Below are 54978 nucleotides of genomic sequence, written 5' to 3' on the forward strand. Positions count from 1 at the left end.
CCCCTGCACCACCCCTTCCCCTGCACCCGTCCCTCCACCCGAAACGGAACCCGACATGTCGCAGCAGCACAGCGAGCTCTCCGCACAGCAGCAGCTCGAGGCCTACGGCTACAAGCAGGAGCTCAAGCGCTCCGTCTCCACGACCGACCTGCTCATCTACGGCCTGGTCTTCATGGTCCCGATCGCCCCGTGGGCGATCTTCGGCACCGTGTACAACGCCTCCAGCGGCATGGTGCCGCTGGTGTACCTGGTCGGCCTCGTCGCGATGATCTTCACCGCCCTGGCCTACGCGCAGATGGCGAAGTCGATCCCCCTCGCCGGCAGCGTGTTCTCGTACGTCGGCCGCGGCATCCACCCCACCGCCGGGTTCTTCGCCGGCTGGGCGATCCTGCTCGACTACCTGCTCGTCCCGACGCTGCTCTACGTGTTCGCCGCGGAGAGCATGGTCGGCATCTTCCCGGGCACGCCCCGCTGGCTGTGGGCACTCGTGTTCGTCGCGATCAACACCGTCATCAACCTGGCCGGGGTGTCCTCGCTCAAGCTCGCGAACCGCATCTTCCTGCTCATCGAGCTCGTCTTCGTCGCGATCTTCGTCGTCATCGCCATCGTCGCGCTGACCGGTGGCACGATCCCCGACGCGTCCTTCGGCACCGAGCAGATCTGGGACCCGGCCAAGGTGTCGGCGCCGCTCATCGCCTCGGCCCTGTCGATCGCGGTGCTGAGCTTCCTGGGCTTCGACGGCATCTCGACGCTGTCCGAGGAGTCCACCGGCCGTCGTGGCGGAGCCGGCACGGCGATGATCCTGGCGCTCGTCATCGTGGCGTTCCTGTTCATCCTGCAGACCTGGCTCGCATCCGCTCTGGCCGCGGGGCGGGACTCGTTCTCGGACAGCGAGGCCGGCAACGCCTTCTTCACCATCGTCGAGCAGGCTTCGTCGAGCGGGTGGGCGACCGCGTTCTTCGCCGTCAACGTGCTCGCCGTCGGCATCGCGAACGCCATGGCCGCACAGGCCGCGACGAGCCGTCTGCTCTTCTCGATGAGCCGCGACCGTCAGCTGCCCGCGTTCCTGCACAAGCTCAACGGGCGCCAGGTGCCGCAGAACGCGATCATCGTCGTCTCGGTGCTCTCCGCGATCCTGGTGCTGTTCTTCGTCGGGCAGATCGACACGATCTCGTCGCTCGTGAACTTCGGCGCGCTGTTCGGCTTCATGCTCCTGCACGTGTCCGTCTTCGTGCACCACGTCGTCAAGGGGAAGTCGCGCAACTGGCTGCTGCACCTGGTCGTGCCGCTGGTCGGGTTCCTGATCATCGGGTACGTCCTGCTGAACGCCGCGGTCGAGGCGAAGGTCGGCGGGATCATCTGGCTGATCGTCGGCGCGGCCGTGTTCCTGTACTACCGACGCACCGGCCGTTCCACCGAGGTCGGTTCCGAAGCAGAACCGACGACGGAGGACGCACGATGACCCCGGACCACTTCCTGCCGAACACCCTCGGCCGCCCCGGGTTCGCAGCCGACCGGGAGCCCGTGCTGCGGGTCCGCCCCGGCACCGGCGAGACCATCGGCTTCGAGACCACCGACGCCGTCTACGCCGAACTCGACCAGCACCACGACATGGCGCAGCTGCAGGCACCGATCAACCCGGTGACCGGCCCGGTGTTCGTCGAGGGGGCAGAACCCGGCGACACCCTCGTGGTGACGATCCACGCCATCGAGCTGACCACGCACGGCTGGTCGGTGTCCCTGCCCGGCTCCGGGGCCCTGCAGCACGTGATGGGCGACCGGGTCTTCGCCCGCCGCTGCCCGATCTCGGACGGCACGGTGCAGGTGTCCGACCGGCACCGGTTCCCCGTCCGGCCGATGATCGGGTGCATCGGGACCGCCCCGGCCGAGGGCGAGAACTCGACGATCATGCCGGCCTACCCGGAGGGCGGCAACATGGACGTCACCGAGGCCCGCCCCGGCTCGACCGTGTCCCTGCCCGTCCGGGTGCCCGGTGCGCTGCTGTCGATCGGCGACATCCACGCGCTCATGGCCGAGGGCGAGTCGTCGTTCGTCGCCATCGAGGCCCAGGGCACCGCGATCGTCTCCGTCGACCTGGTCAAGGGCGGTCCGGTGCTCCGCGCGCCCCGCATCGAGACCGCCGACGACTGGCTGTTCGTCGGCCTCGGCGACCCCGTGCAGGAGAGCGTCCGGCGCGGGTACGAGGACGCTTTCGCGTTCCTCGTCGACGAGCACGGCTGGACCCCGGAGGACGCCTACGCGGTGCTCAGCGCGGTCGGCGACTCGAAGCTCGGCGGGCCGACCGGCTCCAGCGCGCCGGACCCGCTGCACCCGTTCGCCGCCGTCGGCGCGGTCACCCTGCACCGGGTGCCGAAGGCGGTGCTGTGAGGGTTCGCTGATGCGGGTTCCCGGTACGGCGGATGTGCCGGGAACCTGCACAGGCGTGTGCACGATGATGGGCCCATGCACGACACCATCCGCTACGTCGCGATCGGCGACAGCTTCTCGGAGGGCATCGGCGACGCCGGACCCGCTCCGTTCCCCGGCTGGACCGGACGACTCGCGAGCGCGATGGCGGGAGCCTCGGACGCCGACGTCTCGTACGCGAACCTCGCCGTCCGCGGCCGACTGCTCGCCGGGGTCCTCGGCGGCCAGCTCGGGGCCGCCCTCGCACTCGACCCGGCGCCGACCCTGATCACCTTCTGCGCCGGCGGCAACGACCTGCTGCGCCCACGCTTCGACGTGGACGCGCTGATCGGGCAGGTCGAGGCGGCCGCCGACCGCGTCGAGGCCGCCGGGGCCCGCCTGGCGCTCCTCAGCCCGGCCGACCCGAGCGCCCGCCTGCCCCTCGGCTCCCTCATCAACCGCCGCGGTGACGCCTGGGCCGAAGCGCTCGGCACCCTCGCCCGACGCCGTGGTCTGCCGTTCGTCGACGTCTCCCGCGACCCGCACCTCGGCCGCGCGGAGTTCTGGTCGGACGACCGGCTGCACATGAACGCCACCGGGCACCAGCGCGTCGCGGACCTGGCGCTGCACGCGGTCCTCGACGGCCCCGCACCGGTCGAGCCCGCGGACGTCGGTGCCGCCCGGGCCCGCCTGGGCGAAGAACTCCGCTACTACCGCGAGTACGTCCTGCCGTGGGTGCAGCGCCGGATCACCCGCACGTCGTCGGGCGACGGGCGCTCGGCGACCTACCCGACCTGGACGCCGGTGCGCGGTCAAGACGCATAGCCCGCGTCGGCCCGGGCAGCTCCGCCAGCCGGGTCAGCTGCGCCAGCCGCGTCGCCCGCGCCAGCCCGCTCAGCCCGCGACGTAGACGCGGGTCGTGACCCCGGTCAGCGCGTGCGCGAACTCGTCGCCCGTCGCCACGAAGCCGCCCGCCTCGTACAGCCGCACCGCCCGGTCGTTGTCGCCGAGCACGTGCAGCGCCACGCGCGGGTGCCCGGCAGCTCGGGCGTCGTGCAGCGCCTCGGACAGCAGCGACCGTCCGACGCCGCGGGCCTGCACCCCGGGGCGCACCGCGAGCAACGACAGGTAGGCGGCGTCCGCCGGGTCCGTCGACCGCCCGGTGCCCGGAGCCGTCACGAGCACGAAGCCGTCGACCGCGCCGTCCGGGCCGGGGGCCACCAGCCAGGCGACGTGCTCCGCCGCGAACTTCTGCCGCGCGCGCTCCCGCACCGCCGGGTCCTCGGCGGCACCGTCCCGGGCAGCCACGGCAGCGGCCCACAGGTCGATGCAGGTGTCGGTCTCGTCCACGGTCGCAGGACGCACGACCACGGACGACTCGATCACCCGATCAGCCTACGACCGCGCGGCTCCCGATCCTGAACGACGCCCCACGGTGCTCGTCGGGCAGCCGGTCCCCGCGGCCGTGCAGCTTCTGGCGGAGCGAACCCGACCCGTACTCCTCCGGGTACGCCCCACGGGTGCGGAGCTCCGGGATCACGAACTCGATGACGTCCTCCCACGTGCCCGGGGTCACCGCGTACGCCAGGTTGAAGCCGTCGACGTCGGTCAGCTCCTGGATCTCCTGCAGCCGGTCGGCGATGGTCGCTCCCCCGCCGACCGCCACCGGGCCGAGCCCGCCGATCGCCGTCTGCCGCGCCAGGTCACGGATCGTCCACTTCGACCCGTCCTCCCCCGTCGCCGCCGCGATGTTCGCCGCCGCCGACTGGATCGCGTTCGACTCGACGTCGCCGAGGGGCTGGTCCGGGTCCCACTGCGACAGGTCGACCCCCATCCAGCCGGAATTGAGCACCAGCGCACCGAGCTCCGAGGCGTACGACAGGTAGTCCTCGTACTTCGCCTGGGCCAGTTCGTCGGTGGCGTCCGTGATCACGGTGAGCAGCGTGTAGACGCGGGCGGCGTACCGGTCGCGACCAGCTGCCTCCAGAGCGTCCCGGACCTTCGCGACGGTCGACGCGAGCTGCTCGACGGTCGGTGCGCCCACGAAGACCGCTTCCGCGTTCTCCGCGGCGAAGCGGATGCCGCGCGGCGACGCGCCCGCCTGGTAGATGACGGGCGTGCGCTGCGCGGACGGCTCCGACAGGTGGATGCCCGGCACGTCGAAGTGCGTGCCGTGGTGCTCGATCGGGTGCACCTTCGCCGGGTCCGTGAAGACCCCGGCTTCGCGGTCGGCGACGACGGCGTCGTCCTCCCACGAGCCCTCCCACAGCTTGTAGAGCACCTCGAGGTACTCGTCCGCCACGTCGTACCGGTCGTCGTGCGACAGCTGGTCGGTCTGGCCCATGTTCCGCGCGGCGCTCGGCAGGTACCCGGTGACGACGTTCCAGCCGACCCGTCCCTTGGTCAGGTGGTCGAGCGTCGACATGCGTCGGGCGAACGGGTACGGGTGCTCGTACGCGGTGCCGGCCGTGATGCCGAAGCCCAGGTGCTCGGTCACCGACGCCATCGCCGACACGAGCAGGATCGGGTCGTTCACCGGCACCTGCGACCCGGTGCGGAGCGCGGCCTCGTTCGACCCGCCGTACACGTCGTAGGTGCCCAGGACGTCGGCGATGAAGATGCCGTCGAACGCGCCGCGCTCGAGCGTCTTCGCCAGGTCCGTCCAGTAGGTCAGGTCGCGGTAGTCCCGCGACCGGTCGCGGGGGTGCCGCCACAGTCCGGAGGACTGGTGCGCGACGCAGTTCATGTCGAACGCGTTGAAGCGGATCTGCCGGTGCTCGCTGCTCGTGGTCACGGGTCGAGACGCTACGTCGGACACCTGCGACCGTCACGGATCGTGACGAAGCGTGACGGTCGGCTCCGGCACCGGTCTGGAGGCCCGCCCCGCGTCCGTCACGGCACCCGCCGCGGGCGCGTGGCCGGTTCCGGGGCTCAGGCGCGGTCGTGGAGCGTGACGTGGTACCCGTCGGGGTCGGCGAACGTGAACGTCCGACCGAAGGGTCCGTCGATCGGCGCCGAGACGATGCGGTGTCCGTCGGCGACCAGCGCGTCGTGGATCGCCTGCACGTCCGTCGCGTGCAGCCAGATCGCGGCGCCGACGCCGGGCTGCGCCACCGCGTCGAGGTCCGTGCCGGGCACCAGGTCGCGCAGGGCGAAGGCGATCGGCGCGGTCTCGAACACGACGGCGTGCGGCGGGCCGGCCTGCGAGCGCACGAGGCCGAGGTACCGCTCGTAGAACGCCTGCGAGGCATCGAGGTCGCGGGTCTGCAGGGAGATGAAGTCGGGGCCGGTGACGGGCATGTGGTGCTCCTCGGGTTCGTGTCAGTCTTCTGACACAGGACAAGCTATGTCAGACTACTGACATGCGTCAAGACGACACCGGTATCCACCTCGAGACGTCGATCGGCTACCTGCTCAAGGAGACCGCGAGTGCCCTCCGCGCGTCGATGGAGGCCGTGCTGCGCCCGCTCGCCATGACGGTGACGCACTACTCCTGCCTCGAACTGCTCGCACAGCGCCCCGGCCTGTCGAACTCCGAGCTCGCCCGGGGCACCTTCGTCACCCGGCAGTCGATGAACGTGTTGCTGCAGACCCTGGAGCGGGACGGCTTCGTCACCCGTGCCGCCGAGCCGCCCGTCGGCAAGGCGCTGCCGACACAGCTGACCGAGAGCGGACGACGGAGCCTGGCGCAGGCGAGTGCGGCGATCCGCGGGGTCGAACAGCGGATGCTCGCCGATCTGACCGCGGACCAGCAGGCGGAGGCCCGCCAGATCCTGCGGAGCATGGTCACCTCGCTCCGCAGTCAGAGCTGATCACGCCGGGCCCGTCATCTGGATGTTGTGTTTCGCTCACCCTTCCGGCGCGTCTGTTTTGCCGGACTGATGTTTCACATTGATGCTTCTCCTCGTCGACCACGAGGAAAAGGACACCATGACGACATCGAAGCGCCCATTCATCCGGACGAGCCAGCTCGCGTTGGCACTCGCAGCCTGCATGGCAGCGACACCGGCAGCGCCCTCGGCGAGCGCTGCCACCAGCACCGAGGGCCCGAGCGCAGCTGCTCGTTTGTCCGAGATCGCCCAGCGGTACGAAGTGGGCGACGAGCTCTCCGCTTCCGATGAGCGGTTCATCAAGAAGACAGGCACGCCAGCATCCGGCTCCGCGCTGCTCGGTACGGCCGCGAACTGCTTCAACACGCTCCGCACCGGCGGCGTGAACGGACGCGGGCGGGTCGAGGGGTGCCACGGTTCGGTCATCGGCAGCGGCATCACGAACAGCTGGCGGACCGGGTACACGGCGACGGGGAACTCGCAGGTCAGGAAGCTCCGAGCCGCCGAGCACATCCGGGCGTACGGACTCGTCGGTTCCGGCGGGTTCGGCGTCGTCTACTCCAGGGACGTGTCGTCAGGCATCCTCAACACCCGCTCACACCAGTTCTCGCGGTCGGCGACCTTCAAGGCCCTCGCCGCCTACGTGACCGTCCAGTACGACGCCACGTTCTGGACGTCCCGCGGTTCGTTCAGCGTCGTCGGCGGGTAACGCTGTGCACGAGGACTTCACCGGCCTGTACCTGTCGAGCGTCTGGCTCAGCCTGGCGATGCTCTCCGGCAGCCACGCGCGTTCGCGGAACCGCTCGGCCTGGACCTGGTTCCTCTTGACCCTGCTCCTCGGCCCGCTCGCCGTGCTGCTCCTGGTCACGTGGCCAGCGCGGCCCGCGCAATCGGCCAGGGCACCCTCGACGGCGGACAGCGATCCAGGTCAGGCCACGTAGCGCACCGACGCGGAGGCCTTCGGCGCGTACCGCTCCTCGAAGTCACGCTCGTTGGGCATCCACACGTCTCGCCAGAGCGCATCGTGCCTGCGCCCGAGCGCGCGATCACGAGCCATGCCCCGACGCACCGCAGTGTCGAGGTCCACGTCGCACCAGATGCTGACGTCGAGGTGCGGGAGCGTGTCGGGGTGGAAGAGTCCGATCAGGTCGACGATCAGGACGCCCGTCCGCGGCAGCGGCTCAGCCGGCCCGAGGGCTCGAACCGACCAGTCGAACCGCCGGAACGTGCTCGTCTGACCGGCCCGGTGCGGTTCGAGCACCGACGACACCAGACGGCGACGATCGACGCCGTCCCAGTCGACTGAGCGCCGGTGGGACCGAACGGGGTCGAGGAAGTCGTCGCCGCGGATGCGGACCGCGCCGGGGAGTCCCTCGACGAGCGTACGCGTCAGCGTGGACTTGCCGGACCCGCAGTACCCGGAGACGCCGACGACGATCCGTGCGCGAGCCGAGGCTCGGCGGGACGCGACAAGCTCGATGACGCCGTCGCGCTCCATCGGGCAAGGGTACGAGGTCGATGGGGGTGCGCCGGTGTTCGTAGGCTGAGCGGATGGACGTCGCACTGCGGGACAGCACCACCGAGGACCTCGAGTGGCTCGTCGAGCTCCGGGCCGTGGTGCTGCGCGACGACCTGACACGACTCGGTGTGTTCGACGAGACGCGCGTCCGACAGCGCCTCCGCGACGCGTTCCAGCCGCAGCTGACCCGGATCGTCGTGGTCGACGGCCGCGACGTCGGCTCGATCACCGTGCGGGCCGAGGACGATGCCCGTTGGGTCGAGCACTTCTACCTCGCGCCCGACGTCCAAGGCCGTGGAGTCGGATCAACCGTGCTGCGCGCTGTCCTCGACGAGCCCCACGACGGGCCGACGCGGCTCAACGTGCTGGTGGGCAGCCCCGCCCGCCGACTGTACGAGCGACACGGCTTCGTGTTCGACACCGACGACGGCGTCGACGTGTTCATGACGCTGCTGGCCGCCGATCGAGCACCCCACGGAGCGCACTGAGCTGCTCGTCGACGACGTCGGCCATCCGGCGTTCGGCGGGCCCGGTGAGCCAGGCCTCGAGGGCCAGGTGGAACAGCATCACGGTCGTCTCGGCGATCACCGCCGCTTCGGACGGGTCGAGCCCACGACTCACGAAGGCCTCGCGCACCGCGTCCGTCAGGTCGGCACGCTTCCGGGCGTCGCGCTCCCGGAGCGAGGACTCGGACAGCACCAGCCGCCGCACGGAACCGACCTCACCGTGGCGCCCCTCGAACCGTTCGTCGGCGACGGTGCGGAGGCCGTGCATGACGATGTCGAGCGGGTCGATCCCGGCCGGCGCTCCCTCGATGGCGGTCCGGGCGAGGTCGGGGATCTCGGCACCGGCGAAGATCACCTCACGCTTGTCGGCGAAGTACCGGAAGAAGGTGCGGGTCGTCAGGCCGGCCCGCGCGGTGATCTGCGGCACGGTCGTCGCCTGGTAGCCCTGCTCGGCGAACAACTCGAACGCCGCTCGCTCGAGTCGCCCTCGGGCATCCGGAGACCAACGCATGGGTCCACAGTAGTGGTGATGACACGTTGTGTCATGGTTGAATGGGCGATGACACGTCGTGTCATGACCCACTTCGAGCAAGGGATCGGGACACCATGTCGTCATCGGGCAACGCCGCACTCTGGACCACGTCGACCGGACGGTTCACCGTCGGACCCGCGCCGGTCCCCCAACCCGGCCCCGGCGAACTCGTCGTCCGTGCCGAAGCCGTCGCCGTCAACCCGGTCGACGCCGTCGGCGGGCTCTTCCGGCACCTGGTGTTCCCGAAGCTGCGGTTTCCCGCGGTCCTCGGATCGGACGTCGCCGGCACCGTCGTCGCGATCGGCCCCGGCGTCGAGCGGTTTCGTGTGGGCGACCGGGTCGTCGGGCACGCCGCGGGGCAGGAGCAGCACCGGAACAGTGCTGCCGAAGGCGCCTTCCAGCACCTGGTCCTGCTGCTCGACCGCGTGACCACCCCGGTCCCCGATGACCTGTCCGCCGAGCAGGCGGCGGTCCTGCCGCTCGCTGTCTCGACCGCAGCGGCCGGTCTCTTCGAACCGGACCAGCTCGCGCTGTCGCTCCCGACGGCGGACACAGCCGAGGGCCCCGGGGCCGTCCTGGTGTGGGGTGCGTCCACGAGCGTCGGTGCCAACGCCGTCCAGCTCGCCCGGGCCGCCGGGTACGCCGTGATCGGCACCGCGTCGCCGAAGAACCACGGGTTCGTGCAGGGCCTCGGGGCCGAGGCCGTGTTCGACTACCGCGACGACGGTGCCGCACGCCGCATCCTCGAGGCACTCGCCGACCGGGAGCTCGCCGGCACCCTCGCCATCGGTCAGGGCTCGTTGACCCGCACGCTCCCGGTCGTTCGGGCGGCGACCGGCAGCGGTCGGCTCGCGTCCGCGTACCCGACACCGGTGACGACGATCCGTGCGCGGCTCGAGCGTCGACACGGGGTCCACGTCACCGCGATCTGGGGTGGCCGCCCGACGGAGTCCGACGTCGGCCCCGCGATCTACCGCGACTTCCTGCCCGAGGCGCTCCGCACCGGTCGGTACCGCGCGACCCCGACGGCCTCGGTGATCGGCACCGGCCTCGACGCGATCCCGGGAGCCCTCGCCGAACTCCGCGCCGGCGTCTCGGCTCGGAAGCTCGTCGTCACGCTCCCCTGAGCCGGTAGCGTCAGCGACGTGACCGATGCCCACGAGCAAGACGAGACGTTCGAGATCATGATGTCTGGCGGCGCAACGCAGCGGGGACACCTACAGGACCCGAGCGCCGTCACGCTGCACCTGGACCCGCGGCTCCTCGGCGACACCGCCAGGGGCAAGGAGATGTTCGCCCGGGCCATCGAGCAGCAGCACACCGCACTCTCCGACTACGCCACCGCCATCGAGGCCGCCGACGGTGACGTGACGGCTCCGGCGGTGCAGGACGCCGCGACCGCGCTGCACGAAGCGCTCCAGTTCCTGCCGATCGCCCACACCGTGTACACGGGCGCCGGCTTCCCCACCGCCCGCGTCGGGGACGACCCTCGCCCGTCCTCGCTGCGACCGGAACGCGGCGAGCGCGGCCTCGGCGTCCACCCGGACATGCTCACGGCGATCCACGGGGACACCTCGCAGCGCTGGGAGCTCGCGTGCGAAGAGGACCTCCCCCTCGCCGTCGAGATCACCCTGGCGACCGATCCGGACGAGAACGTGCGTTCCGCCTTCCTCATGGGGACGAGGTCACGAACCGTCGTCCTGCTCATGGAACAGCGAGAGACCGACCCGGGCGTCCTCGATCAGCTCGCACAGCAGAGCTTCGCGAGCCCCGAACGAAAGTTCCCGCTGCGGTTCATGCACCTCGCACCGCGTGAGCTCGACGGGCTCTACGAGCTCCTCGGTCTCGATGACGAGGCCGTCGCGCTCGCGAAGGCCCGCTGGGTGCGGGCGCAGGAGCGCGACGAGCGCATCACCGTCGGCGACGCACTCCGCGAGATCGGTGCCGTCAGCTGAGCGGCTTGGCGTACCAGCGGTCCGAGTACGGGTCGTCGTTGAACGGCGGGACCCGCATGAAGCCGAGCCGTTCGTAGAGCGCACAGGCCTCGGCGAGCTCGGCGCGGGTGTCCAGGCGCAGCGACGTGATCCCCCGTACCCGGCAGACGGCCTCCACGTGACGTAGGAGCGCCGAACCGACGCCTCGGCCGCGGTGCTCCGGCAGCGTGAAGACCTTCGTCAGCTCGCCGACGTGGCCGACGAAGCGCACGCCGACGCAGGCGACAGCGGCTTCCCCGTCATTCGCGACGACGAACACCCCGGAGTCCTCCTGCAGGTCGTCGTACGGCTCCTCGTGGAGCGCCCGGTCGACCTCGGCCGACGTCGCCACCCGCCCGTACCACCGCGACGCGACCTCCGTCAGGTAGGCCCGCACGATCGCGTCGGCTCGGACCGAGCCTGGTCGCTCCGTCTCGATGATCATCGCGCCCCTTGATGAGGCATACCATTCAAGCCTTCCGGGGCCCGGTCGGTGACCGGCTGCGGACGGGAGGCGCGGGGCGGGCCCGCACCGGGCCTCCAGGCCGTCAGGTGGTCGCGATCGCGAGCCGCACCCGGCTCAGCGGGACGCGGTCGCCTCGCGCGCGGCGGCTTCCGCCGCGACCCAGGCGAGCATGCCGCACTTGACGCGCATGACGAACTTCGAGACGCCGTGGAAGGCGACGAGGTCCTCGAGGACGTCCTCGTCGGGCTCACCGACACCGCGGGACCGCATCATGGTGCGGAACTCCTCGGTCAGTGCGAGGAGCTCCGGCACGGTCCGACCGACGGCCATGTCGGTGAGGACGGATGCCGAGGCCATCGAGATCGAGCAGCCGTCGCCCTGCCAGGCGAGCCCGGCGATGCGGTCGGTGCCCGGCTCGAGGCGCAGGCTGACGGTGATCTCGTCACCGCAGGTGGGGTTCCGCTCGAAGTGCGAGGCGTCGGCGTCGGGCAGCTCGCCGTCGCCGTGACGGGCCTTCGCGTGGTCGAGGATGACCTGCTGGTACAGGCTGTCGAGGGCGTTCACGCGGTCGCTCCGAAGTAGTCGCGGACCTCGGCGACGGCCGTGAGGAACCGGTCGACATCGTGCTCGGTCGTGTAGACGTAGGTGCTCGCGCGACTGGTCGCGACGAGACCGAGGCGGCGGTGCAGGGGCTGTGCGCAGTGGTGGCCCGATCGGACGGCGATGCCCTGCGCGTCGAGGTACTGCGACACGTCGTGGGCGTGCACGCCGTCGACGTCGAACGCCACCAGTCCGGAGCGCGGGACGCCGGCGGGCGGCCCGACGACGCGGATGCCGGGGACGGCCGCGAGACCGTCGAGCATCCGGCGGGCGAGGTGCTCCTCGTGGGCGCGGACCCGCTCCATGCCGATGCCCTGCAGGTACCGGACGGCCTCGGCGAGGGCGACGGCCTGGGAAACGGGCTGGGTGCCGGCTTCGAACCGCTCGGGCGCCGGCATGAACTCGGAGCCCGCCATCGTCACGGTGGTGATCATCGAGCCGCCGGTGCGGAACGGTGGGAGGGCATCGAGCAACTCCGCACGTCCCCAGAGCACGCCGATGCCGTTCGGGCCGAGCATCTTGTGCCCGGAGAACGCGGCGAAGTCGACACCGAGCTGCTGCACGTCGAGGGGCCGGTGCGGTGCGGACTGGCAGGCGTCGAGCACCACGAGGGCGCCGCGGGCGTGGGCGAGGCCGACGACCTGCTCGACGGGGGCGATCATCCCGGTGACGTTCGACACGTGCGAGAACGCGACGACCCTCGTGCGGTCGGTGATCAGCGCGGCGGCGTCGTCGGCGGTCCAGGTGCCGTCGTCGGCGACCGGGATCCAGCCGAGGGTGGCACCGGTCAGCGCGGCGAGTTCCTGCCACGGCACGAGGTTGGCGTGGTGTTCGGCCTCGGTCACGAGGATCTCGTCGCCGGCGCCCAGGCGGAAGCGCTCCGCGTCGGCACCGCCACGACCACGGCTGGCGTTGGCCATGCCGTACGCGACGAGGTTGAGCGCGTCGGTCGCGTTCGCGGTCCAGACGACCTCGGTCGGGGCTGCGGCGCCGATGAAGCCGGCGACGGTGGCGCGGGCGTCCTCGTAGGCGTCCGTGCTGAGCGCCGCGAGGGTGTGGGCACCGCGGTGGACGGCGGCGTTGTCGTGTTCGAGGAACCGGCGCTCGGCGTCGAGGACCTGGCGGGGGCGTTCCGCCGTCGCCCCGGAGTCCAGGTACGCCAGCGGCTGCCCGTTCACGTCCTGCGCGAGGATCGGGAAGTCCTGCTTGATCGCCTCGACCTCGGTCTCGGTGAGCGGCTGGTTCGGCGCCACGACTGTCACGACTCGTCCTCCTGGTGCTGCTGTCCGGAGCAACCCGTCCATGGTGTCCGTTGTTCCCGACCGCGTCCAGTCGGCACGTCGACGGCCCGGGACCACGCCGGGTCCCGGGCCGTCGCACGGTGCTTCGCTACTCGTTGCCGAGCTTCTTGTCGGCGGCGTCACGCGCGCCGTCGATCTTCTCGTCGTACTTGCCGCCGGTGGCCTTCTTGACCGCGTCGGCCACACCGCCGAGCACCTTGTCGCTGACGCCCTCGGCCTTCTCGCTCTGCAGGGCGTCCTGGACCTTGCCGTCCTTCAGGAACTCCTGGGCCTTCTTCGTGATGTCGTCGAACCCCGCCATCGGCTGCTCCTCGTCTCGGTGCGGAGCCCGTCGCTCCGTCCTTGCGCCGACAGTAGGCTGCCCGACCCCCGGCCGTACCGGAACGTTCGGGGTCTTCACACCATCTGGGCACTGCGGCGACGGGCGAGCACGTACCCGACGGCGACCGCGCCGGACACCGCGAGCAACGAGGGCACGAGGATGTCGGTGCCCTGTTGCGTGAACTCCACGACGAGCACGAGGGCGGTGAACGGGGCACGCATGGTGGTGGCGAGGAACGCCGCCGCACCGACGAACGCGAAGGCCGCCAGGCTCGGGCCGTCGGCGGGCCACAGCAGCAGCCACGCCCCACCCAGACCGCCGCCGATCGCCGATCCGATCGCGATGGACGGAGTCAGCGTGCCGCCGACCGCACCCGCGCCGATGGTGGCCGAGGTGGTGACGGTCCGCAGCACACCGAGCAGCAGCAAGAAGACGATCGGCGAGAGGCCGGCGAACGAGGCGTCGTCGAGCGTGCTGTTCATCGCGACGAGGCCGAGCGCCCGGCCGTTGCCGAGGATCTCCGGGAACGGGATCGCGATCAGCCCCACCATCGCGAAGACCACGGGCAGCACGACGAGCAGGTGCCAGCCCTTCGGGGCGATGCCCTGCAGCCGGTTGGTCAGCTTGACGAACCCGACCCCGGCGAGCCCCAGCACCGGCCCCACGACGACCGCCCAGACGAGCAGCGACGGCGACAGGTGCATCGCGGGCACGTGGTACAGCACCTCGTCCGGGATCACGAGCCGGGCGGTGATGGCGGCGACGGCACTCGTGGCGAAGGCGGGCAGGGCGGTCGCGAAGCTGATCTCCCCGAGCAGGACCTCGACCGCGAACAGCGCACCACCGAGGGGCACGTCGTACACGGCGGCGAGGCCCGCTGCCGCACCGCAGGCGACGAGGATCTTCGTCTCGCGTGCGGTCAGCCCCGCACGACGGGTGACGAGTTGGGCCAGCCAGGCCCCGACCTCACGCGGCGCGACCTCCTTGCCGATGGAGGCACCGAGCCCGACGGCCAGGATCTGGATGCCGGCGTTCGCGAGCGTCGCCAGGGCCGGCATCCGCGTGCCGTCGACGGCCGCGGTGACCGAGACGATCGAGCGCCCCCACCGTCGGAGCGCCCACCAGGCGAAGCCCGTCAGCAACCCGGCGGCCGTAAGCGCGAGGAAGCGGTTCAGGCCGGACGACGCATCGGCCGCCTCGAGGTGCCCGCCGTATCCGTACCCGAAGGCGACGAACTGGATGAGCTGGAGCGCGAGCCAGACCGCGATGCCGGCGATGCCGCCGGAGACGCCCACCAGGGCGGTGACGACGGCGAGCTTGAGGGCCCAGACCGGGGTCGCGTGTCCGGAGTGCGGCATGACCGGAAGCCTAACGGGGTGGACGGGCCCGATGACGAAGGGGACCGACCATGCGGACGTGGGGCGGGCCTCCAGGCGGTGCCTGCCGGGCGGGGCTGCTCAGAACCAGCGAGGCGGTGCCGGCCGGGCGGGGCTGCTCAGAACCAGCGCTTGACCTTGAACACCACGTACAGGATCGCGGCGAACAGGATCATCGCGACGATCGACAACGGGTAGCCCCACGTCCAGCCGAGCTCGGGCATGTGCGTGAAGTTCATGCCGTAGATCGCGGCGATCAGCGTCGGGGCGAACAGGATCGCCGCCCAGCCGGAGATGCGCTTCGTGTCGTCGTTCTGCTTCTGCGCAGCCAGGGTCGAGTCGACGGTCAGCGCGTTCTGCAGCAGCTGCCGGAAGGTGTCGAGCCGCTCCACCGTGCGGATGGCGTGGTCGAGGACGTCACGGAACCGACGCTGCATCTCGATCGGCAGGTGGTACTTCTCGGCACCGCGGTGGAGGTTCTCGATGATGTGGATCAGGGGTCGGGCAGCTCGCTGGAAGTCGACGACCTCGCCGAACAGCTCGTACACCCGGCGGGACACCCCAGCCTCGCCGGAGAACAGCTGGTCCTCGATCTGGTTGATGTCCTCCTCGAGTCCGTCGATGACCGGGACGTAGCCGTCGACGATGGAGTCCATCAGCGCCCAGAGCTGCGCCTGCGGGCCGACGGTCACCAGGCCGGGCTTGCCGCTCATCCGCTGCAGCGCCCGGGGCACGGTCTGCTTGCCGCGGGGGTCGGCCTTCACGACCACGAGGAAGAAGGTCTCGCCGACGAACGCGTGCACCTCGCCGAAGGCCACCTCCTCCTGCCGGTCGTTGTACAGCGCCGGCTTGAGCACCACGAACAGCGTCGAGCCGTAGCGCTCGAGCTTCGGCCGCTGGTGCCCCTCGGCGGAGTCCTCGACGGCGAGCTCGTGCAGGCCGAGGGCGACCGCGACGTCGCCGAGTTCCTGGGCGTCGGGCTGGTGCAGGACGATGCACGCGCTGGCGCCCTGCTCGTCGAGCATCCGGAAGGTGTCGTCGAGGGACGGACTCGCGATCGGGGCGATCCGGTCGATGTAGACGGTGTTCAGTTCGACGCTCACGCGACCACCGTACGCAGGTGCGGCGGGCCGCGGCCCGGCTGCGGCCCGGCTGCGGCCCGGCTGCGGCCCGGCTCCGGCCCGGTCCTGGAGGCCCGTGGCGCGCCCGCCGGCGCATCCCGCGTCTGCCTGAACGTGCGCTGCACGACCGTCGGCAGTGGCCGCCTACCGTGCAGGTCATCAGCATGCTGACGAAAGGGACTGCCATGAAGAGGATCTGGAAACGCATCGCGGTGGCCGTGAGCGCGGTCGCCGCCGTCATCGGCGCGTACGTGGGCTCGGGTGCTGCCGGTGGCACGCCCATCCAGGACGCGGCCGGTGGCGCACTGTCGGCGTCCTCGACCGCGATCGCCCCGGACGGCCCGGCGTTCTCGATCTGGAGCGTGGTCTACGCGGGGCTCATCGGCTACGCGGTCCTGCAGCTCGTCCGCACCGCGAACGACGAGCGGCACGAGCGGCTGGTGGTGCCGGCCGTGCTGTCCCTGCTGCTCAACGCCGCGTGGATCCTGTCGGTGCAGTTCGGGTTCCTGTGGGCGAGCGAACCGATCATCGTGGCCCTGCTCGTCGTGCTCGTCTGGACGTTCACGATCCTGCGTCGGACCCGGTCCCGGTCACGAGGCCTCATCGAGGCGATCCTGACCGACGGCACCTTCGGGCTGTACCTCGGGTGGGTCTGCGTCGCGACCGCCGCCAACACCGCTGCGGTGCTCACGGCGGCGGGCTTCCGGGGCTTCGGGCTCGGGCAGGACCCGTGGGGCGTGGCCGTCGCCGCCGTGGCCGGGCTCGTCGGGGTCCTCATCGCGCTGTGGGGTCGGGGCCGCCTCGCGCCGATGGCCTCGATCGCGTGGGGCCTGGCGTGGGTCGCAGTCGCACGGTTCGAGGGGCCGCTCGTCTCCGTGCCGACGGCGGTCGCGGCCGTGGTGGCTGCGGCGGCCGTGGTCGTCGTGACCGTGGTGGTGCGTGCCCGCGCCGGCTGGGTCGGCGGGCGTGCCGGGGCGGCTGCGGCGGCGGCGGCCTGAGGCTGGGCTGCCTGCGCCTCGTTTCGCGCTGAGCGACACCTCACGCGGCCGCTGACCCGTGAGGTGTCACCCAGCGCGAAGACTCGCGAAGACTCGCGAAGACTCGCGCGGGCTCAGCGCTCGGAGGCCGCCAGGCCGTGCGCGGCAGCGACCGCGGCGTTCGTGACCCGGCCGGCGTGCACGTTCAGGCCGGCGGCGAGTGCGGGATCGGCCTCGAGCGCGGCTTCCCACCCACGGTCGGCGATCGCGACGGCGTAGGGCAGCGTGGCGTTCGTCAGCGAGATCGTGCTCGTGCGCGGGACGGCACCGGGCATGTTCGCCACGCAGTAGTAGACGGTGTCGTGCACGGCGAAGGTCGGGTCGTCATGGGTGGTCGGGTGGGAGCCCTCGAAGCAGCCGCCCTGGTCGATCGCGATGTCGACGAGCACCGAGCCGGGCCGCATGTCGGCGACCATCGCGTCGGTGACGAGCTTGGGGGCCGATGCCCCGGGGATGAGCACCGACCCGATGACCAGGTCGGCGTCGCGCAGGGACTCGGCGATGGCGTGCGCCGACGAGCGCAGAGTCGTGACGCGACCGTCGAACCGGGCGTCCAGTGCCCGGAGCCGCGGCAGGCTGATGTCGAACACGGTGACGTCGGCACCCATGCCGAGCGCCATCGTGGCGGCGTGCTCCCCTGCGACGCCGCCGCCGATGACGACCACGCGGCCCTTCGGCGTGCCGGGGACCCCGCCGAGCAGCAGGCCGCGCCCGCCGTTCGTCCGCATCAGGTGGAACGCGCCGACCTGGGCGGACAGCCGTCCGGCGACCTCGGACATCGGCGACAGCAGGGGCAGCGAGCGGTCCGGCAGCTGCACGGTCTCGTACGCGATCGCCGTCGCGCCCGAGTCGATCAGCGCGTCGGTCAGCGGTCGGTCGGCGGCGAGGTGCAGGTAGGTGAAGAGCACCTGGCCCGGCCGGATCATCGGGTACTCCGACGCGACCGGCTCCTTCACCTTGAGGATCAGCTCGGCGCGCTCCCAGACCTCGGCCGCGGTGTCGACGATCGTGGCCCCGGCGGTGCGGTACTCGTCGTTGGTGAAGGCCGAGCCGGCTCCGGCACCGGACTGCACCAGGACCTGGTGGCCGTGCGACCCGAGCTCGGCGACACCGGCGGGCGTGGCCGCGACGCGGTACTCGTTGTTCTTGATCTCGGTGGGGACGCCGATGCGCATGCGGACTCCTTCGTGGGCGGTGCGTTCGTCCCGTCCATTGAGCACCAGATTCGCCCACAGCAGCGCAGAGCCGAACATCCGGACAGTGGCAGCGCGATCCGTGTCACGGAATTCGGTGGAACGGCTCCCGGCGCCGGTCGGTCAGCGCCCGCGCAGCGACTCGCTCGGCAGCTCCCCGAAGCGACCGCGGTAGGTCGCCGAGAAGCGCCCCAGGTGCCCGAACCCCCATGTCCGCGCGACCTCGGCCACGGTCGTCTCGTCGAGGCCACTGCCGACCAGGTCGGTCCGCGCGCCGTCGAGCCGGACGCCGCGCAGGAGTTCCCCCGGCGTCTGGTCGAGGTGCCTGCGGAGCGACTGCTGCAGGCCACGGGGGCTCAGCCCGGCGGCCGCGGCGATCTCCGGCGTGCCGATCGCCTCGCGCGCGTGCTCGTGCACGAACTCGAGCGCCCGGCGCAGCCGGTCGTGCTCGGGGCCGCTGCCGGACACCGTCGCCCGCCAGCGACTGCGGTGCGGGAACGCCCGGATCGCCGCAGTCGCGAAGGCATGGGCGATGTCGTGCTGCACGATCGGGCTCATCGAGCGCTCGACGTCGAACCACGTCGACGAGTACTTCCGGACCACGGACTGCCACAGGGCGATGCCGTCGACCGTCGGACGGCGCATCGGTTCGAACGCGAACTCGTCGTCGCCGGCGACCGCACGGACGAAGTCACGGTCCAGGTGCACCAGGTTCAGGGCGATGTCGCGGTGGTGCAGGGCGTACGGCTCGGCGAAGGGCAGCACCACGGGGACGCCTGCCCGCAGCTCGTGCGTCTCGCCGCCCGAGGTGATCCGGCTCGTCCCGCTGCGCAGCCACGCGATCAGGAACTCGTCGTCCACGCGACTCTCGCTCCGCAGGTCGACCATGAACCGCGACGACCGCAGGGACATCCGCTCGTCACCGACGCCGGCGAAGTCCCAGTGGGCGTTGTCGTGGGTCCGCCGCACCAGGGGCGCACGGAAGTCGTAGTCACCGGTGAAGAACGCGAGCGCCTGGTCGACGTCGCTGCCGACCATTCGTCGGAAGTACCGCTGACCGGGCTGTTCGAGAGAAAGCACCATGCACCAGAACGTACTTCAGCCCACCGACAGACTGCATCGGTTCCTGACTCAGGGCTGCAGGATCGCCTGCCCCACGCTCTCGTCCAGGATCAGGTCCGTCACCAGCCCGGACGCCAGCGCACCCCGGAGCGACGCGGCCTTGGAGCGGCCCGCGACGACGCAGACACGGCGCGGCGCGCGCTTGATGGTGTCGAGGTCGGGGCCGCCGGCCCGGGCGTTCACCCCGATGTCCCGCCACGACCCGTCCGCCCGGTAGAACACCGTCGAGACGTCCCCGACGACCCCCGCCTGCGTGAGCTCGTCACGGTCCTCGGGGTCGAGGTACCCGCCGGAGTACACGTGCGAGGGAACCGGGGCTTGCGGGGCACCGACACCGAACACGACGAGGTCCATCCGCTCGTGCAGGTCGAGCACACGGCGGATCGAGCGCTCCCGGAACAGGGCCTCCTTCGTCGCGGGGTCGTCGAAGAACGCCGGCACCGGGAACTGCTGCACGAACGCGCCGTACGCCTCGCCGAACCGGCGGAGGATCTCGGACGCGTAGACGATGCCGGTGGTCCGGGTGTTGGCGGCACCGTTGATCTGCACGACCGTCGAGCCGTGCGTGGTCTTCGGCACCAGGTACCGGCTGACCGCGCTCACGGTCGAGCCCCACGAGATCCCGATCACCATGTTGGACTCGACGTACTGCGTCAGGATCCGGGCGGCGGACAGGGCGACCCGCTCGAGCCGGTCGACGTCGCTCGTGTGGTCCGGCACCGGGACGACGTGGGCGTGCACCCCGAAGCGCGAGCGGATGCTCCGGCTCAGCGCGGCTGCCTGGTCGAGCGGCGACCGGATCTGGATGTCGACGAGCCCGGTGTCCCTGGCGTACTTCAGCAGCCGCGACACCGACGAGCGCGAGGTGCCGAGTTCGTCGGCGATCGCGTCCATCGTCAGGTCCTGCAGGTAGTACAGGTGGGCGGCACGCAGCGCCTGCTGCGTGCGCATGGGCTGAGCCGCATCGCTCATGGTGCTCCGATCTGTCGAACGCAACCATGCACGGACGTGCAGGGCCTCTGCAACCCCTGCCGCGCCTCCCGACCGCCGTGTCGGGGCTGGACGACACGTGTGCTGCACGTTCGTGCACGCGAGTTGCCCGCCCTCCCGAACGAGCGCACGATCGATCCTGACCCCACGAACAGACGAAGGAAGCGACGAACCATGTCGAAGAAGACACAGCCCCGGAACACGGTGACCGCCCTCACCGAGCGCCCGAACGCGCAGGTCCTCGTCGTCGGCGGCGGCATCAACGGCATCGCCACGTTCCGCGACCTCGCGCTCCAGGGCGTCGACGTCGCCCTGGTCGAGCGCGGCGACTACGCCTCCGGCGCCTCCGCGGCCTCGAGCCACATGATCCACGGCGGCATCCGCTACCTGGAGAACGGCGAGTTCCGCCTGGTGCGCGAGAGCGTGCAGGAGCGCAACGGCCTGATCCGCATCGCCCCGCACTACGTCAAGCCGCTGCAGACGACCATGCCGATCTTCTCGACGTTCTCGGGCATCATGAACGCCCCGCTGCGCATGCTGACGCACAAGCAGCGCTCCACCAAGGAGCGCGGCGCGATGCTCATCAAGATCGGCATGACGATCTACGACTCCTTCTCGCGCGACGGCGGGTCCGTCCCGAAGCACGTCTTCCGCACCAAGAAGGCCGCGCTCGAGGACATGCCGGCCCTCAACAAGGACCTGAAGTACACGGGCACCTACTACGACGCGAGCGTGCACGAGCCCGAGCGCCTGGCCCTCGACGTCCTGAAGGACGGCCTGGCCGCGGGAGCCGACAAGGCACGCGCGGTCAACTACGTCGAGGCAGCCGGAACCCGCGACGGCGGCGTCCTGCTGCGTGATCGCGAGACCGGCGACGAGTTCGTGTTCACGGCCGACGTCGTGATCAACGCCTCCGGCCCGTGGACCGACCTGACGAACGAGGCGTTCGGCGGCGAGACGAAGTTCATGGGCGGCACGAAGGGCTCGCACATCGTCGTCCACAACGACGAGCTGCTCGAGGCCACCAAGGGCCGCGAGCTGTTCTTCGAGAACGACGACGGCCGCATCGTCCTCATCTACCCGCTCAAGGGCCGGGTGCTCATCGGCACGACCGACATCGACGCCGACCCGTCGAAGCCGGTCACGACGACCGACGAGGAGATCGACTACTTCTTCGGGCTCGTCAAGCACGTGTTCCCGCAGATCGAGGTCACCCGCGACCACATCGTCTACAGCTACTCGGGCATCCGTCCGCTCCCCCGCCACGAGGACACCGCCCCCGGCTTCGTGTCCCGCGACTACCGGATCGTGGACACCCAGATCGCCGGGCTGCCGAAGTCGACCGTGCTGTCGCTCGTCGGTGGCAAGTGGACGACGTTCCGCGCCCTCGCTGCACACCTGTCCACCGAGGCGACGACCAAGCTCGGCATGAGCCGCAAGGTCGACACCACCGGCATGCCGATCGGCGGTGGCAAGGAGTTCCCGACCACCGACGCGCAGCGTGCCCTGTGGATCAAGTCGCACCGTGACGGTCTCGACGAGTCCCTGGTCGAGGGGCTGCTCGAGCGCTACGGCACCCGTGCCGCCGAGGTCGTGGACGTCCTGACCGACGGCCCGGTCGAGCCGCTCGAGTCCGACCCGTCGCTCACCCGCGCCGAGGTCGCGTACTTCGCCCGCCACGAGCAGGCCGTCCACCTGGTCGACGTCGTCCTGCGCCGCACGAACCTCGCGTTCGTCGGCGGGGTCACGATCGACCTGCTCGACGAGCTGGCCGACGTGCTCGCCGAGGCGCTCGGCTGGACGACCGAGGAGCGTGCGGACGAGGTCCAGCGCACGCTCGACGTGCTGCGTGAGTCGCACGGCGTGATCGTGCCGCTGACGGCGGCGTCGGCGTCGGCGTCGCAGCTCGCGTAGTCGACGCGACTGACGACGGACGGGAGGCCCGGTACCAGCTGGTACCGGGCCTCCCGTCCGTCCGCTGGTCGCGTCAGAACCGCTCGCCGGTGGGGTCGAGCGCCGTGCGGTCGATGAGCTGGTCGCCGCCGACCGGCTCGCCTTCCCAGTCGACCAGGTGCCAGCCGTCGGCGGACGAGCCCTCGAGCTCGACGATGCCGGTGTTCTCCAGGTGCCGCTTCGTGCCGAAGTGGTCGGGGGTGTTCTGCGCCGCGGCACTCGCCCACGTGCGGATCGCGGCACCGTGGCTGACGGCAGCGGCGACCGCGACCCCGGTGGCCTCGATCTGCCGGACGGCGTCGTCGTAGCGCGCGAAGAACTCGAGGCCGCTCTCGGCACCGGGCATCCGGGTCGTGCGGTCGCCGCCGGACCAGCCGTGCACGGTCGAGATGTAGGTCTGCACCGAGACCTTGTCGCTCTTGCCCTGGGTGTCGCCCGCCTCGATCTCGCGCAGGCCGGGCAGCACCACGGGCTCGAGGCCGAGCGAGGTCGCGAGGGGAGCCGCCGTGACCTGCGTCCGGACCATCGACGACACGAACAGTCGCTCGATCCCCCGGTCGGCGAGCGCCGCGGGCAGGGCGTCGGCCTGCTGCTGCCCGAGCTCGGTCAGCCCCGGTCCGGGCACCACGGCGTCGAGGACGCCGTTCACGTTCGCGGGGGTCTGGCCGTGGCGGATGAGCAGCAGTCGCATGCCGCCACCCTACGGACCGCCGCCGACGTCAGCCCTGCCGGGTGTTCCAGCGGGGGTTCTTCTTGTTGATGACGTAGACGCGGCCCCGGCGTCGGACCACCTGCGAGCCGGGGATCTTCTTGAGCGCCTTGAGGGAGTTGCGGACCTTCACGACGAGCCTCCTTGTTGAGAACGGTTTTCAGTTACAGTAGCGCACATGCGTGCTGCTGCCATCACCCTCGTCACCGCCCTCCACGAGGGCGACGCCGACCGCGTCGCCGCCCGGATCACCACCGGGCACCGGATGCACGTCGCCGGGAGCGCGTTCGCATCGGCCCGTGCCGTCGCCGACCGCGCCGACCAGCTCGACCGCGTGTGCGGCCCCGAGGCGGACCACGGGCTCGTCGTCACCCTGCACCCCGGTGCCGATGCCCGCGCCGTCGGCATGCTGCTCGCCAACGCGGCACGGTCCGAGACCGGCGACGACCGGGTGCTCCGGCACGTCGTCGGGGTGCTCCGGGCCGACGACGTCGCGCACCTGCTGTGGTCGGACGTCGACGACGCCTTCGTGGCCGCGGACCGGATGGCCGCGCTCGTCGAGTACGCGACGGTGATCGCCCTCGACCGCATCGAACCGCTGTCCGGCCGTCGGCGTCGGGCGCTCGTGTCATTGCTGCACCGGATGGCGCCCCAGGCTGTGATCGTCGCCCTGCCCGCGATCCGCAGCGCCGCCGACCTGCCGGCCTCGAACGGCGGAGCCGCGCGGGTGCTCGCGACCGGCGCCGGCTGGATGCGTGCCCTGTCGAGCGGGGCGGACACCGGGCGCGACGCCCGCGACGCCCTGGTCGCGATGCGCTACCGGGAGCCGCTGCCGTTCCACCCCGGGCGACTGTCCACCGTCATCGCCGAGCACCTGTCCGCCGGGGTGAACGGCCGCGTGCTGCGGTCGCGGGGGTTCTTCCGCCTGGCATCCCGGCCGGACCACGTCGGTTCGTGGTCGAGCTTCGGGTCGATGCTCGCACTCGACCCCACCGCGAACCCGTCGTGGGACGCCGACGCCCCGATCGGGCAGGCGCTGTGGTTCGTCGGCGAGCAGCTCGACGTCCGGGCGATCGAGCGGGCGCTCGACGGGGCGCTGCTCACGCCGTCGGAGCTGCTCGCCGGGCCGGACGTGTGGCGCGGCTGGGCAGACCCGTTCCCCGTGTGGCCGGCGGTGGACCCGGCGTCGGAGCATCGGCACGAGTGAGGCGGGGGCGGGTGCGGTGGGTGCGGTGGGCCGGTGCGGACGCCGAACGACACTGTCGATGTCGTACGACAGCGACATCGTCGCTCCCCGAACCGTGCAACAGCCCGCGCACGCAAAGAACGACGGAGTCACTGTCGTACGACAACGACCCCGTCGTTCCACCTCGGCCGGACACACCCCGCCGCCCGATCCCCCACACGAGTCAGCGCACCGGCGACGCCTCCCGCGCAGCAGCCTCCCGCGCAGCAGCCTCGCGCGCAGCAGCAGCCGCCGCGTCCTGCGCCGCGAACGGCAGGTCCCCGAGGTCCAGGTGCGGGTTCGTGTCCTGCGTGAGCACGAGCTCCTTCGCCTCGTCCTCGGTCTCCACCGCCGGCATCGACCCGGGCAGCGGGCGCTGCGAGGACTCCTTCATGCAGAAGACACCGATCGCACCGACGACGCTCATCGCCATCAGGAAGTACGCCGGGGCGAGCTCGTCACCCGTCGCGGTGAGTAGCGCCTGCACGATGAGAGGGGTGGTCCCACCGAACACCGCGATCGCGATGTTGTAGGCGAAGCCCATGCCGCCGTACCGCGTCGAGGTCGGGAACAGCGCCGGCAGCGAGGCAGCCTGGTTCGACACCCACAGCGCCGTCATCAGTGCGAGCAACCCGAGGCCGGCGAGGGTCGACCACTGCGCCCCGTGCCCGATCAGCATGAACGCCGGCACGACGAGCACGACGGTGGTGGCGGCACCGATCCACATCACGACGCGGCGGCCGAGGCGGTCGGACAGCTTGCCGGTCAGCGGCAGCATGACCGCGAGCAGGAGGAGCACCGGGATCGTCAGCAGGGTGCCGTCGATGGCGGAGTACCCGAGCGAGTCGGTCAGGTACGTCGGCATGTACGAGGTCAGCGCGTAGCCCACGGTGTTCGACGCGGCGACGAGCATGATCGCGATGACGATCGGACGCCAGTGCTGGCGGACCATCGCGACGACGTTGGCCGGGCGCTCACCGTCGAAGGACGCGCGGGACTCGGTCGCGGCCTCCTGCGCGGCCTGGGTCGCCTGGAACACCGGCGACTCCTCGATGCGGAGGCGGAAGTAGATCGCGACGACACCGATCACGCCGGCGGCGAGGAACGGGAACCGCCAGCCGTAGGCGGTCATCGCATCCTCGCCGAGGGTGATCTGCAGGACCGAGACGACCGTGGCGCCGAGCGCGAAGCCCAGGTAACTGCCGAAGTCCAGGATGCTCGCGAAGAACCCGCGGCGGCGGTCCGGGGCGTACTCGGTCACGAAGGTCGTCGCCCCGGCGTACTCACCACCGGTCGAGAAGCCCTGCGCGAGCTTCAGCACGACGAGCAGGATCGGACCGAACACCCCGATGGTGGCGTACGAGGGCAGTGCCCCGATCAGGAACGTCGACGCCGCCATCATGATCAGCGTCGTCGCGAGCACCTTCTGCCGGCCGATCCGGTCGCCGAGGCGTCCGAACACGATGCCACCGAGCGGCCGCGCGATGTACGTCGCCGCGAACACCCCGAGGCTGAACAGGATCTGCACCGCGGGTTCGGCCGTCGGCAGGAAGACCTTCCCCATCGTCACGGCCAGGTAGCCGTACACACCGACGTCGTACCACTCCATGGTGTTGCCGACGACCATGCCGCTGACGGCTCGGCGCATCATGCTCTTGTCGACCACGGTGACGTCGCTCTCGCGCAGTCGTCGGTGCGGTCGGGTGTGGGTACTGCTGGGGTCGGAACCCATGCATCGCTCCTCGAGAAGATCGGTGGGCCGTCGGGTACCGGCCCAGAACAGCCGACGACGTTACCGAGCGACCGAAATGTCATTGGCCGGTGATTCTCAGGGAACGGCGTGTCACCCGATCGGGGGTCACGGTCGATCCGCACCAGCTCGCGGAACCGCGGAGCTGAGTAACGAGGCCGTAACATCGGGCCCATGGCGATCGAACCCGAGACGAAGAACTGGACGTGGGTCATCGAGTCCGCATGTCCCGAGTGCAGCTACGACGGCAGCACCGTGACGATCCGCGACGTGCCGGGCATCATCGACGAGAACACCGCCGGGTGGCACGAGGCGCTCGGGCGCGACGACGTGCGCGACCGTCCGGACGACCACACCTGGTCACCGCTCGAGTACGGCGCCCACGTGCGGGACGTGCACCGGAAGATGGCCGAGCGCCTCGAGCTGATGCTCACCGAGGAGGCCCCGACCTTCGCGAACTGGGACCAGGACGCCACCGCCGTCGAGGACCGCTACGGCGAGCAGGACCCCTCGGTCGTCGCCGAGGAGCTGCGGGAGTCGGCCGACCGCGCGGCCCGGGCCTTCGCCGCGGTGCCCGACGAGGTGCTCGAGCGCACCGGCCTCCGGTCCGACGGCAGCGCCTTCACCGTCGCGACCCTCGCCACCTACTACGCGCACGACCCGGTGCACCACCTGTGGGACGTGCGGCGCACGCCCTAGACGTGCGGACCGCCGGCCTGGAGGCGCGGTGCGGCCCCGCCCCGCGCCTCCCGGCCGCAGGCGGACACCCCCAGAACCGGGCGTACCCGCCGGAACCGGGCGTACCTACCGGATCCGGGCGTACCGACCCGAACCGGGCGTACCGACCGGAACCGGGCGTACCGACCGGAACCGGGCGTACCTACCGGAACCGGGCGTACCTGCCACGAAGAAACGACCAGGTACGCCCGGATCCACCCTCCATCGCACGCGTGATGGGAAGGAACGGGCGCCGAGCCGGAGCGCTCAGGCGAGCGCGTCGAGCACGGCACGCGCCGTCGCGGCGTCCGTCACCAACTCGTTGACCAGCCCGCCCCGCACCGCGGCCACGATGCTCGTGACCTTGGCGCTGCCGACGGCGACCCCGACGGCGTGCGGCACGGTCGACAGGACCTCGCGCGAGGTCCGCACCATCCGCTCGCTGCCGGGGAACTCGATCGGCGAGCCGTCCGCGGCGTAGAAGTTCAGGCAGACGTCACCGGCGGCCCGGTCGAACGCGGCGTCCTCGACCGGGATGCCCCGGGCCAGGGCGTCCCGTGTGTGGGTCGGCGCGCCGATGCCGAGGATCGCGCCCTTCGCCCGGCTCCACAGTCCGACGACGTGCTGGAACGCCGGGTCCTCGTCGAGGGTGGACCGCATCGCCGGGGACGGCAGCGCCTGGGCGAACAGGAACGCCGGGATCGCCCCGGAGTGCTCCGCGGCCGTCCGGGTGATCTCGTTCGTCTGGAACCACGGCATCGGGTCGGCCTGCCCGCCCACGGTGGGTACGAGCTGCACGCCGGGCATGGTCGGCATGCCGGACCGTGCGACGTCGTAGACGGTGCGACCGGACGACATCAGGACGGCGTCGCCGGGGACGAGTCCCATGCCCTCGACCGCAGCCGCCAGGGGCGCGGCGAGGTCGGCGCCGAGCGTGGCCGCGTGGGTGACCGCGGCGAGGTGCACGGCGCGGAGTCCGAGCACGACCTGCAGGCGTTCGGCGAGCGCCACGGTCTCGTCCTGGAACGGGTCGACGACCTCGATGCGGACGAGTCCGGCCTTGCGGGCCTCAGCCACGAGCCGCGAGACGGTCGGGCGCGAGACACCGAGGCGCGAGGCGATCTCGACCTGCGTGGCGTCCTCGAGGTAGTACATCCGCGCCGCCTGGTAGACGGTGTCCAGCGGGAACCGGGTCCGCGACGCGTCGGGGCCAGGGCCAGGGCCAGGGCCAGCGGTGCTCTCGGACGACATGGAGCGGGACCCTTCGACTCGATCGGACACCGCGATCGTAGTCCGAGCAGGGCTCAGCGGATCGTGAACCCGCCGTCCACACGGAGGTCTGCACCGTTCACCATGGCGCTCGACTCCCCCGCCAGGAACAGCACGGCTGCGGCGATCTCGTCGGGGGTGGCGAAGCGGCCGGTCGGGATCTCGTCCTGGTGCCGGATGCCGTTCTCGTTCGCCCAGGCAGCACGGCCGAGGTCGGTGAGGACGACGGTCGGCGACACGGTGTTCACGGTGACGCCGCGTCCGCCCCACTCGAGCGCGAGCACCGTCGTCAGACCGATGACGCCGGCCTTCGACGCGCAGTAGGCGGCGTGCCCGTCGATGCCGACGTGGGCCGCCTGCGACGCGATGTTCACGATCCGCCCGTACCCGGCGTCGAGCATGTGCCGGCCGACGGCCTGCGCCACGCGGAACGTACCGGTCAGGTTGACGTCGATGGTCGCCGCCCAGGTGTCGGCTGCCAGGTCTTCCGCCGGGGCGAGCGCGGCGATGCCGGCGCAGTTCACCAGCACGTCGACGCCACCGAAGTGCCGGACGACGTCCGCCACGGTGCGGGTCACGGAGTCGGCATCGGTCACGTCACAGGCGAACCCGGCGTGGAGGCCTGTGGCCGTGCCCGCCCCGTCGGCGGCGGCGTCCGGCCCGGCCGTCACGGGCAGCGCGGACGTGGGCAGGTCGGCCGCGGCCGACGTGGCGCCGTCCGCACGGACGTCGACGACGGCGACGCGGGCGCCCCGCGCAGCCAGTGCCCGCGCGATGGCGTTGCCGATGCCGGACGCCCCGCCGGTCACCACCGCCGTGCGGCCGCTGAAGTCGTTGGTCAGGTCGATCGTGTCGGGGCCCGGTCGGAGGGCCGCGGCGAAGTCCGTCGTCATGTTCGCTCCCTTGCGTTCGGTGCCGAACCTACCAGAAATTGTGTTCTGGACAAACGTTCTCGAAGGTGTACAGTCATCGCCGAAGCCACCCAACGGAGGAACAGCTCATGTCGACGACGACCGAGAACGCGGCCACGACCGCCCCCACCACCATCCCCACGACGATGCGCGCCGTCGTCGTCCACGGCCCCGGTGACTACCGGCTCGAGGAGCGTCCCGTCCCGACGCCCGGCCCCGGGGAACTCCTGCTCCGCACCGACGCCGTCGGCATCTGCGCGAGCGACCTGAAGTGCTACCACGGCGCCGCGAAGTTCTGGGGCGACGAGAACCGTGCGGCCTGGGCGGAGCGCGACCGCATCCCCGGACACGAGTTCGTCGGCACGATCGTCGCCGGTGACGACGCCGCCCTGACCAAGCGCGGCGTCGACCTGGGCGACCGGATCGCCTGCGAGCAGATCGTGCCGTGCTGGGAGTGCCGCTACTGCCTCGAGGGCGCGTACTGGATGTGCAACGTGCACGACATGTTCGGCTTCAAGGGCTACGACGGCGCGATGGCCGAGTACGTGCTCGTGCCGGCGAAGGCGCTGACCCACCCGGTGTCGAAGGCCCTGCCCGGCCAGGTCGCCGCGTTCTCCGAGCCGCTGTCCTGCGCCTTCCACGCCGTCGAGCGCGGTGACATCAAGTTCGGCGACACCGTGGTGATCGCCGGCGCCGGCCCGATCGGCCTCTCCGCCATCGCCGGTGCGCGGCAGAAGAACCCGCTCCGGATCGTCGCCCTCGACGTGGTCGACGCGAAACTCGAACTGGCCCGCAAGGTCGGCGCGGACATCACGATCAACATCGCGCAGGACGACGCGGTCGCCCGGGTCAAGGAGCTCACCGACGGCTACGGTGCCGACGTCTACATCGAGGCGACCGGGCACCCGTCCGCGGTGCCGCAGGGACTGAACCTGCTCCGCAAGCTCGGGACCTTCGTCGAGTACTCGGTGTTCAAGGACGACGTGTCCGTGGACTGGTCGATCATCTCGGACGACAAGGAGCTCGACGTCCGCGGCGCCCACCTCGGCCCGCACACCTGGCCGGCGGCGATCAAGCTGCTCGAGGCCGAGACCCTGCCGATGTCGGAGATCTGCACGCACCAGTTCCCGCTCGAGCAGTTCCAGGAGGCCCTCGACCTGGTCGGCGACTCCGCCGGCGCCAGCGTCAAGGTGTCGATCATCCCGTCCCTGACCGCGCCGACCACGGCCGCGCAGGCCGCACAGGCCTGACCGGCTCCGCCAGCAGGGAGAACGAGCATGTCAGCGACGACAGCACGCGCCACCGGCGCCCGCACGACCACCGCACCCCGTACCGAGGGCCGCCTGGACCGGATGGGCATCCCCCGTCCGCTCGCCCTCGGGTTCGTCGCCGTCCTGGTCTTCATGACCGGGAACGGCGTCGAGTCGAACTTCATCACGCCGCACATGGTGGCGGTCCTCGGCAGCCCCGAGGCCACCGTGGCGACGATCGTCACGTTCTACAGCCTGGCCGCACTGATCGGCAGCTACATCTCGGGCGCCCTGTCGGACCTGGTCGGGCCTCGCCGGGTGATGATCCTCGGCTTCGCCGTCTGGGTCGTGTTCGAGGTCCTGTTCCTGCTCGCACTCGGCGCCGGCAGTGTCCCGTTCGCCGCCGTCGCGTACGCGCTGCGCGGGTTCGGCTACCCGCTGTTCGCCTTCGCGTTCCTGGTCTGGGTGAACATCACCACCCCGGTCGAGCGCAACGGCTCGGCGGTCGGCTGGTTCTACGTCGCCTTCACGGGTGGTCTGCCGACCCTCGGCTCGCTCTTCGCGATCGGCGCCATCCCGGTGTTCGGCGGCGGTACGGTCGGCGAGACCGGGGCGATGGTCGCCTCGATCGGCCTCGTCGTGATCGGGTTCCTCATCATGCTGTTCGGCGTCCGGCTGCCGAACGGGTTCACGCGCATCGCCCCCGCCGGTGAGAGTGCCTGGCAGGTGCTGACGAGCGGCATCCGGCTGACGGTCACGCGGCCGAAGATCCTGATGGGCTTCCTCGTCCGCCTGATCAACACCGCGCCCGAGTTCGGCATGTTCGTCGTGTTGCCCGCGGTCATCGCGAACGAGCGCGGCTGGGGCCAGAGCCGCTGGCTGCTCATGACGGTCTGCGTCTACGCCACGAACATCCTCGTCAACGCCCTGTTCGGCTGGGTCGGCGACAAGATCGGCTGGCAGCGCACCGTCAAGTGGTTCGGCATCGTCGGCTCCGCCCTCGGGCTCATCGCCTGGTGGTACGTGCCGCAGCTCGTCCCCGCCGGTTCGGACTGGGGCTACGTGCTCTCCGTCGTCGCCGGCTGCGTGTTCGGCTGCCTGCTCGCCGGGTTCGTGCCGATGGGCGCGATCATGCCGGCGCTCGCCCCCGAGCACAAGGGCGCCGCGATGGCGATGTACACCACGGCCGCCGGCGGCGCGGCGTTCCTCGGCACCGGTGTCGTCGCGGCGGTCTTCGCCCTCGGCGGCGGTGGCGAGGCAGCGACGTGGACGTTCGTCGGCCTCTACGCCTGCGCGTTCGTGATGATCCACTTCCTCAAGGTCCCGCAGGGCGACCGAGGACACTGAGTTCCGGGCGACGACGGCCGTCCCGTCGTCGCCCGGTGCACCACCCACCACCACCCGGAGGACCCGCACCATGACCACGATCCACGACGACCCGGACGAGTTCGCCGAAGACCAACTGAGCGGCTGGCTCGCGCTCTACGCCGACCGGGTCCGCGGCGTCCACGGCGGCGTCGTCACCCTGCCCACCGAGGGGGCCGCACCGCAGGTCGCCGTCGTCGTCGGGGGCGGCTCCGGCCACTACCCCGCGTTCTGCGGCGTCGTCGGCCCGGGCTTCGCCACCGGCGCCGTCGTCGGCAACGTCTTCACCTCGCCCTCGACCGCGCAGGTCTACTCGGTTGCCAAGGCCGCCGACCAGGGCCGCGGTGTCGTGCTGTCGTTCGGCAACTACGCCGGCGACACCATGAACTTCGGGCTCGCGGCCGAACGGCTCCGTGCGGAGGGCATCGACACCCGGATCGTCGTGGTCACCGATGACATCGCCAGCGCCGACGAGGAGTCGAAGCGCCGCGGCATCGCCGGTGACTTCTCGGTATTCAAGGCGATGGGTGCCGCCGCTGCCGAAGGAGCCGACCTCGACGAGGTCGAACGGATCGGCCACGCGTCGAACGCCGCCACCCGCACCATCGGTGTCGCGTTCTCCGGCTGCACCATGCCGGGCGCGACCGAACCCCTGTTCACCGTCCCCGAGGGCCACCTCGGCCTGGGGCTCGGAATCCACGGCGAACCGGGCATCCAGGACGTCCCGCTGCTGCGCGCGACGGACCTGGCGTCCCTGCTCGCCGAACGGTTGCTCGCCGACCGACCCGTGACCGCCGGCTCCCGGGTCGCCCCGATCCTCAACGGCCTCGGTGACACCAAGTACGAGGAGCTCTTCCTGCTCTGGGGCCGGGTCACGCCCCTGCTGCAGGACGCCGGGCTCGAAGTCGTCGAACCCGAGGTCGGCGAACTCGTCACGAGCCTCGACATGGGCGGCTGCTCGCTGACGCTGCAGTGGCTCGACGACGAACTCGAACGACTCTGGCGCGCCGACGCCTACACGCCCGCATACCGCAAGGTGGCGGCGCCGGTCGCGGCGCTCGTGCCGGCCGACGCGGTGGACGCCGCCGAGGACGAGGCGACGGTCGTGCCGGAGGCGACCGACGCCTCCCGGCAGACAGCGCAGACGGCGCGAGCCGCCGTCGAGGCGATGGACGCGCTCCTCCGCGAGCACGAGGAGACGCTCGGCCGGATCGACGCGGTCGCCGGGGACGGCGACCACGGCCGCGGCATGGTCAAGGGGATCGGTGCGGCGCGCAGGGCGGTCGACGGGCTCGGCCCGGAGGCCGGGGTCGCCTTCGTCCTCGGGCGCGCCGGTGACGCATGGGCCGCGTTCGCGGGCGGCACCTCCGGTGTCCTGTGGGGCGCCGCACTCGAGGCGTTCGGCCGCGCCCTCGGTGACGACCGCGAATCCTACGAGGCAACCGACGTCGTCGATGCGGCGCAGGCCTTCGCCGACTCGATCGTGCACCTGGGCGGGGCCTCGCGCGGCGACAAGACACTGCTCGACGCCCTGCTGCCGTTCGTGGACGAACTGCGCGGGGCCGTCGACACCGGCGCACCGCTCGTGGCAGCGTGGGAGACCGCGGCGCGGGTCGCGGTCGAGCAGGCCGAGGCCACCGCCGACCTCGTGCCGAAGGTCGGGCGGGCCCGGCCGCTGGCCGAGAAGAGCCTGGGGACACCCGACGCGGGTGCCACCTCGATGGGGATGATCCTCACGCGGGTCGGCGAGGTCCTCGCCGCCCGTGCTGACAAGGAAGGAACACACGCATGACGTACCGTCTCGTGATCGGGTCCGACGACGCCGGGTTCGACTACAAGGAGATCATCAAGGCCGACCTGCTCGCCGACGACCGGGTGTCGGACGTCACCGACGTCGGTGTCGACGCGGACGGCCACACCGCCTACCCGCACGTCGCCGTCGACGCCGCGCGCCTGGTCGCGAACGGCGAAGCCGACCGCGCGATCCTGATCTGCGGCACCGGCCTCGGTGTGGCGATCAGCGCGAACAAGGTGCCGGGCATCCGTGCGGTGACGGCGCACGACTCGTACAGCGTGGAGCGCTCGATCCTGTCGAACGACGCCCAGGTCCTCTGCATGGGGCAGCGGGTCGTCGGCATCGAGCTCGCCCGTCGTCTGGCGAAGGAGTGGCTCGGCTACGAGTTCGACCGTTCCAGTGCCAGCGCCGAGAAGGTCAACGCGATCTGCGAGTACGACGGCAGCGCTCCCGCCGGCGTCGACGCGCAGGCGTAGGTCGCGGGTTGCGCACGACACCGGTGTTCGCGCACTGAACACGCCCGTTCGGGTGTTCGGCACGCGGACACCGGTGTCTTGCGAGCCGTCCCGCGCCGCTCAGCTCCGGGCGGCCAGGCGGTGCACGACGGACTTCGTCGCCTCGTACAGCTCGCGGTAGTCCCGGTAGCCGGCCTCGTACGCCGCCGTCGCCGCAGGGTCCGGCTCGATCACCGTCGCCGGCGGGTTCCACGCACCGATGTCCACCGTGTCACCCGGCCCCGCGACGAGTTGCGCCGCGAGGAACGCCGAGCCGTAGCACGCACCGATCGTCACGCTCGGCACCGTCTGCCGCAGTCCGGTGACGTCCGACACGATCGTGGGCCACAGCCGTCCGAGCAGCCCACCACCGGCTCCGACGAGTTCGCGGACCTCGACCCCGGCGTCGCGCAGGGCCTCGAGGTGGTGCCGCACCGCGTACGCCGTCGCCTCGAGCGTCGCGCGGTAGATGTCCCCGCGCGTGTGCCGGACCGTCAGCCCTGCCAGCACCCCGCGGGCGTCGGGGTCCGCGATCGGCGTCCGCTCCCCCGCGAAGTACGGCAGCATCAGCAGGCCGTTCGCCCCGATCCCTGAGCACCGCGCTTCTTCGAGCATGGTCGACCACTCGCCGTCGACCAGCCGTCGCAGCCAGTCCGTGATCGCCCCGGAGGTCGCCATCCCCCCGGACACGCTCGGCTGGCCCGGGTGCGTGCCGACGGTCGTCCACATCCCCGGCACCGCCGTGGGCTCGGCCGTCGGCACGATCATGAACATCGTGGTTCCGTACTGCAGGAACATCCGGCCCGGCACGGACTCACCGACGCTCACGCCCTCGGCCCAGGCATCGATGGTCCCGGCCGTCACGGGGATGCCGGCCGGGAGGCCCGTGGCCGCGGCCGCCTCTGGCGTCACGACGCCCGCCTGGTCGCCGGACCACAGCAGGCGCGGCATGGCGAGACCGGGTGCCAGTCGGTCGCACCACTCGGGGATCCACCGGTTCGCGTGCACGTCGTAGAGGGGTGTCGTCTGGCTGGCCGAGTGGTGGTCGAGGACGTACGCACCCGTGAGCCGCTCGACCACGCGGGACGACGGCATCGTGAACCGGGCGGCCCGCGCCCAGGCCTCGGGTTCGTGCCGGGCGAGCCACGCGAGCTTCACCCCGGCCGCCTGCGTGCTGAGGGCGGAGCCGCAGCGAGCCCGGACCGCGTCCTCACCGCCGAGCTCCGCCGTGACGTCGTCGAGCAGCGCCGCGGTGCGGGTGTCGATGCCGTACAGGATCGCCGGATGGAGTGGCGCACCGTCGGCGTCGGTCAGCAGCGCACACGGCCCGATGCCGCTCACGCCGACGGCCTGCACCTCGACGCCGGGCACACGGTCGAGCAGGGCGCGGGTGAGGGCGGTGAACTCCTCCCACCAGACAGCGGAGTCCATCTCGACCAGGCCCTGCTCGGGACGGTCGACGTCGTGCCGGCGGCTCACCTCGGCGAGCACGGTGCCGTCGAACCGGGCCAGCAACGCCTTCGTGCTCGACGTCCCGATGTCCAGACCGAGCACCGCCCGCATGCCGCCTCCTTCGCCGCCACACGACCGACGCCGGTCGCCCCACGAGTCTACGAGCGACGCCCAGCTGCCTGTCGGGGGCCGGACGTACGGTACCGACGACTCGAACGCTCCACGAGGGGAACCCGATGAAGAAGTCAGCATGGCTGCCAGCCGTCATCGCACCGGTCGTCGTCGCCGGCGCCGTTGCCGCCCCGATGATCGCGAACGCCGCGAACGACCCGATCGCGGGGACGAACCCGAGCGCGGCGGACGTCATCGCCAGCATCGCGAAGTCCTCGGACGCCCAGTACTCGGGCAAGCTCTCGCAGACGAGCGCCCTCGGCCTGCCGGAGCTGCCGACCGGCTCCGGCGGCTCCTCGCTCGAGGGCGACGCCTCCGACGTCCTCGGCCTGCTGACCTCGTCCCACACCGCCCGCGTCTACGTCGACGGCCCGGACAAGCAGCGCGTCCAGCTGACGCAGCAGCTCGCCGAACAGGACGTCGTCCGCAACGGCTCGGACGTCTGGACCTGGGACTCGAAGGAGCGCACGGCCACGCACGTGACCCTGCCGAGCGACACCGCGAAGGACCTGCGGGACGGCACGACCACCCCGGCCGACATCGCCCGGCAGGCCATCGACGCGATCACCCCGACCACCTCCGTGTCGAAGCCGACCGAGGTCAGCGTCGCCGGGCACGACGCCTGGCGGATCACCCTGACGCCGAAGTCGTCGGACACCCTCGTCGGCGCCGTCCGGCTGGCCGTCGACCAGCAGACCGGGCTCCCGCTCCGCGCGACCGTGGAGGCCGCAGGCAGGGAGGACCCGGCGGTGCAGGTCGGCTTCACGAGCCTCGACTACGGGGCCCCCGCCGCCCGGCTCTTCGACTTCACCCCGCCGTCCAACGCGAAGGTGACCGAGAAGGACCTCTCCGACGCCGGATCCCACGCGAAGGGCGAGCACGGCGACCGCCACGGCACCCCGAGCGGTGACGAACCGACCATCACGGGCACGGGCTGGAGCACCATCGCCGAGCTCCCCGCCGGCACGGTCGACCAGTCCGGGCTCGAGGGCGAGGCCTCCGGTCTGCTCGACCAGCTGACGAAGCCCGTCGACGGCGGCCGCGCCGTGCAGACGTCGCTCGTGTCGGTCTACCTGACCGACGACGGCCGGGTGTTCGCGGGCGCCGTGCCGGTGGCCTCGCTGGTCGCCGCGGCGAAGTGAGCGCGGCCGACCCCGACGTGAGCACGACCGCACCCGACGCCGTGGACGCCACCGCCCCGGCTCCGGGGGCCGACCTCGCGATCCGCACCACGGGCCTCCAGAAGGTGTTCCGCAAGCAGCGCGCGGTCGACGGCATCGACCTGGCGGTGCCGCGCGGCGCGGTCTTCGGGTTCCTCGGGCCGAACGGTTCGGGCAAGACCACCACGATCCGGATGCTGCTCGGGCTGTCGAGCGCGACGGGCGGCACGATCGAGGTCCTGGGCGAGCCGATGCCGAAGGCGCTGCACGACGTCCTGCCCCGGGTCGGCGCGCTCGTCGAGGGGCCGGCCTTCTACCCGTACCTGTCCGGCCGGGCCAACCTGCAGCGCTTCGACGCCGCCGACCCCGCGTCGGACCCCCGCACCCGGAAGGCCCGTGTCGCCGGCGCCCTCGACCGCGTCGGGTTGACCCACGCGGCCGACAAGAAGGCGCACGCGTACTCCCTCGGCATGAAGCAGCGGCTCGGCCTCGCGAACGCCCTGCTGTCACCCCGCGACCTGCTGGTGCTCGACGAACCGACGAACGGCCTCGACCCGCAGGGAACGCGCGAGGTCCGCAACCTCATCCGCTCCCTGGCCGACGACGGCACCACGGTGTTCGTGTCGAGCCACCTGCTGGCCGAGATCGAACAGGTCTGCACGCACGCCGCGGTCATGCGGACGGGCAAGATCGTCGCGCAGGGACCGCTCGACGAGCTCCGTGCAGCCGGTGCCCGCACCGTGACCGTCCGCACGCCCGACGTCGGGCACGCCGCCACCGTCCTCACCCGGCTCGGGCTCGTCCCGCGGCACGACGGCGGCGCGGACGTGCTCGTCGCAGACCTGCCGAACGAGCTCCTGCCCGAGACGATCACCGCCGAGCTCGTCCGCGCGGACGTCCGGGTGCGCGGCCTGACCGTGGGCGGCGGCACCCTCGAGGACCTGTTCGTCGCACTCACCGGAGAGGGATTCGATGTCGCAGCCTGACCTGGCCGTGCGCGACGTGGCCGTCCGCCGCCGGCAGCGCCCGTTCGCCCTGCTCGGTTCCGAACTCGCGCTGGTGTTCCGCCGTCGCCGGACCTGGGCGATGCTCGGGGCGCTCGCACTCGTGCCGATCCTCATCGCGGTCGCCGTGAAGCTGACCACCGACGGTGACGACGGCGGGCCGGCGTTCCTCGGTGACATCACCAACAACGGCCTGTTCGTCGCCTTCACGGCGCTGACGGTGTCGATCCCGCTGTTCCTGCCGCTGACGGTCGGGGTGGTGGCCGGTGACACCGTCGCGGGCGAGGCGAGCCACGGCACGATCCGCTACCTGCTCGTCGCACCGACCGGCCGCGTGCGGTTCATCCTGGTGAAGTTCGCCGGTGCCGTCGCGTTCTGCCTGGCCGCCACACTGCTCGTCGTGCTGGTCGGGGCGGCGATCGGTGCGGTGCTGTTCCCGATCGGACCGGTCACGCTGCTGTCCGGCACGCAGGTCGGCGGCTGGTCGTACGCCGGTCGGGCGCTCCTGCTCGCGCTGTACGTCGCGCTGTCGATGCTCGGGCTCGTGGCGATCGGGATGTTCGCGTCGACGCTGACGAACGTGCCGGTCGGGGCGATGGCCGCGACGGTCGTCCTCGCCGGGGCCTCGCAGGTGCTCGACCAGCTCCCCCAGCTCGACTGGCTGCACCCGTACCTGTTCTCGCACCAGTGGCTCGGGTTCGGCGACCTGCTGCGCGACCCGATCTCGTTCGACTCGTTCGGGTCGAACGCGGTGCTGCAGCTCGGGTACGTCGTGGTGTTCGGGGCCCTGGCGTACAGCCGGTTCGCCTCGAAGGACATCCTGAGCTGACGCGGCGCGCGCCGCACCGGCGCGCGCCGCACCGGCGCGCAACCGCGGGGCCGGCACGAGCGTGCCGGCCCCGCGCCGCGCCGGTCGGCTCAGCTCGCCGGCGACGCCGACCCGCCGGCCATCGTCTCCGTGTCCGTCCCCCGCGCGTCGGCGTACCGGTCGCGCAGGTCGCGGGCCTTCTCGGACCGGTACCAGTCCAGCCGGGCACCGGTCTCGACGGTCTGCATGCCGATGACCACCTTGCCGCGGGACTTCATCTCGGCCAGGTCCTCGTACGCCTCGACGATGTACTCGAACGGGTAGAAGCCCGAGATGAGCACCTGCACCCGGCGGTCCTGCACCGCCTTCGCCAGCAGGGTCAGGAGCTCGCGGGTCTCCTCGTCCTCGGCGGGGGCCCGGAGGAACCGGACCTCGATGTCCCGGCGTTCCTCTGACGACACGAACCGTTCCTGGCCGACACCGAGTCGCTCGGCCAGCAGCTCGGCGTTGCTCTCACCGTGGTTGTCGATGAACGCGGTGATCGGTCGGCCGTCGGCGATGGCGCGGATGCGCTCCTCTTCCCCCTCGCCGTAGACGACGGGAAGCGTGCCGATCTGCCGCAGGTAGTCGTGGTTGCGCGCGCTGCCGAGGGCGATCACGGTCGCGCCGGCGTCGTGCGCCAGCTGGCACTCGATGTGCCCGACGCCGCCCGCCGCCGCGGTGATCACGACGGTGTCCTTCGGTCCGAGCCGCAGCGACCGGACCACGGACACCGCGGTGCAGCCCGCCAGGTACAGGCCGCCGGCGACCTCCCAGCCGACGTGCTCCGGCTTCTTGATCACGGCGCCGCGGGGCACCGCGATCCAGGTGGCGTGCGCCCCGCCGGTCGGCGCGTGCCCCATCACCTCGTCGCCGATGCGGAGGTCCTTCACACCGTCGCCCCGCGCGCGGACGATGCCGGCGAAGTCCACGCCCTGGTGGGCGGGGAACTCCAGGTCGACGTGGTCGCGGAGCTTCCCCTCGCGGAGGAACCGCTCGATGTGGTTCAGTCCGGCGGCCACGATCTCGACGACGATCTCGCCCGGGCCGGCGGACGGCTTGTCCTGGGGGACGAGTTCGACGACGTCGAAGTCGCCGTACCGGTCGTACTGCACTGCACTGCCGACTCGCATGGGTGCTCCTTCGCTCCAGGTGTGCGTCCGTGCTACTCGGTGTTCCCGCACGCAACCCGAAGACGTGGGGTACCGCGGCTGTGGAGGCGACCAGACGAGGGACGGGAGGCCCGTGGCGGCGCCGCCACGGGCCTCCCGTCCGCCGTCATGCGCGTCCACCGCACCCGGTGGGTGCTCAGTGCTTGCCGGCGGCCGCGATGACGGACCGGACGGTCCCGGCGTCGAGGCGGAAGGCCCGCGGGTCGGCGTCGCCCCGCGGAACGCGGACCGGTGTGGACCAGACGGAGCCGTCCGTGGCGACGTCGACGACGAGCGCGCCGCTGTCGACGACCGCGGATTCTTCGTCGTAGGGGCCGACGACGTCGGTGTCGTTCGCGACGCCGGGGGCGACGAGGACCGGGACGCCGGCGAGCGACCCGGCGAAGTGGTGGTGGTAGTGGCCGGCGAGGACGACCCGCAGGTCGGAACCGCGGATGACGTCGGCGAGCGCCTCGGGGTTCTGCAGGCGGAGGGCCTCGTGCAGCTCGGTCGGGGCGGGCAGCGGCGGGTGGTGCAGGACGACGACGGTGCCGTGCGGGGCGTCGTCTTCGCCACTGCCGGCGCCTTCGGCCAGGGCCGTGCGCAGGTGCTCGAGCGCGGTGTCGCTCAGCTCGCCGTACCCGGCACCCGGGACGCTCGTGTCGACGGTCACGATCCGGCGCCCGGCGAGGACCGACTGCCCGGAGACCGGGACCGACGGCGGCAGGTACTCCATCGTGTGCATGAGCGCCGTGCCGCCCTGGCCCAGGACGTGCCCGTTCGCCAGGACCCGGCGGAATCCCTCGCGCTGGTCGTGGTTTCCGGGCACCGCGACGAAGGCCGCTCCGTGCCGCTCCGCCCAGCCGCCGACGCGGTCCCGCACGGTCGCGTAGGACTCGGGGCTGCCGTCCTCGGAGACGTCTCCGGACACCACCACGAGTCCGATGCCGGGCACGTCGTCGACGTGGGCGAGCAGCCGTTCGAGCGCGGCCGTGGTGTCGACCGTGCCCTGGTGCAGGGCGCCGTCGCCGGTCAGGTGGGTGTCGGAGAGGTGGAGGATGCGGAGGGTCCCGGCTGCTGGCGGCTGCATGCGCCCACGGTAGCGACGGCCCCCGTCAGTCGGGTGCGGCGGGGCGGTCAGGTGCAGCGGCGGCCTCGCGGAGGACACCCGCTTGGTACCGGCACACGCGGCGTCGCTCGGATGTCTGAGTGGAGCGTTGCTCTGATCGATCATCCTTCCGCACTGCCGATCCCGAGACATAGGATGTCTGCATGTCCTCCAGCGACGACCAGCACCGGATCGACCCCGCCACCGGAGCGCCGGCGCCCGCGACCGGCTCAGCATCCGCCGCCCGCACGCGGGTCAAGCGGCAGCTGCCGACGGTGCGGGACCTCGCGCCGCTCATGCAGTTCAGGAAGCCTTCGCTGCCGGGTCGGCGTCAGCGCCTCGAGCAGGCCTTGACGATCTGGGACCTCCGCGACATCGCCGCCCGGCGCACCCCGAAGGCCGCCTTCGACTACACCGAGGGCGCGGCCGAGGCGGAGATCTCCCTGGCCCGTGCCCGGCAGGCGTTCGAGGACATCGAGTTCACCCCGGCGATCCTGCGGGACGTGTCGAGGGTGGACACCTCGCGCGAGGTGCTCGGGGCGCCGGTGTCGTACCCGTTCGGCATCGCGCCGACGGGCTTCACGCGGATGATGCAGACCGAGGGCGAGCGGGCCGGTGCCCGGGCCGCCGGACGCGCCGGCATCCCGTTCTCGCTCTCCACGATGGGCACCACCGCGATCGAGGACGTCCGCGACGCCAACCCGCACGGGCGCAACTGGTTCCAGTTGTACATGTGGAAGGACCGCGAGAAGTCGATGGCGCTGGTCTCCCGCGCCCAGCAGGCCGGGTTCGACACCCTGCTCGTGACCGTGGACGTCCCCGTCGCGGGTGCGCGTCTGCGGGACAAACGGAACGGGTTCTCGATCCCGCCGCAGCTGAGTGCCCGGACCGTGGTGAACGCGATCCCGCGGCCGTGGTGGTGGTTCGACTTCCTGACCACCGAACCGCTGGCGTTCGCGTCGCTCGACCGCTGGTCCGGCACCGTCGGCGAGCTGCTCGACCACATGTTCGACCCGACCGTCACCTACGAGGACCTCGCCTGGATCCGTGACCAGTGGCAGGGCAAGGTCGTCGTCAAGGGCGTGCAGTCGCTGGCCGACGCCAAGCGCCTGGCGGACCTGGGGGTCGACGGCATCACGCTGTCGAACCACGGCGGCCGACAGCTCGACCGCGCACCCGTCCCCTTCCACCTGCTGCCCTCCGTGGTCAAGGAGGTCGGCGGGGACACCGAGGTGCACCTCGACACGGGCATCATGTCCGGCGCCGACATCGTGGCTGCCGTTGCCCTCGGCGCGAAGTTCACGATGGTCGGCCGTGCCTACCTGTACGGGCTGATGGCCGGCGGCGAGGCCGGGGTGGACCGGATGATCCAGATCGTGTCCGAGCAGATCGAGCGGACCATGCGGCTGCTCGGGGTGGCCTCGCTCGACGAGCTCGAGCCGGGACACGTGACGCAGCTGCAGCGGTTGCAGCCGATCCCCCGGGTCTGACCCGTCAGCTCGCCGCGCGTTGCATCGTGCACGTTCGGCCGCAGGACACCGGGCGTTCGTCGATCGATTTCCGTGACACCCCCCGAACGGGTCACAAATGATGCAAGATGTCCGTGGACGTGTCAACGAACCCCTCGGCAACCGGCCGGTCGACGCGTCCGTCCCTCCCCGCATCCTGCGCCCGAAGCACCACGAGGAGCCCGACATCTCGACCCGAAGCACGTGCACGCCTCTGCGCGGCACGACCCCAGGAAACACGTCCACGCCCGTCGAAGGACGCACCCGATGATCCGCCACCGCGCGGTCCTGGCGGCCGCGACCGCCGGCGCCCTGGTCCTCGGCGTCCCCACCGCCGCCTCCGCCCGGACCTGGTGGGGCTGGGACGGCGAGCGCCGCTGGCACCACGCTCCGGTGAACCCCACCCCGACGCCGGCCCCGGCCGAGACGGAACCGCCGGCCCCGACCGACGAGTGGACCCCGGAACCGGAGCCCACGCAGGACTCCGCTCCGATCGAGGACACAGCGCCCGTCGCCGAGCCCGAGCCCGTGCCCGAGGCGGAAGCCGAGCCCGAGGCAGCGCCCGAGCCCGAACCCGAGGCGGCCCCCGAGGACCTCGCGGCGCTCGCTCCCGATGCCTCCTTCGTCGAGGACTTCACCACGAACGCCGTCACCGGCCTGGTCTCGTCGCTCTACCCGCAGTCGTGGCAGCCCTACCCCGACGGCACCTCCGGCATCTACGCGCCGAGCAAGACGGTCTCGGTGCACGACGGCGTGATGGACGTCGCCCTCGGCACCGGTGCCGGAGCGGCCGGCACCTTCGGCTCCTCCGACGGTGCCTGGGACCACGTCGGCGGCTCGTTCTCCGTCCGCGCGAAGGCGACCGGCGGCGACGGCAACGGTGCGGCGTTCATGCTGTGGCCGACGTCGAACGTGTGGTCCGACGGCGAGATCGACTTCCCCGAGGGCAACTTCGAGTCGAACCCGATGGTGTTCCACCACTCGATGACCCCGGGCCGGGAGGCCGAGCGCGTCCAGGTCGACACCGGTGTCTCGTGGCGCGACTGGCACACGTACAAGGTGGACTGGGTGCCCGGCGAGTCTGTCACCTACAGCGTCGACGGCAGGGTCCTGCAGACCGTCACCGAGGACGTGCCGACGACGCCGCACCGCTTCATGTTCCAGGTGGGCAACTGGGGCGAGCAGGGCAACCTGCTCATCGACTGGGTCTCGACGACCGAGTAGCGTCCGCAGGTCCGCACCACGGACGGACGGGAGGCCCGGTGCCAGCTGGCACCGGGCCTCCCGTCCGTCTGCGTGGTCGCGTTCAGGGCGTCGCGCGCCGCTCAGAAGAGCGCGTTGAGGCCCGCGTAGTCCACCCCGGCCACCAGCGAGTCGTAGGTGCCGGTGGTCCGCAGCTCGGCCGTGGCCTGCCGAACGACGGCGTACGCGGCCTGCGCGACGGCGGAACCGAGACTGATCCGGGCCACCCCGAGCCGGGCGAGTTCCGCCACGGTCGGCGACCCCGGACCGGCCATCACGTTCACCGGGCCGTCGATCGACTCCACCAGCGCACGGATGGTCTCGACGTCTCGGACTCCGGGGACGAACACGCCGTCCGCGCCGGCTCCGCGGTAGCGACGAGCTCGCTCGAGCGTCTCGACCAGGAGCCGTTCGGGATCGACGAGCCCGGCGAGGTGGACGTCGGTCCGAGCGTTGACGAACAAGGGCACCCCGGCTCGTTCCGCTGCGCGCCGGGCTGCCCCGATCCGGTCGGCGAGCGCCTCCGGATGCAACCTGCCGTCCTCGATGTTGATCCCGACGGCGCCCGCTTCGAGCACCGCGTCCACCGTGCGCGCCACGCCGTCCGCATCGTCGGCGTACCCGGACTCGATGTCGACGGTGACCGGCACCGACACCGAGGCCGCGATCCGCGCGACCGCGTGCATCGCTTCCACGCGGGTCAGGGTGTTGCCGTCCGGCCGCCCGAGGGACCAGGCGACGCCCGCACTGGTCGTGGCGATCGCGGTCGCGCCGGCGTCCTCGACGAGTCGGGCGCTCGTGGCGTCCCAGACGTTGACGAGGACGAGTGGCCGGGATCGGTGGTCGTGGAGGCCGCGGAAGGTCGCGGCTCTGGTCGAAGTGGTGTTCACCCTTCGATCCCAGCGGTCCGAGCGCGGACGAGCTGGCGGGTTCCGGACGACGCGGTGGGGCAGCTCAGCCCCCGGGGCGAGGAGACCTGCGTGGGTTCAGCAGGTCTCCGTCCCACGACAAGTCGTCGGGCTCGCGGACCTCGAACGCCTCGAACCGGTCGTCTTCGAGCACGCCGTCGACGAGCGCGCGCGATCCGGCGACGATCGTCGAGTCCCAGTCCTCCTCGGCGGCGACGACCCACGCGTGGTCCTCCGGCCAGATGAACGTCGTGTGCGGCGCCACCTGGTCGTGCAGCCCGAAGCTCTCCCAACCCGGGACCGCCCGCTGTGCCCACGACGGATCGACGAGCTCGTCCAGGGTCGCACTGAAGAGCCAGGTGTCCCGCGCGGGCCAGGCCATCAAGCCCCGCGCACGTCGGATCCGGTGCCGGCGTTCAGCGGACGGCGGCCCACCCGTCCCCTCCCACGCTCCGACGACCAGGTCTCCGGGGGTCGACGTCGCGCGCCGCAGGTGCGTGGTGAGGACGGCGAGGTCCTGCGGGTCGAACCACCCGTCGTCCGACTGGTCCACGCGCCAGCCGTCGGCCCACGACATCGTCTGCTCGTCGTCGGTCAGGCGTCGCCACTGCACCAGGGGGTGCATCACGCGGTCGTTGCGGCGGGCGACCTCCGCCCACCGCCAGCGGGTGTGTTCGACGTCCGGGTGGTCGCCCCACTCGTCCGTGGTCTCGAGGTCCGCCCGGTGTGCGCCGACCGGGTGCAACAGTCGTGCGTACGCCTCGAACCCGGTGCCCGCGACGCCACCGACACTCGCCCAGCGTCCGGCACGCGCGACGAGCCAGTCGCCCCGCGATGCCTCGCTCAGCAGACGCATCGTGCTGCTGCTCAGAGCTTCTCGTCGACGAGCGCGATGAAGCGGCTGCCGATGCCCTCGACCTCGCGTCGCGTCAGGCCGGCGGTGGGCTCGGGCGCCTGGTAGGGGGCGTGGTAGTCGCACATCAGGTAGTCCCACTCGGGCCACCACTTCTTCGGACGCGCCTCTTCGTCGAAGCCGCAGACCACGCACTCCAGGCGCGTCCAGACCTTCTTGGTGCCGGTCCGGTTGGCGCGGGACTGCACGAGCCAGGCGGGCGGGTCCTGCTCGATCGCGTCGAGCTCCGCTTCGCTCAGGCGCGACGGGATGCCGTGGCGGGTCGCCATCTCGAGGGGGATGTCGAGCCGGACTGCGGCTTCGCGGCGGGAGAGCATCCGTCCAGGGTAGGTCCTGAGGACGTGGATGAAGGCATGCTGACCCACCTTGCGCCACGGGTGTTCTGCCGCGCCTTCGGCGTCGGGGCGCTGGATGCGGGGGTTGTGATGGCGCTCATCGGCGCCGTCGTCGATCGCGTCGGACTCATGGCCGGAGGGCGGGTCATCGCGGATGGGATTGCTGTGGAGCCGCTACCTGCCCCTGCGGACGCCAGCGATCACGGAAGGGAGGAACCCGGGGAACGCTTCTTCCAGGTCGGCTTCGCGGAGTACGTTCATCCGAGACGTGCCGACGTAGTACTGGTGGATCACACCGGCCTGCCGCAGCGCGGTGAAGTGGTGCGTCGCGGTCGAAGCCTTGATGGGCAGGTCGAAGTTGCCGCAGCTGATGTCCGCTTCGGCCGACGCGAGCTGCGTCACGATGCTCAGCCGGATCGGGTCGGCGATGACTTCCAGGACTCGCGGGAAGTGCAGGTCCTCGGTGGATGGTTCGTCGTCGATCGGTGCTCGAGCCATTCGCAGCCTCCTTACGGGGGAATGATCGTACCGAGAGGGTGTGGCCAGCCGCTGCGAGCTTCTCCGCCGTGCATCTGTCACAACGACCAGCGGCGACGACGAGAACGACTCGGAACGCGAGGAGCAGTCGAGGTCAGCGGACCTCGATGACGACCTTGCCGAGGGGACCTTCGGCGAGGCGGTCGTAGGCGGCCTTCGCGTCCTCGAATCGGAAGGTGGAGTCGATGACGGGGCTGATCTCGTGGTCATCGAGGAACTCGACGAGCTCCTCGAAAGCCACCCGAGTACCGACGGCGATGCCCTGGATGGTGGTCTGGCGGAACAGCACCGTCATGAGGTCGAGGTTCGTGGTCTGCCCTGCGAGGAAGCCGATGACTGCGACGACGCCACCGGCCTTCGCTGCGCGGACGGAGTCGTTGATGCCGTCACCGCCGGCGACGTCGATGACGACGTCGACGCCCTTCCCATCGGTGAGCTCGAGCGCCTTGCCGGCCCAGTCGGGGGTGGTGCGGTAGTTGATGAGGTCGGTCGCGCCGAGTTCCTTCGCGATGGCGAGTTTGTCGTCGCTGGAGGACGTGGCGATCACGCGTGCGCCGAATGCGGATGCGATCTGGATCGCGAACACGGACACCCCGCCGGTGCCCTGCACGAGCACGCTGCCACCCGTCTCCAGCTTGCCGTGGTGGAAGAGGGAGAACCACGCAGTCAGCGCTGCGATCGGCAGCGTGGCCGCTTCCGCGTCGGTGAGGTTGTCGGGGCTCTTCACGACGCGGTCCTCGTGCAGCAGCATGTACTCGGCGAGACCGCCATCGATCGGGCCGCCGATCATCGCGTCGGTGTGCACCTGGTCCCACGGACCGTCGGCCCACGTGGAGTAGAAGTGCGAGGTGACACGGTCGCCGACCTCCCACTTCGTCACGTCGGAGCCGACCGCGGTGACGACGCCGGCGGAGTCCGCGCCGACGATGAGGCCCTTCGGCATCTTCTCGGGCGAGTAGTTCCCTTCGACGAGTGCCTTGTCACGGTAGTTCAGGGAAACGGCCGAGACCTCCACGAGAAGCTCGTTGGGGCCGGGGGTCGGGACCTCGACCTCGCGGAGGTGGAGATTGTCGAAGCCGAAGTCGGCGAGGGTCCAGGCGCGCATGGCGGTCCAATCGTCGCGGTGATGCACCGGGGTGTTCCGGAGCCGATGGGCTCACAGTACGGCCTTTTTCGATACACATCAAACTTGACGTGGATCGAAGTTACCCGTTGATGCCGACGCGGCATTCATCCTCTTCGTCGCGGTGTCGATGGTCCCGGTGGCATCAGCTCTCGCCGATGACTCGTGGGTCTCGTCCGTAGCGAGGGGCTGCGTGGATGTTGTCGCGAAGGGTGGCGCCCTCGTAGTCGCGGTGGAAGATGCCGCGTTCCTGGAGGATCGGCACGACTTCGTCGACGAAGGCGTCGACTCCGTCGTGGAGACTGTCGATGGAGAGGGAGAAGCCGTCGCATGCGCCGGCCTCGAACCACTCCTGCATGAAGTCGGCAATCCTTTCGGGGGTGTCGGCGACGACGGGGTGGTAGTCGATGACGCCGTGCGCGATGACATCGCGGAGAGACCATCCCTCGCGGACAACAGCGAGCGCATGGTCCGAGCGTGGGTCGGACGGGTTCGCCACCGCCCGCTCGAGGACCTGTTCGGGCACGGACTGGTCGATGTCCTCGTAGCGGAGGGGCAACCCGATCATGTGCCCGAGGTAGGCAACGCGCTGGCGAAGGTCGATGGACTCGTCAAGCGCGCGGCGACGGTCGAGGGCGTCGCGCTTGGTAGCGCCAACGGTGGGCATGAAGCCGGCGAACATCTTGATGTCGTCAGCATTTCGGCCCGCGGCGACGGCAGCTGCGCGGAGAGCATCGCGCTGCGCTTTCGCGCTGGCGATGTCGTAGGGATTGGCGTAGACCCCGTCCGCGTAACGCCCGGCGAGTTCGAGGCCGTTCTGACCCCCGCCGGCCTGGAAGATGACGGGCTGACCCTGCTCCGACGGCGGGATGGGCAGCGGCCCACGGGAAGCGACGTACTGACCACCGAGATTGATCGGCTGGATCTTCGACGCGTCGGCATAGATGCCCGCTGCGACATCGCCGATGAGCGCGTCCGTGCCCCAGCTGCCCCAAAGCGCCTCAACGACCTGGATCACCTCGTGCGCTCGTCCGTACTTCTCCGGTCTCGGCGGCACCGCCACCCCGAAGTTCGCAGCCGCTTCTGGGTTGGAGGTCGTGACCGCGTTCCAGCCGATGCGTCCGTGACTGATGACGTCCATCGCCTTGAACTGCCGGGCGATGTTGTACGGCTCGTTGAACGTCGTCGAAGCGGTGGCAACCAGCCCGATGCGCTTCGTCTCGCGGGCGATGGACGTCATGACCACGACCGGGTCGATGACGTGCCGCTGCGGTTGCACGTTCAGATCCGTCTCGAGTGCGGGAGTGTCGGCGAAGAAGAGCAGTTGGACCTTGCCGCGCTCGGCAGCCTGGGCATGGCGGACGTGTGCGTCCATGTCGGTGTAGCTGTCCAGGGGGACGCCGGGCATGCGCCAGGCACCGGGAGCCCCGCCGAACCCGCCGACGAGCTGCATTGCCAGGAGCATCTGAGGGGCGGACGTCAGTTGGGAGGTCTCGGTGGTCATACCACCAGTCTCAACACTGACATCAGTGTCAATGTCAAGTCCAACCGGTGCGCGAGTGCCTAGCTCGGTTGGGTAGCGAGCCGGTCCGATGTGGCAGCGTCGAGCGCTTCGATGTACGCGGTCAGGGCGTCGCGGTTCTGGATCAGGAAGTCGATCTTCTGCGCCATGCGGTCGCGTTCCTCGACGAGCATGTCGCGGAGTCCTGGCTCGACGTTGCTGACGACGATCGCTTGCTGCTTGTCCAGGCACGGGAGGACATCGATGATGATGCGGGTCGGGATGCCGGAGTCGACCAACCCGCGGATCTTCCCGACGCGTTCGATCAGGTAGTCGTCGTAGTCGCGGTACCCGTTCGGGAGCCTCGTCGGCTGGATCAGTCCCTGCTTCTCGTAGTAACGGAGCATCCGGGGTGCGACGCCCGTCTTCTCTGCCAGTTCTCCGATTCTCATCTACCCTCCGTCGTCGGCTTGACATTGACATTAGTGACAACGTTGAGCATGGGGAAGACCAAGGAGACGGAAGATGGACTCAACTTCTCCGCCGACATCCCGCGCCCGTGAAACCATCTGACTCGTGCCGAGCATCACGACGGGGCCTCAGCGGAAGCGAGGCCCCCTCCGGAGTTGATCAGCGGTTCAGGCCACGTCGACAGCAGCGGGAGGGGCCGCTCGACGGCGGCCGATCGCGAGGGTGCCGATGACAGCGGCCACCGCGATGATGCCGGCGGTCATGAACGCAGTCTGACCCGCAGCGACGGTCTGCACGACGCTGAGTTCGCCTGCGTTCACGGCGTTCGAGCCGATCGTGTAGGCAGACACGAGGACTGCACCGCCGGCAGCGCCGGCGAGCTGCTGCACCGCGCTGAACGCGGCACTGCCGTGCGGGTACAGCTCGGCGCGGAGGGACGACAGCGCGAGGGTCGTCATCGGGGCCCACATCATCGCCTGCGCTGCGGTCATCACGAGGTACCCGGCCAGGTAGACCCAGACGCTGCTGCGGTTGTCGAGGGCGCTGAGGAACCAGATGCTGGCCGCCCAGATGATCGCGCCGGGGATCGCCAGTGGCAGGGGGCCGTACCGGTCGTAGACACGGCCCCCGAGGGCGGAGACGACGGAGATGACGATGCCACCGGGGACGAGGAACAGTCCGATGGAGAGGGTGCTGAGCCCCAGCGATCCGGTGAGCACCAGGGGCAGGACGAGCAGGATCCCGAAGCCGTTGAGCGCCACGAAGAGCATGACGAGGATCGGGACGACGAAGGCTTTGGACCGGAAGATGCGCATGTCGAGGAACGCGTCCCCGTGACGACGGAGCGCGAGTTGACGGAACACGAACCCGGCCACGCCGAGGACACCGACGATGATCGGGATGACGGGCGGGACGGGGGCGTGACCCTCAGCGGACTCGCCGATCAAGGACAGGCCGAACACCAGCGCGCCGAACCCGACGGCGGACAGCGCCACCGAGAACAGGTCGAGGGTTGCGCGTTCCGGCGCGGTGATGTTCTTCAGCTTCATCGCTCCCGCGACGAGGGCGATCATGGCGAGGGGCAGGACGAGGATGAACAGCCACCGCCACGGCAGGAACGTCAGCACGAGCCCGGAGATGGCAGGGCCGACTGCCGGAGCGATCGCCGGGACGGCGGTGACGAGCGCCATGATCCGACCACGGCGGGACTCGGGCACCAAGCGGATGGCCGTCGTCATGAGCAGCGGCACGAACACCGCGGTCCCCACCGCCTGGACGACGCGTCCGACGAGGAGCACGGCGAACCCGGGTGCGACCGCTGAGATCGCGGTCCCCACGATGAAGGTCGACAAGGCCGTGAGAAAAATCGTCCGCAGGTGGAAGCGACGCATGATGAACCCGGTCGCGGGGATGAGCACGGCGAGCGTGAGGAGGTAGCCGGTCGTCAGCCACTGACCGGCGGACGGGGTGACGCCGAGGTCGCGGATGAGGGTCGGGATTGCCACGCCGAGCAGCATCTCGTTCAGCAGGACGAGGAACGTGGACGCCATCAGGAGGCCGAGGACCAGTCCGTCCCCCGGCTTCAACCGATCAGTGCTCGGAGGCTTGCTGTGGGTGCGGGCAGAAGTCGTCATCTGACCATCGTCAACATTGACATTAGTGTCAATGTCAAGCCGGTCATCGGAGCGAAGCGACGTCGCCCGCTTCGCGCGCGGGGCTTCTGCACAGGACGAGCACGGCGCAACGAGACGCCCCGCCGGGTCACGGTCCGACAGCATGCGAGCGCTGGCGACCCGACGCCCGGTAGCCCACCCGAGACGGACGGGAGGCCCGGTGCCAGCTGGCAACGGGCCTCCCGTCCGTTTCGTGGTCGCGTCCATGACGCGACCAGCAGGCGCAGGCTCAGCGCGATCCGACGATCGCAGCCTTGGTCTGGTCACGCAGGTACGCGATGCCGGCAGCGTTCGGGTGGAGTGCGCCGAACAGGATGGAGTACTTCGTCCCGGCCAGCGGCGTGCTGTCCGCAGCGGTGCCGCGATCGGTCAGGGTGAGTCCCGCCATCCATGCGGAACCCGACGCAGCACAGGGGGTGTGCGCAGCAGAGCCCTGGAGCGTCGAGACGTAGGTGAAGCCACGAGCCTTCGCCGCAGCCTTGACCGCTCCGTCGAGCGCGTTCTGGGTGCGGTGGAAGTAGGCGGTGTCGACGCCGGTGAAGGGGAACGCGTTCTGCGGGAACGGCGGCTCGAGACCGGAGTCACCGAGGAGGCTCGAGAAGCATCCCTTCGGGGCCTGCGCCGTACCCGGCGCGAGCATCGGGTAGCCGACGACGAACACCTTCGCCTGCGGAGCACGCTGCGCGATCACGCGGAACGTCGCAGCGAGCCGAGGTGCCACGACCGTGCGGATGCGCGATGCGAGACGATCCCGCGTGACGCCGTGCACGACCGGTGCGTAGTAGTCCTTGCAGTGGTCGTAGGTCTTCCCGTGGATCTCCGAGAACACCGGGCCGGCCTTGTCCAGTGCGACGCAGTTCGCGATGACGCCGGCGAACCCCAGGTCGTTCCCGCCGATCGACACCGTGACGACGTCCGTGTCCTTCGACAGCGCGTCGGCCTGGACGGGCGCGGTGGCGCTTCCGGCTCCGGTCTTCTGCGCGACCCGGGAGATGTTGCCGGTGGTGGCACCGGCGCAGGCACGGTCGTCGAGCTGGAGTCCCAGGGATGCTGCGACCTGGTGCGGGTAGTCGGTGGTGGACTGGAAGCAGCCGGCCGCCGTGCCCGAGCTGTAGGGGCCGACGCCGAAGCCGCCGGCGTACGAGTCGCCCAAGGCCACGTAGTTGTCACCGCTGGCGGCGGCCACGGACTGGGTGGGCGCCGCGCCGTCGGCGTTGGCCGCGGAGACGGGCCCGGCCGCCCCGACAGCGAGCGCTGCCGCCGTCAGGACGCCACTGATGATCAGCAGCGCGTGGGTGCGGCGGAGGCGAGGAGCGTGACGCATGGAGCAGGTTCCTTCCAGAGGGCCTATTCGACAGACGATCGTCTGACAAGTAGACGGTAGGTCGGTGGGACGCCTCGCGCCATGAGAGGGCCACAAGGTGCCGAGGTCGCACGACGACGAGGGGCGCCCGGCCAGAACTCCACAAGACCTCTTGTGCATGTAGGGTCAAACCATGACCCAAGGACGGATCGACGACCCCGCCCAGATGCGCGCCCTCGCTCACCCGACGCGCTTGCGCATCCTCGGCCTGTTGCGTGCGAACGGCCCGCAGACCGCCGCGACGATCGGTGAGGTGATCGACGAGGCGCCGGGCACGATCAGCTACCACTGCACCCGGCTCGCCGCCGCCGGCTTCATCGAACCCGCTCCCGGCGCAGGCACGGACCGCCGTGAGCGCTGGTGGCGAGCCGCGCACGACGCCTCCGTGTGGGAGCTCGCCGATGCGCTCGACGACCCGGAGCGGTTGCTCGCCACGAACGCTCTCGACCACGCGGTCGCCCGCGTGTACGCCGCGAACTACGAGGCGTTCGTCGACCTCGCACCGACGCTCGGACGCGAGTGGGTGTCGGCGTCATCAAGCTCGGACCGCGTGCTCCGCCTGACGGCAGCCGAGCTCCAGGACATGGGCGAGGAACTCCGCGGGGTCGTGGACCGCTGGGCTGGTGTCGCTGCCGAGCACCACGCCGGCGACGGCTCCGAGCAGGTCTTCGTGCTGAACCAGGCATACCGATGGCCGCGCGCCTGAGCCCCCGCGCGCAACTGCGCGCACTGCTCGCGGTGCAGGTGGTGTCGCGCATCGGGAACGTCGTCACCACCATCACCGTGCCGTTCGCCGTCCTCGCGCGTGGCGGCTCCGCCACCGACGTCGGCATCGCCGCGTTCATGGCAACGGTGCCGATCGTGCTCGGCGGCCCGTTCGGCGGTGCCATCGTGGAGCGGGTCGGGTTCGTCCGCTCGAGTGTCGCGTCCGACGTCGTCAGCGGGCTCACCCTGCTCGCGATGCCGGTGCTCGCCTGGACCGTCGGTCTGCCGTTCTGGGCGCTCCTCGCACTCGTGTTCGTCAGCGGGCTGTTCGACACCCCGGGTGAGTCCGCCCGACGGGTGCTCCTGCCGGGGCTCGCGACCACGGCAGGCGTGCCGCTCGAACGTGCCGTCGGCCACTTCGAGGCGTCGTCACGGCTGTCGGTGCTGCTCGGTGCGCCCCTCGGCGGGACCCTGGTCGCCGTCCTCGGTCCGATGCCGGGTCTCGCCTGCGTGGCGATCGCCTTCGGGGCAGCCGCACTGCTCATGGCGCTGACGGTCCGCGGTGCGGTGGCGCCGGTGGTCGCGTCCGGCGAGCCCGTGGAGTCGCGGGGGTACTGGCGCGACATCGCCGACGGGTTCCGGTTCTGCGTCCGCGATCCCCTGTTCCGGCTCGTGGTCGCGCTGGTGCTCGTGACGAACCTGCTCGACGCCGCACGCTCGACCACGCTCCTGCCGCTCTACGCCGACCAGCAGCTCGGCGGCGCGCAGGCGCTCGGGCTCGTCACCGGCGTCTTCGGGGGTGCGGCGTTCCTCGGCTCCGTCGCCTTCGGGTACGTGGCGCACCGCGTGCCGCGACGGTTGGTCTTCGCCCTGTGCTTCGTGCTCGCCGGCGGGCCGTCACTGGTCGTTCCGGCCCTCGGGCTTGGCCTGCCGTGGATGCTCGCGTCCGCCGCGCTCTCCGGGCTCGCGGCCGGTTCGATCAACCCGATCCTCGGAGCCGTCGAGCTCGAGCGGATCCCGGAGCACATGCGCGCGCGGGTGTTCGGTCTGCTCGGTGCCGGCGCATGGGCGGGCATCCCCGTCGGCGGCCTGCTCGCCGGGCTCGCTGCCGACGGCGTGGGGGTCGAGGCCACCTTCGCCGTCGTCGCGGTCGTGTACACGGTCGTGACGCTCACGCCGCTGCTCGGAGGATCGTGGCGGCTGATGGAACGCCGCTCGGTCACGGTGTCGGCGGCTTGACGTCCGGTGGTCCGCCCGGGCCGCCGCCTAGGCTGCGAACGTGACCAGGCAGCGGACGAACACCCGACGAGCGATCGTCGTGACCGTTCTGATCGTGGGCGCCGCGGCCGTCCTGTTCATCGGTCTGCGCGCCGCACTGCTGTTCGCGGGGGCAGCGGAAGGCGACGTGCCGACGTCGTCGTCGATCCCCCTGCCGGCCGGGAGCAGGGTAGTTCACGAGGACGAGGAGTGCGCATCCGGTGGATGCTGGTCGGTCGTGTCCGTGCAGCCGCCGACGGGGGTGAGCCCGTCCGAACTGTCGACGACGTTGGGCACCGAGCCGTTCGCGAGGCTGCCCGGGACGCTGTGGGATCCCCGTGTCGTCAACCTGACGTCAGAAGTCCAGGGAGACCTCCTCGTGATCCAGGCGGACTACTGGTCCCGCGAGCCCTCTCCCTGACGCCCGGAAGACCACCCGAGGCGGCCGTGCCTGGAGGCACGGTGCCAGCTGACACCGCGCCTCCCGTCCGCCCTGTGGTCGCGTCGACGACGCGTCAGGCTTCCCAGGGCCAGTAGGTCTGGCAGGTCTCGGGGCCGCCGTTCGTCGAGCCGCAGACCTCCACCGGCCCCAGATGCTTGACGACCAGGGTTCAGCCGCCGCCGTGCTCCCGACGGCGCACGCGCAGCGTTCCGATCCCCTGCACGATGCAGAGGACGCCGCTCGCGACGACGATGACCGCGATCAGGATCCGAGCGGCGGAGACCCCACCCAGCAGCAGCGGGGCGACCGCGACACCGATGAAGACGGCGCCCATCACGATGACGACGACCGGGTTCTGGGCGACGAAGAACCGGC

57 protein-coding genes (1 of these 57 only partly in view) are annotated in these 54978 nt (G+C 71.0%); 25 read left to right on the plus strand and 32 right to left on the minus strand.

The genetic code is table 11. The features are described from left to right. Nucleotides 1-55 precede the first annotated feature (55 nt). The 3 genes from KK097_RS05145 (at nucleotide 56) to KK097_RS05155 (ending at nucleotide 3231) form a co-directional block, all read left to right on the plus strand. A complete protein-coding gene (locus KK097_RS05145; RefSeq protein WP_071405068.1) occupies nucleotides 56-1462 on the plus strand; it encodes an APC family permease in 1407 nt (468 codons plus the stop codon). Continuing rightward, on the plus strand, nucleotides 1459-2388 hold the full coding sequence (locus tag KK097_RS05150; RefSeq protein WP_214543928.1) for an acetamidase/formamidase family protein: 930 nt from the start codon (nucleotides 1459-1461) through the stop codon (nucleotides 2386-2388). Before KK097_RS05145 ends, KK097_RS05150 begins: the two co-directional genes overlap by 4 nt. Before the next feature lie 75 nt (nucleotides 2389-2463). Then, nucleotides 2464-3231 (plus strand): SGNH/GDSL hydrolase family protein, encoded by a 768-nt coding sequence (locus KK097_RS05155; RefSeq protein ID WP_250896468.1) that lies wholly within the window; start codon nucleotides 2464-2466, stop codon nucleotides 3229-3231. Nucleotides 3232-3300: 69 nt separating this feature from the next. Here the strand turns inward: KK097_RS05155 and KK097_RS05160 are convergent, their stop codons facing one another. From KK097_RS05160 to KK097_RS05170, 3 genes are all read right to left on the minus strand, one after another. Beyond that, nucleotides 3301-3792, minus strand: a complete 492-nt coding sequence (locus KK097_RS05160) for a GNAT family N-acetyltransferase (protein ID WP_214543929.1) — start codon at nucleotides 3790-3792, stop codon at nucleotides 3301-3303. 4 nt (nucleotides 3793-3796) lie between these two features. Beyond that, nucleotides 3797-5200, minus strand: a complete 1404-nt coding sequence (locus KK097_RS05165) for an LLM class flavin-dependent oxidoreductase (RefSeq protein ID WP_214543930.1) — start codon at nucleotides 5198-5200, stop codon at nucleotides 3797-3799. 137 nt (nucleotides 5201-5337) lie between these two features. Beyond that, nucleotides 5338-5706 (minus strand): VOC family protein, encoded by a 369-nt coding sequence (locus tag KK097_RS05170; protein WP_214543931.1) that lies wholly within the window; start codon nucleotides 5704-5706, stop codon nucleotides 5338-5340. 62 nt (nucleotides 5707-5768) lie between these two features. Here KK097_RS05170 and KK097_RS05175 point away from each other — a divergent pair, with 62 nt between their 5' ends. From KK097_RS05175 to KK097_RS05185, 3 genes are all read left to right on the plus strand, one after another. After that, on the plus strand, nucleotides 5769-6218 hold the full coding sequence (locus KK097_RS05175; RefSeq protein ID WP_214543932.1) for a MarR family winged helix-turn-helix transcriptional regulator: 450 nt from the start codon (nucleotides 5769-5771) through the stop codon (nucleotides 6216-6218). Between the two features lie 118 nt (nucleotides 6219-6336). Then, complete coding sequence (locus KK097_RS05180; protein WP_214531568.1) at nucleotides 6337-6945, plus strand: hypothetical protein; 609 nt, start codon at nucleotides 6337-6339, stop codon at nucleotides 6943-6945. Nucleotides 6946-6949: 4 nt separating this feature from the next. Then, entirely contained in the window at nucleotides 6950-7177 is a 228-nt protein-coding gene (locus tag KK097_RS05185) for a hypothetical protein (RefSeq protein WP_214544027.1), read from the plus strand. Here the strand turns inward: KK097_RS05185 and KK097_RS05190 are convergent. Continuing rightward, nucleotides 7165-7734 (minus strand): uridine kinase family protein, encoded by a 570-nt coding sequence (locus KK097_RS05190; protein WP_214543933.1) that lies wholly within the window; start codon nucleotides 7732-7734, stop codon nucleotides 7165-7167. The genes KK097_RS05185 and KK097_RS05190 overlap by 13 nt on opposite strands. A gap of 53 nt (nucleotides 7735-7787) precedes the next feature. Between KK097_RS05190 and KK097_RS05195 the strand changes: the two genes are divergently transcribed. Then, nucleotides 7788-8243, plus strand: coding sequence for a GNAT family N-acetyltransferase (locus KK097_RS05195; RefSeq protein ID WP_214543934.1), 456 nt, complete (start codon nucleotides 7788-7790; stop codon nucleotides 8241-8243). Here the strand turns inward: KK097_RS05195 and KK097_RS05200 are convergent. Next, complete coding sequence (locus KK097_RS05200; protein WP_214543935.1) at nucleotides 8197-8772, minus strand: TetR family transcriptional regulator; 576 nt, start codon at nucleotides 8770-8772, stop codon at nucleotides 8197-8199. The two genes, KK097_RS05195 and KK097_RS05200, sit on opposite strands and share 47 nt — an antisense overlap. A gap of 95 nt (nucleotides 8773-8867) precedes the next feature. Here KK097_RS05200 and KK097_RS05205 point away from each other — a divergent pair, with 95 nt between their 5' ends. Both KK097_RS05205 and KK097_RS05210 read left to right on the plus strand, forming a co-directional pair. Continuing rightward, nucleotides 8868-9920, plus strand: coding sequence for a zinc-binding alcohol dehydrogenase family protein (locus KK097_RS05205; protein WP_214543936.1), 1053 nt, complete (start codon nucleotides 8868-8870; stop codon nucleotides 9918-9920). Between the two features lie 18 nt (nucleotides 9921-9938). Continuing rightward, nucleotides 9939-10748: a hypothetical protein gene (locus KK097_RS05210; RefSeq protein WP_214543937.1), complete on the plus strand. Its 810-nt coding sequence runs from the start codon at nucleotides 9939-9941 to the stop codon at nucleotides 10746-10748. On the opposite strand, the gene KK097_RS05215 is transcribed toward KK097_RS05210, so the two are convergent. From KK097_RS05215 to KK097_RS05240, 6 genes are all read right to left on the minus strand, one after another. Beyond that, nucleotides 10741-11211 carry a GNAT family N-acetyltransferase gene (locus KK097_RS05215; RefSeq protein WP_214543938.1) on the minus strand — a complete coding sequence of 157 codons (471 nt, stop codon included), beginning with the start codon at nucleotides 11209-11211 and terminating at the stop codon, nucleotides 10741-10743. The two genes, KK097_RS05210 and KK097_RS05215, sit on opposite strands and share 8 nt — an antisense overlap. 135 nt (nucleotides 11212-11346) lie before the next feature. After that, entirely contained in the window at nucleotides 11347-11796 is a 450-nt protein-coding gene (gene sufU, locus KK097_RS05220) for a Fe-S cluster assembly sulfur transfer protein SufU (protein WP_214543939.1), read from the minus strand. Further along, the gene (locus KK097_RS05225) at nucleotides 11793-13085 is read right to left on the minus strand and encodes an aminotransferase class V-fold PLP-dependent enzyme (RefSeq protein WP_214544016.1); all 1293 of its coding nucleotides are present in this window, start codon (nucleotides 13083-13085) and stop codon (nucleotides 11793-11795) included. Before KK097_RS05225 ends, sufU begins: the two co-directional genes overlap by 4 nt. A gap of 136 nt (nucleotides 13086-13221) precedes the next feature. Further along, entirely contained in the window at nucleotides 13222-13434 is a 213-nt protein-coding gene (locus KK097_RS05230; RefSeq protein ID WP_214531562.1) for an Rv0909 family putative TA system antitoxin, read from the minus strand. Nucleotides 13435-13529: 95 nt separating this feature from the next. Beyond that, entirely contained in the window at nucleotides 13530-14813 is a 1284-nt protein-coding gene (locus tag KK097_RS05235) for a chloride channel protein (RefSeq protein ID WP_214543940.1), read from the minus strand. A 137-nt stretch (nucleotides 14814-14950) separates the two neighbouring features. Then, entirely contained in the window at nucleotides 14951-15934 is a 984-nt protein-coding gene (locus KK097_RS05240) for a magnesium and cobalt transport protein CorA (protein ID WP_214531560.1), read from the minus strand. A gap of 203 nt (nucleotides 15935-16137) precedes the next feature. Between KK097_RS05240 and KK097_RS05245 the strand changes: the two genes are divergently transcribed. Next, nucleotides 16138-16950 carry a TspO-related membrane protein gene (locus KK097_RS05245; protein ID WP_214543941.1) on the plus strand — a complete coding sequence of 271 codons (813 nt, stop codon included), beginning with the start codon at nucleotides 16138-16140 and terminating at the stop codon, nucleotides 16948-16950. 113 nt (nucleotides 16951-17063) lie between these two features. Here the strand turns inward: KK097_RS05245 and ald are convergent, their stop codons facing one another. The 3 genes from ald to KK097_RS05260 all read right to left on the minus strand — a co-directional run bounded on the left by ald (nucleotide 17064) and on the right by KK097_RS05260 (nucleotide 20276). Beyond that, nucleotides 17064-18164, minus strand: a complete 1101-nt coding sequence (gene ald, locus KK097_RS05250; protein ID WP_214543942.1) for an alanine dehydrogenase — start codon at nucleotides 18162-18164, stop codon at nucleotides 17064-17066. A 141-nt stretch (nucleotides 18165-18305) separates the two neighbouring features. Continuing rightward, a complete protein-coding gene (locus KK097_RS05255; protein WP_214543943.1) occupies nucleotides 18306-19265 on the minus strand; it encodes an AraC family transcriptional regulator in 960 nt (319 codons plus the stop codon). A gap of 48 nt (nucleotides 19266-19313) precedes the next feature. After that, entirely contained in the window at nucleotides 19314-20276 is a 963-nt protein-coding gene (locus tag KK097_RS05260; protein WP_250896470.1) for a sugar-binding transcriptional regulator, read from the minus strand. A 192-nt stretch (nucleotides 20277-20468) separates the two neighbouring features. On the opposite strand from KK097_RS05260, the gene KK097_RS05265 reads away from it, so the two are divergent. Further along, entirely contained in the window at nucleotides 20469-22208 is a 1740-nt protein-coding gene (locus KK097_RS05265; protein WP_214543944.1) for a glycerol-3-phosphate dehydrogenase/oxidase, read from the plus strand. Between the two features lie 73 nt (nucleotides 22209-22281). Here the strand turns inward: KK097_RS05265 and KK097_RS05270 are convergent, their stop codons facing one another. Together KK097_RS05270 and ykgO are read right to left on the minus strand one after the other, a co-directional pair. Continuing rightward, nucleotides 22282-22938 (minus strand): histidine phosphatase family protein, encoded by a 657-nt coding sequence (locus KK097_RS05270; protein ID WP_214543945.1) that lies wholly within the window; start codon nucleotides 22936-22938, stop codon nucleotides 22282-22284. A 28-nt stretch (nucleotides 22939-22966) separates the two neighbouring features. After that, nucleotides 22967-23089 (minus strand): type B 50S ribosomal protein L36, encoded by a 123-nt coding sequence (gene ykgO, locus KK097_RS05275; protein WP_017888460.1) that lies wholly within the window; start codon nucleotides 23087-23089, stop codon nucleotides 22967-22969. A gap of 45 nt (nucleotides 23090-23134) precedes the next feature. Between ykgO and KK097_RS05280 the strand changes: the two genes are divergently transcribed. Beyond that, nucleotides 23135-24163, plus strand: a complete 1029-nt coding sequence (locus KK097_RS05280; RefSeq protein ID WP_214543946.1) for a GTP-binding protein — start codon at nucleotides 23135-23137, stop codon at nucleotides 24161-24163. Nucleotides 24164-24365: 202 nt separating this feature from the next. On the opposite strand, the gene KK097_RS05285 is transcribed toward KK097_RS05280, so the two are convergent. Next, complete coding sequence (locus tag KK097_RS05285) at nucleotides 24366-25913, minus strand: MFS transporter (RefSeq protein WP_214543947.1); 1548 nt, start codon at nucleotides 25911-25913, stop codon at nucleotides 24366-24368. Between the two features lie 192 nt (nucleotides 25914-26105). Between KK097_RS05285 and KK097_RS05290 the strand changes: the two genes are divergently transcribed. Continuing rightward, nucleotides 26106-26630 carry a DinB family protein gene (locus KK097_RS05290; RefSeq protein WP_214543948.1) on the plus strand — a complete coding sequence of 175 codons (525 nt, stop codon included), beginning with the start codon at nucleotides 26106-26108 and terminating at the stop codon, nucleotides 26628-26630. Between the two features lie 285 nt (nucleotides 26631-26915). On the opposite strand, the gene KK097_RS05295 is transcribed toward KK097_RS05290, so the two are convergent. Beyond that, entirely contained in the window at nucleotides 26916-27899 is a 984-nt protein-coding gene (locus KK097_RS05295) for a sugar-binding transcriptional regulator (RefSeq protein WP_214543949.1), read from the minus strand. A 53-nt stretch (nucleotides 27900-27952) separates the two neighbouring features. Next, nucleotides 27953-28810, minus strand: coding sequence for a GolD/DthD family dehydrogenase (locus tag KK097_RS05300; protein ID WP_111032096.1), 858 nt, complete (start codon nucleotides 28808-28810; stop codon nucleotides 27953-27955). 107 nt (nucleotides 28811-28917) lie between these two features. Between KK097_RS05300 and KK097_RS05305 the strand changes: the two genes are divergently transcribed. The 4 genes from KK097_RS05305 (at nucleotide 28918) to KK097_RS05320 (ending at nucleotide 33714) form a co-directional block, all read left to right on the plus strand. Then, nucleotides 28918-30078, plus strand: a complete 1161-nt coding sequence (locus KK097_RS05305) for a zinc-binding dehydrogenase (protein WP_214543950.1) — start codon at nucleotides 28918-28920, stop codon at nucleotides 30076-30078. A 27-nt stretch (nucleotides 30079-30105) separates the two neighbouring features. Continuing rightward, complete coding sequence (locus KK097_RS05310; RefSeq protein ID WP_214530986.1) at nucleotides 30106-31425, plus strand: MFS transporter; 1320 nt, start codon at nucleotides 30106-30108, stop codon at nucleotides 31423-31425. 70 nt (nucleotides 31426-31495) lie between these two features. After that, on the plus strand, nucleotides 31496-33235 hold the full coding sequence (locus KK097_RS05315; RefSeq protein WP_214543951.1) for a dihydroxyacetone kinase family protein: 1740 nt from the start codon (nucleotides 31496-31498) through the stop codon (nucleotides 33233-33235). Continuing rightward, nucleotides 33232-33714, plus strand: coding sequence for a ribose-5-phosphate isomerase (locus KK097_RS05320; protein WP_111032100.1), 483 nt, complete (start codon nucleotides 33232-33234; stop codon nucleotides 33712-33714). Before KK097_RS05315 ends, KK097_RS05320 begins: the two co-directional genes overlap by 4 nt. A gap of 99 nt (nucleotides 33715-33813) precedes the next feature. Here KK097_RS05320 and KK097_RS05325 read toward each other — a convergent pair whose 3' ends face one another. Beyond that, entirely contained in the window at nucleotides 33814-35295 is a 1482-nt protein-coding gene (locus tag KK097_RS05325; protein WP_214543952.1) for an FGGY-family carbohydrate kinase, read from the minus strand. Nucleotides 35296-35420: 125 nt separating this feature from the next. Between KK097_RS05325 and KK097_RS05330 the strand changes: the two genes are divergently transcribed. The 3 genes from KK097_RS05330 to KK097_RS05340 are packed head-to-tail and all read left to right on the plus strand — an operon-like array spanning nucleotide 35421 to nucleotide 38348. Beyond that, nucleotides 35421-36497, plus strand: a complete 1077-nt coding sequence (locus tag KK097_RS05330; protein ID WP_214543953.1) for a LolA family protein — start codon at nucleotides 35421-35423, stop codon at nucleotides 36495-36497. A 17-nt stretch (nucleotides 36498-36514) separates the two neighbouring features. Beyond that, entirely contained in the window at nucleotides 36515-37501 is a 987-nt protein-coding gene (locus KK097_RS05335; protein ID WP_307858335.1) for an ABC transporter ATP-binding protein, read from the plus strand. Next, nucleotides 37488-38348 (plus strand): ABC transporter permease, encoded by an 861-nt coding sequence (locus KK097_RS05340; protein WP_214543954.1) that lies wholly within the window; start codon nucleotides 37488-37490, stop codon nucleotides 38346-38348. Before KK097_RS05335 ends, KK097_RS05340 begins: the two co-directional genes overlap by 14 nt. An 89-nt stretch (nucleotides 38349-38437) precedes the next feature. On the opposite strand, the gene KK097_RS05345 is transcribed toward KK097_RS05340, so the two are convergent. Together KK097_RS05345 and KK097_RS05350 are read right to left on the minus strand one after the other, a co-directional pair. Further along, the gene (locus KK097_RS05345) at nucleotides 38438-39499 is read right to left on the minus strand and encodes an NADP-dependent oxidoreductase (protein ID WP_214543955.1); all 1062 of its coding nucleotides are present in this window, start codon (nucleotides 39497-39499) and stop codon (nucleotides 38438-38440) included. Between the two features lie 175 nt (nucleotides 39500-39674). Then, nucleotides 39675-40607, minus strand: a complete 933-nt coding sequence (locus KK097_RS05350; protein WP_214530978.1) for a metallophosphoesterase — start codon at nucleotides 40605-40607, stop codon at nucleotides 39675-39677. A gap of 314 nt (nucleotides 40608-40921) precedes the next feature. Here KK097_RS05350 and KK097_RS05355 point away from each other — a divergent pair, with 314 nt between their 5' ends. Both KK097_RS05355 and KK097_RS17930 read left to right on the plus strand, forming a co-directional pair. After that, entirely contained in the window at nucleotides 40922-42115 is a 1194-nt protein-coding gene (locus tag KK097_RS05355; protein WP_250896479.1) for an alpha-hydroxy acid oxidase, read from the plus strand. Nucleotides 42116-42400: 285 nt separating this feature from the next. Next, nucleotides 42401-43357 (plus strand): glycoside hydrolase family 16 protein, encoded by a 957-nt coding sequence (locus KK097_RS17930; protein ID WP_250896471.1) that lies wholly within the window; start codon nucleotides 42401-42403, stop codon nucleotides 43355-43357. 101 nt (nucleotides 43358-43458) lie between these two features. Here the strand turns inward: KK097_RS17930 and KK097_RS05365 are convergent, their stop codons facing one another. From KK097_RS05365 to KK097_RS05405, 9 genes are all read right to left on the minus strand, one after another. Then, nucleotides 43459-44265: an isocitrate lyase/PEP mutase family protein gene (locus KK097_RS05365; RefSeq protein WP_214543957.1), complete on the minus strand. Its 807-nt coding sequence runs from the start codon at nucleotides 44263-44265 to the stop codon at nucleotides 43459-43461. A 64-nt stretch (nucleotides 44266-44329) separates the two neighbouring features. Next, nucleotides 44330-45139 (minus strand): hypothetical protein, encoded by an 810-nt coding sequence (locus tag KK097_RS05370; RefSeq protein WP_214543958.1) that lies wholly within the window; start codon nucleotides 45137-45139, stop codon nucleotides 44330-44332. Between the two features lie 11 nt (nucleotides 45140-45150). Then, nucleotides 45151-45513, minus strand: a complete 363-nt coding sequence (locus tag KK097_RS05375; RefSeq protein ID WP_111022117.1) for a hypothetical protein — start codon at nucleotides 45511-45513, stop codon at nucleotides 45151-45153. Between the two features lie 192 nt (nucleotides 45514-45705). Next, entirely contained in the window at nucleotides 45706-46029 is a 324-nt protein-coding gene (locus KK097_RS05380) for an ArsR/SmtB family transcription factor (protein WP_214530973.1), read from the minus strand. 133 nt (nucleotides 46030-46162) lie between these two features. Beyond that, the gene (locus KK097_RS05385; RefSeq protein ID WP_214530971.1) at nucleotides 46163-47173 is read right to left on the minus strand and encodes a zinc-dependent alcohol dehydrogenase family protein; all 1011 of its coding nucleotides are present in this window, start codon (nucleotides 47171-47173) and stop codon (nucleotides 46163-46165) included. 163 nt (nucleotides 47174-47336) lie between these two features. Further along, entirely contained in the window at nucleotides 47337-48695 is a 1359-nt protein-coding gene (locus tag KK097_RS05390) for an NtaA/DmoA family FMN-dependent monooxygenase (RefSeq protein WP_214543959.1), read from the minus strand. 59 nt (nucleotides 48696-48754) lie between these two features. Further along, a complete protein-coding gene (locus tag KK097_RS05395) occupies nucleotides 48755-49144 on the minus strand; it encodes a MerR family transcriptional regulator (RefSeq protein WP_214530967.1) in 390 nt (129 codons plus the stop codon). Between the two features lie 186 nt (nucleotides 49145-49330). Then, nucleotides 49331-50797 carry a DHA2 family efflux MFS transporter permease subunit gene (locus tag KK097_RS05400; protein WP_214543960.1) on the minus strand — a complete coding sequence of 489 codons (1467 nt, stop codon included), beginning with the start codon at nucleotides 50795-50797 and terminating at the stop codon, nucleotides 49331-49333. A 268-nt stretch (nucleotides 50798-51065) separates the two neighbouring features. Further along, a complete protein-coding gene (locus tag KK097_RS05405) occupies nucleotides 51066-52160 on the minus strand; it encodes an SGNH/GDSL hydrolase family protein (RefSeq protein WP_214543961.1) in 1095 nt (364 codons plus the stop codon). A gap of 172 nt (nucleotides 52161-52332) precedes the next feature. On the opposite strand from KK097_RS05405, the gene KK097_RS05410 reads away from it, so the two are divergent. From KK097_RS05410 to KK097_RS05420, 3 genes are read left to right on the plus strand one after another with little or no spacing between them, the layout of a single operon-like run. Continuing rightward, entirely contained in the window at nucleotides 52333-52905 is a 573-nt protein-coding gene (locus KK097_RS05410) for an ArsR/SmtB family transcription factor (RefSeq protein ID WP_214530963.1), read from the plus strand. Further along, a complete protein-coding gene (locus KK097_RS05415; RefSeq protein ID WP_214543962.1) occupies nucleotides 52890-54143 on the plus strand; it encodes an MFS transporter in 1254 nt (417 codons plus the stop codon). Before KK097_RS05410 ends, KK097_RS05415 begins: the two co-directional genes overlap by 16 nt. Nucleotides 54144-54183: 40 nt before the next feature. Beyond that, nucleotides 54184-54582 carry a hypothetical protein gene (locus tag KK097_RS05420; protein WP_214543963.1) on the plus strand — a complete coding sequence of 133 codons (399 nt, stop codon included), beginning with the start codon at nucleotides 54184-54186 and terminating at the stop codon, nucleotides 54580-54582. Nucleotides 54583-54772: 190 nt separating this feature from the next. Here the strand turns inward: KK097_RS05420 and KK097_RS05425 are convergent, their stop codons facing one another. Then, nucleotides 54773-54978 carry the 3' end of a hypothetical protein gene (locus KK097_RS05425; RefSeq protein WP_214543964.1) on the minus strand. Its footprint extends 328 nt past the window's final position, so only the last 206 of its 534 coding nucleotides appear in the window; its start codon lies off the right edge, out of view — the gene reads right to left on this strand; the stop codon is at nucleotides 54773-54775.

It is taken from the genome of Curtobacterium flaccumfaciens, from assembly GCF_018598405.1.
GTDB lineage: Bacteria > Actinomycetota > Actinomycetes > Actinomycetales > Microbacteriaceae > Curtobacterium > Curtobacterium aurantiacum.

Bases quoted from the DNA above. Each gene is read 5' to 3' on its own strand.
- KK097_RS05410 (WP_214530963.1), top strand. From the start codon at position 52,333: ATGACCCAAGGACGGATCGACGACCCCGCCCAGATGCGCGCCCTCGCT.
- KK097_RS05400 (WP_214543960.1), bottom strand. From the start codon at position 50,797: ATGACGACTTCTGCCCGCACCCACAGCAAGCCTCCGAGCACTGATCGG.
- KK097_RS05340 (WP_214543954.1), top strand. From the start codon at position 37,488: ATGTCGCAGCCTGACCTGGCCGTGCGCGACGTGGCCGTCCGCCGCCGG.
- KK097_RS05230 (WP_214531562.1), bottom strand. From the start codon at position 13,434: ATGGCGGGGTTCGACGACATCACGAAGAAGGCCCAGGAGTTCCTGAAG.
- KK097_RS05300 (WP_111032096.1), bottom strand. From the start codon at position 28,810: ATGACGACGGACTTCGCCGCGGCCCTCCGACCGGGCCCCGACACGATC.
- KK097_RS05345 (WP_214543955.1), bottom strand. From the start codon at position 39,499: ATGCGAGTCGGCAGTGCAGTGCAGTACGACCGGTACGGCGACTTCGAC.
- KK097_RS05325 (WP_214543952.1), bottom strand. From the start codon at position 35,295: ATGCGGGCGGTGCTCGGTCTGGACATCGGGACGTCGAGCACGAAGGCG.
- KK097_RS05350 (WP_214530978.1), bottom strand. From the start codon at position 40,607: ATGCAGCCGCCAGCAGCCGGGACCCTCCGCATCCTCCACCTCTCCGAC.
- KK097_RS05320 (WP_111032100.1), top strand. From the start codon at position 33,232: ATGACGTACCGTCTCGTGATCGGGTCCGACGACGCCGGGTTCGACTAC.
- KK097_RS05150 (WP_214543928.1), top strand. From the start codon at position 1,459: ATGACCCCGGACCACTTCCTGCCGAACACCCTCGGCCGCCCCGGGTTC.
- KK097_RS05280 (WP_214543946.1), top strand. From the start codon at position 23,135: ATGCGTGCTGCTGCCATCACCCTCGTCACCGCCCTCCACGAGGGCGAC.
- KK097_RS05190 (WP_214543933.1), bottom strand. From the start codon at position 7,734: ATGGAGCGCGACGGCGTCATCGAGCTTGTCGCGTCCCGCCGAGCCTCG.
- KK097_RS05200 (WP_214543935.1), bottom strand. From the start codon at position 8,772: ATGCGTTGGTCTCCGGATGCCCGAGGGCGACTCGAGCGAGCGGCGTTC.
- KK097_RS05195 (WP_214543934.1), top strand. From the start codon at position 7,788: ATGGACGTCGCACTGCGGGACAGCACCACCGAGGACCTCGAGTGGCTC.
- KK097_RS05295 (WP_214543949.1), bottom strand. From the start codon at position 27,899: ATGTCGTCCGAGAGCACCGCTGGCCCTGGCCCTGGCCCTGGCCCCGAC.
- KK097_RS05355 (WP_250896479.1), top strand. From the start codon at position 40,922: ATGCAGTTCAGGAAGCCTTCGCTGCCGGGTCGGCGTCAGCGCCTCGAG.
- KK097_RS05385 (WP_214530971.1), bottom strand. From the start codon at position 47,173: ATGCGCGCCTGGACCCTCGCCGACTTCGGCTTCGACAATCTCCACCTC.
- KK097_RS05370 (WP_214543958.1), bottom strand. From the start codon at position 45,139: ATGCGTCTGCTGAGCGAGGCATCGCGGGGCGACTGGCTCGTCGCGCGT.
- KK097_RS05315 (WP_214543951.1), top strand. From the start codon at position 31,496: ATGACCACGATCCACGACGACCCGGACGAGTTCGCCGAAGACCAACTG.
- KK097_RS05145 (WP_071405068.1), top strand. From the start codon at position 56: ATGTCGCAGCAGCACAGCGAGCTCTCCGCACAGCAGCAGCTCGAGGCC.
- ald (WP_214543942.1), bottom strand. From the start codon at position 18,164: ATGCGCATCGGCGTCCCCACCGAGATCAAGAACAACGAGTACCGCGTC.
- KK097_RS05155 (WP_250896468.1), top strand. From the start codon at position 2,464: ATGCACGACACCATCCGCTACGTCGCGATCGGCGACAGCTTCTCGGAG.
- KK097_RS05235 (WP_214543940.1), bottom strand. From the start codon at position 14,813: ATGCCGCACTCCGGACACGCGACCCCGGTCTGGGCCCTCAAGCTCGCC.
- KK097_RS05310 (WP_214530986.1), top strand. From the start codon at position 30,106: ATGTCAGCGACGACAGCACGCGCCACCGGCGCCCGCACGACCACCGCA.
- KK097_RS05305 (WP_214543950.1), top strand. From the start codon at position 28,918: ATGTCGACGACGACCGAGAACGCGGCCACGACCGCCCCCACCACCATC.
- KK097_RS05380 (WP_214530973.1), bottom strand. From the start codon at position 46,029: ATGGCTCGAGCACCGATCGACGACGAACCATCCACCGAGGACCTGCAC.
- KK097_RS05265 (WP_214543944.1), top strand. From the start codon at position 20,469: ATGTCGAAGAAGACACAGCCCCGGAACACGGTGACCGCCCTCACCGAG.
- KK097_RS05170 (WP_214543931.1), bottom strand. From the start codon at position 5,706: ATGCCCGTCACCGGCCCCGACTTCATCTCCCTGCAGACCCGCGACCTC.
- KK097_RS05270 (WP_214543945.1), bottom strand. From the start codon at position 22,938: ATGCGACTGCTGCTCATCCGCCACGGCCAGACCCCCGCGAACGTGAAC.
- KK097_RS05245 (WP_214543941.1), top strand. From the start codon at position 16,138: ATGAAGAGGATCTGGAAACGCATCGCGGTGGCCGTGAGCGCGGTCGCC.
- KK097_RS05405 (WP_214543961.1), bottom strand. From the start codon at position 52,160: ATGCGTCACGCTCCTCGCCTCCGCCGCACCCACGCGCTGCTGATCATC.
- KK097_RS17930 (WP_250896471.1), top strand. From the start codon at position 42,401: ATGATCCGCCACCGCGCGGTCCTGGCGGCCGCGACCGCCGGCGCCCTG.
- KK097_RS05290 (WP_214543948.1), top strand. From the start codon at position 26,106: ATGGCGATCGAACCCGAGACGAAGAACTGGACGTGGGTCATCGAGTCC.
- KK097_RS05215 (WP_214543938.1), bottom strand. From the start codon at position 11,211: ATGATCATCGAGACGGAGCGACCAGGCTCGGTCCGAGCCGACGCGATC.
- KK097_RS05255 (WP_214543943.1), bottom strand. From the start codon at position 19,265: ATGGTGCTTTCTCTCGAACAGCCCGGTCAGCGGTACTTCCGACGAATG.
- KK097_RS05415 (WP_214543962.1), top strand. From the start codon at position 52,890: ATGGCCGCGCGCCTGAGCCCCCGCGCGCAACTGCGCGCACTGCTCGCG.
- KK097_RS05180 (WP_214531568.1), top strand. From the start codon at position 6,337: ATGACGACATCGAAGCGCCCATTCATCCGGACGAGCCAGCTCGCGTTG.
- KK097_RS05175 (WP_214543932.1), top strand. From the start codon at position 5,769: ATGCGTCAAGACGACACCGGTATCCACCTCGAGACGTCGATCGGCTAC.
- KK097_RS05330 (WP_214543953.1), top strand. From the start codon at position 35,421: ATGAAGAAGTCAGCATGGCTGCCAGCCGTCATCGCACCGGTCGTCGTC.
- KK097_RS05285 (WP_214543947.1), bottom strand. From the start codon at position 25,913: ATGGGTTCCGACCCCAGCAGTACCCACACCCGACCGCACCGACGACTG.
- KK097_RS05395 (WP_214530967.1), bottom strand. From the start codon at position 49,144: ATGAGAATCGGAGAACTGGCAGAGAAGACGGGCGTCGCACCCCGGATG.
- KK097_RS05375 (WP_111022117.1), bottom strand. From the start codon at position 45,513: ATGCTCTCCCGCCGCGAAGCCGCAGTCCGGCTCGACATCCCCCTCGAG.
- KK097_RS05390 (WP_214543959.1), bottom strand. From the start codon at position 48,695: ATGACCACCGAGACCTCCCAACTGACGTCCGCCCCTCAGATGCTCCTG.
- KK097_RS05260 (WP_250896470.1), bottom strand. From the start codon at position 20,276: ATGAGCGATGCGGCTCAGCCCATGCGCACGCAGCAGGCGCTGCGTGCC.
- KK097_RS05205 (WP_214543936.1), top strand. From the start codon at position 8,868: ATGTCGTCATCGGGCAACGCCGCACTCTGGACCACGTCGACCGGACGG.